52 protein-coding genes and 1 tRNA gene (1 of these 53 running past the window's edge) are annotated in these 57,671 nt (G+C 42.5%); 18 read left to right on the top strand and 35 right to left on the bottom strand.

All coding sequences use genetic code 11. From position 1 onward, the window contains the following. From EO130_RS07185 to EO130_RS07120, 14 genes are all read right to left on the bottom strand, one after another. Nucleotides 1–368 carry the 5' portion of a DUF1801 domain-containing protein gene (locus EO130_RS07185; RefSeq protein WP_127140848.1) on the bottom strand. It extends 91 nt beyond the left edge of the window, so the window shows 368 of its 459 coding nt (coding positions 1–368); it begins with the start codon at nucleotides 366–368; the stop codon falls past the left edge of the window. 7 nt (nucleotides 369–375) lie between these two features. Beyond that, nucleotides 376–882, bottom strand: a complete 507-nt coding sequence (locus EO130_RS07180; RefSeq protein WP_164732891.1) for a DUF4199 domain-containing protein — start codon at nucleotides 880–882, stop codon at nucleotides 376–378. Nucleotides 883–980: 98 nt separating this feature from the next. Next, entirely contained in the window at nucleotides 981–1,391 is a 411-nt protein-coding gene (locus EO130_RS15675; RefSeq protein WP_127140846.1) for a response regulator transcription factor, read from the bottom strand. Nucleotides 1,392–1,400: 9 nt separating this feature from the next. After that, nucleotides 1,401–2,333 carry a 2-hydroxyacid dehydrogenase gene (locus EO130_RS07170; protein ID WP_127140915.1) on the bottom strand — a complete coding sequence of 311 codons (933 nt, stop codon included), beginning with the start codon at nucleotides 2,331–2,333 and terminating at the stop codon, nucleotides 1,401–1,403. Nucleotides 2,334–2,352: 19 nt separating this feature from the next. Then, complete coding sequence (locus tag EO130_RS07165; protein ID WP_127140845.1) at nucleotides 2,353–2,718, bottom strand: cupin domain-containing protein; 366 nt, start codon at nucleotides 2,716–2,718, stop codon at nucleotides 2,353–2,355. Nucleotides 2,719–2,726: 8 nt separating this feature from the next. Beyond that, on the bottom strand, nucleotides 2,727–4,079 hold the full coding sequence (mgtE, locus tag EO130_RS07160; RefSeq protein WP_127140844.1) for a magnesium transporter: 1,353 nt from the start codon (nucleotides 4,077–4,079) through the stop codon (nucleotides 2,727–2,729). Further along, nucleotides 4,066–4,938, bottom strand: coding sequence for a 16S rRNA (adenine(1518)-N(6)/adenine(1519)-N(6))-dimethyltransferase RsmA (rsmA, locus tag EO130_RS07155; protein WP_127140843.1), 873 nt, complete (start codon nucleotides 4,936–4,938; stop codon nucleotides 4,066–4,068). Before rsmA ends, mgtE begins: the two co-directional genes overlap by 14 nt. A gap of 19 nt (nucleotides 4,939–4,957) precedes the next feature. Next, complete coding sequence (locus EO130_RS07150; protein WP_127140842.1) at nucleotides 4,958–5,266, bottom strand: gamma-glutamylcyclotransferase family protein; 309 nt, start codon at nucleotides 5,264–5,266, stop codon at nucleotides 4,958–4,960. A 3-nt stretch (nucleotides 5,267–5,269) separates the two neighbouring features. Next, nucleotides 5,270–5,587: a DUF4286 family protein gene (locus tag EO130_RS07145; protein ID WP_127140841.1), complete on the bottom strand. Its 318-nt coding sequence runs from the start codon at nucleotides 5,585–5,587 to the stop codon at nucleotides 5,270–5,272. Nucleotides 5,588–5,677: 90 nt separating this feature from the next. Continuing rightward, on the bottom strand, nucleotides 5,678–7,477 hold the full coding sequence (locus tag EO130_RS07140; protein WP_127140840.1) for a tetratricopeptide repeat protein: 1,800 nt from the start codon (nucleotides 7,475–7,477) through the stop codon (nucleotides 5,678–5,680). 233 nt (nucleotides 7,478–7,710) lie between these two features. Next, the gene (locus EO130_RS07135; protein WP_127140839.1) at nucleotides 7,711–8,421 is read right to left on the bottom strand and encodes an endonuclease/exonuclease/phosphatase family protein; all 711 of its coding nucleotides are present in this window, start codon (nucleotides 8,419–8,421) and stop codon (nucleotides 7,711–7,713) included. Between the two features lie 118 nt (nucleotides 8,422–8,539). Continuing rightward, nucleotides 8,540–9,811, bottom strand: a complete 1,272-nt coding sequence (serS, locus tag EO130_RS07130) for a serine--tRNA ligase (RefSeq protein WP_127140838.1) — start codon at nucleotides 9,809–9,811, stop codon at nucleotides 8,540–8,542. 50 nt (nucleotides 9,812–9,861) lie between these two features. Then, nucleotides 9,862–11,178, bottom strand: a complete 1,317-nt coding sequence (locus EO130_RS07125) for an HTTM domain-containing protein (protein ID WP_127140837.1) — start codon at nucleotides 11,176–11,178, stop codon at nucleotides 9,862–9,864. Continuing rightward, nucleotides 11,179–12,108 carry a bifunctional riboflavin kinase/FAD synthetase gene (locus EO130_RS07120; protein WP_127140836.1) on the bottom strand — a complete coding sequence of 310 codons (930 nt, stop codon included), beginning with the start codon at nucleotides 12,106–12,108 and terminating at the stop codon, nucleotides 11,179–11,181. A 241-nt stretch (nucleotides 12,109–12,349) separates the two neighbouring features. On the opposite strand from EO130_RS07120, the gene EO130_RS07115 reads away from it, so the two are divergent. Both EO130_RS07115 and EO130_RS07110 read left to right on the top strand, forming a co-directional pair. Next, complete coding sequence (locus EO130_RS07115) at nucleotides 12,350–15,961, top strand: reprolysin-like metallopeptidase (RefSeq protein WP_241244316.1); 3,612 nt, start codon at nucleotides 12,350–12,352, stop codon at nucleotides 15,959–15,961. Next, entirely contained in the window at nucleotides 15,958–16,644 is a 687-nt protein-coding gene (locus EO130_RS07110; protein WP_127140834.1) for a hypothetical protein, read from the top strand. The genes EO130_RS07115 and EO130_RS07110 overlap by 4 nt, the downstream gene beginning before the upstream one ends. Nucleotide 16,645: 1 nt before the next feature. Here the strand turns inward: EO130_RS07110 and pth are convergent, their stop codons facing one another. From pth to EO130_RS07095, 3 genes are all read right to left on the bottom strand, one after another. Continuing rightward, on the bottom strand, nucleotides 16,646–17,275 hold the full coding sequence (gene pth / locus EO130_RS07105) for an aminoacyl-tRNA hydrolase (protein ID WP_127140833.1): 630 nt from the start codon (nucleotides 17,273–17,275) through the stop codon (nucleotides 16,646–16,648). A gap of 90 nt (nucleotides 17,276–17,365) precedes the next feature. After that, complete coding sequence (locus EO130_RS07100) at nucleotides 17,366–18,016, bottom strand: 50S ribosomal protein L25/general stress protein Ctc (protein WP_127140832.1); 651 nt, start codon at nucleotides 18,014–18,016, stop codon at nucleotides 17,366–17,368. Nucleotides 18,017–18,095: 79 nt separating this feature from the next. Further along, nucleotides 18,096–19,037 (bottom strand): ribose-phosphate pyrophosphokinase, encoded by a 942-nt coding sequence (locus EO130_RS07095; RefSeq protein ID WP_127140831.1) that lies wholly within the window; start codon nucleotides 19,035–19,037, stop codon nucleotides 18,096–18,098. Between the two features lie 161 nt (nucleotides 19,038–19,198). Between EO130_RS07095 and EO130_RS07090 the strand changes: the two genes are divergently transcribed. Then, nucleotides 19,199–19,280 (top strand) — tRNA-Leu (locus EO130_RS07090). A gap of 56 nt (nucleotides 19,281–19,336) precedes the next feature. Here EO130_RS07090 and EO130_RS07085 read toward each other — a convergent pair. The 8 genes from EO130_RS07085 to EO130_RS07050 form a co-directional block, all read right to left on the bottom strand. Beyond that, nucleotides 19,337–20,311, bottom strand: coding sequence for a transporter family protein (locus EO130_RS07085; protein WP_127140830.1), 975 nt, complete (start codon nucleotides 20,309–20,311; stop codon nucleotides 19,337–19,339). Nucleotides 20,312–20,314: 3 nt separating this feature from the next. Beyond that, a complete protein-coding gene (locus EO130_RS07080; protein ID WP_127140829.1) occupies nucleotides 20,315–21,361 on the bottom strand; it encodes a cytochrome-c peroxidase in 1,047 nt (348 codons plus the stop codon). A gap of 55 nt (nucleotides 21,362–21,416) precedes the next feature. Then, a complete protein-coding gene (locus EO130_RS07075; RefSeq protein ID WP_127140828.1) occupies nucleotides 21,417–22,214 on the bottom strand; it encodes an MbnP family protein in 798 nt (265 codons plus the stop codon). Between the two features lie 171 nt (nucleotides 22,215–22,385). Beyond that, nucleotides 22,386–22,754, bottom strand: a complete 369-nt coding sequence (locus EO130_RS15600; protein WP_241244315.1) for a hypothetical protein — start codon at nucleotides 22,752–22,754, stop codon at nucleotides 22,386–22,388. Between the two features lie 57 nt (nucleotides 22,755–22,811). Beyond that, nucleotides 22,812–23,873 (bottom strand): site-specific integrase, encoded by a 1,062-nt coding sequence (locus EO130_RS07065; protein WP_127140827.1) that lies wholly within the window; start codon nucleotides 23,871–23,873, stop codon nucleotides 22,812–22,814. Between the two features lie 197 nt (nucleotides 23,874–24,070). Continuing rightward, the gene (locus EO130_RS07060) at nucleotides 24,071–26,638 is read right to left on the bottom strand and encodes a TonB-dependent receptor plug domain-containing protein (RefSeq protein ID WP_127140826.1); all 2,568 of its coding nucleotides are present in this window, start codon (nucleotides 26,636–26,638) and stop codon (nucleotides 24,071–24,073) included. Nucleotides 26,639–26,641: 3 nt separating this feature from the next. Beyond that, on the bottom strand, nucleotides 26,642–27,565 hold the full coding sequence (locus EO130_RS07055) for a FecR family protein (RefSeq protein WP_127140825.1): 924 nt from the start codon (nucleotides 27,563–27,565) through the stop codon (nucleotides 26,642–26,644). Between the two features lie 43 nt (nucleotides 27,566–27,608). Further along, nucleotides 27,609–28,130, bottom strand: a complete 522-nt coding sequence (locus tag EO130_RS07050; RefSeq protein ID WP_127140824.1) for an RNA polymerase sigma factor — start codon at nucleotides 28,128–28,130, stop codon at nucleotides 27,609–27,611. A gap of 110 nt (nucleotides 28,131–28,240) precedes the next feature. On the opposite strand from EO130_RS07050, the gene EO130_RS07045 reads away from it, so the two are divergent. Genes EO130_RS07045 through EO130_RS07020 form a run of 6 tightly spaced genes read left to right on the top strand, consistent with a single transcriptional unit; the run spans nucleotide 28,241 to nucleotide 34,358 of the window. Beyond that, on the top strand, nucleotides 28,241–28,687 hold the full coding sequence (locus tag EO130_RS07045) for a thioredoxin family protein (RefSeq protein ID WP_241244314.1): 447 nt from the start codon (nucleotides 28,241–28,243) through the stop codon (nucleotides 28,685–28,687). A gap of 6 nt (nucleotides 28,688–28,693) precedes the next feature. Further along, nucleotides 28,694–29,737, top strand: coding sequence for an FAD:protein FMN transferase (locus tag EO130_RS07040; protein WP_127140823.1), 1,044 nt, complete (start codon nucleotides 28,694–28,696; stop codon nucleotides 29,735–29,737). A gap of 8 nt (nucleotides 29,738–29,745) precedes the next feature. Beyond that, a complete protein-coding gene (locus tag EO130_RS07035; protein ID WP_127140822.1) occupies nucleotides 29,746–29,955 on the top strand; it encodes a DUF4266 domain-containing protein in 210 nt (69 codons plus the stop codon). Nucleotides 29,956–29,962: 7 nt separating this feature from the next. Beyond that, nucleotides 29,963–31,492, top strand: a complete 1,530-nt coding sequence (locus tag EO130_RS07030) for a DUF3570 domain-containing protein (RefSeq protein ID WP_127140821.1) — start codon at nucleotides 29,963–29,965, stop codon at nucleotides 31,490–31,492. Nucleotides 31,493–31,506: 14 nt separating this feature from the next. Then, nucleotides 31,507–33,474 (top strand): LTA synthase family protein, encoded by a 1,968-nt coding sequence (locus tag EO130_RS07025; protein WP_127140820.1) that lies wholly within the window; start codon nucleotides 31,507–31,509, stop codon nucleotides 33,472–33,474. Further along, the gene (locus tag EO130_RS07020; RefSeq protein ID WP_127140819.1) at nucleotides 33,471–34,358 is read left to right on the top strand and encodes a diacylglycerol/lipid kinase family protein; all 888 of its coding nucleotides are present in this window, start codon (nucleotides 33,471–33,473) and stop codon (nucleotides 34,356–34,358) included. The genes EO130_RS07025 and EO130_RS07020 overlap by 4 nt, the downstream gene beginning before the upstream one ends. 32 nt (nucleotides 34,359–34,390) lie before the next feature. On the opposite strand, the gene EO130_RS07015 is transcribed toward EO130_RS07020, so the two are convergent. Continuing rightward, entirely contained in the window at nucleotides 34,391–34,882 is a 492-nt protein-coding gene (locus EO130_RS07015) for a PAS domain-containing protein (protein ID WP_127140818.1), read from the bottom strand. Between the two features lie 406 nt (nucleotides 34,883–35,288). On the opposite strand from EO130_RS07015, the gene EO130_RS07010 reads away from it, so the two are divergent. From EO130_RS07010 to EO130_RS06990, 5 genes are all read left to right on the top strand, one after another. Then, nucleotides 35,289–36,563 carry a ribonucleotide-diphosphate reductase subunit beta gene (locus tag EO130_RS07010; RefSeq protein ID WP_127140817.1) on the top strand — a complete coding sequence of 425 codons (1,275 nt, stop codon included), beginning with the start codon at nucleotides 35,289–35,291 and terminating at the stop codon, nucleotides 36,561–36,563. Between the two features lie 2 nt (nucleotides 36,564–36,565). Continuing rightward, entirely contained in the window at nucleotides 36,566–38,356 is a 1,791-nt protein-coding gene (locus EO130_RS07005; RefSeq protein WP_127140816.1) for a ribonucleoside-diphosphate reductase subunit alpha, read from the top strand. 269 nt (nucleotides 38,357–38,625) lie between these two features. Beyond that, on the top strand, nucleotides 38,626–42,771 hold the full coding sequence (locus EO130_RS07000; protein ID WP_127140815.1) for a T9SS type B sorting domain-containing protein: 4,146 nt from the start codon (nucleotides 38,626–38,628) through the stop codon (nucleotides 42,769–42,771). A 2-nt stretch (nucleotides 42,772–42,773) separates the two neighbouring features. Further along, nucleotides 42,774–43,712, top strand: coding sequence for a PorP/SprF family type IX secretion system membrane protein (locus EO130_RS06995; RefSeq protein WP_127140814.1), 939 nt, complete (start codon nucleotides 42,774–42,776; stop codon nucleotides 43,710–43,712). Between the two features lie 80 nt (nucleotides 43,713–43,792). Beyond that, nucleotides 43,793–44,374: a precorrin-2 dehydrogenase/sirohydrochlorin ferrochelatase family protein gene (locus tag EO130_RS06990; protein WP_127140813.1), complete on the top strand. Its 582-nt coding sequence runs from the start codon at nucleotides 43,793–43,795 to the stop codon at nucleotides 44,372–44,374. A gap of 135 nt (nucleotides 44,375–44,509) precedes the next feature. Here EO130_RS06990 and EO130_RS06985 read toward each other — a convergent pair whose 3' ends face one another. From EO130_RS06985 to EO130_RS06950, 8 genes are all read right to left on the bottom strand, one after another. Further along, nucleotides 44,510–44,839: a YegP family protein gene (locus EO130_RS06985; RefSeq protein ID WP_127140812.1), complete on the bottom strand. Its 330-nt coding sequence runs from the start codon at nucleotides 44,837–44,839 to the stop codon at nucleotides 44,510–44,512. Nucleotides 44,840–45,010: 171 nt separating this feature from the next. Then, entirely contained in the window at nucleotides 45,011–46,210 is a 1,200-nt protein-coding gene (locus EO130_RS06980; RefSeq protein WP_127140811.1) for a glutamate-5-semialdehyde dehydrogenase, read from the bottom strand. Nucleotides 46,211–46,215: 5 nt separating this feature from the next. Further along, nucleotides 46,216–46,986, bottom strand: a complete 771-nt coding sequence (gene proB / locus EO130_RS06975; RefSeq protein WP_127140810.1) for a glutamate 5-kinase — start codon at nucleotides 46,984–46,986, stop codon at nucleotides 46,216–46,218. Nucleotides 46,987–46,989: 3 nt separating this feature from the next. After that, on the bottom strand, nucleotides 46,990–47,796 hold the full coding sequence (proC, locus tag EO130_RS06970; RefSeq protein ID WP_127140809.1) for a pyrroline-5-carboxylate reductase: 807 nt from the start codon (nucleotides 47,794–47,796) through the stop codon (nucleotides 46,990–46,992). Nucleotides 47,797–47,835: 39 nt separating this feature from the next. Continuing rightward, the gene (locus EO130_RS06965; RefSeq protein WP_127140808.1) at nucleotides 47,836–48,027 is read right to left on the bottom strand and encodes a hypothetical protein; all 192 of its coding nucleotides are present in this window, start codon (nucleotides 48,025–48,027) and stop codon (nucleotides 47,836–47,838) included. Nucleotides 48,028–48,059: 32 nt separating this feature from the next. Then, complete coding sequence (gene rpsU, locus EO130_RS06960) at nucleotides 48,060–48,257, bottom strand: 30S ribosomal protein S21 (RefSeq protein ID WP_127140807.1); 198 nt, start codon at nucleotides 48,255–48,257, stop codon at nucleotides 48,060–48,062. An 8-nt stretch (nucleotides 48,258–48,265) separates the two neighbouring features. After that, nucleotides 48,266–48,709 (bottom strand): GNAT family N-acetyltransferase, encoded by a 444-nt coding sequence (locus tag EO130_RS06955; RefSeq protein WP_127140806.1) that lies wholly within the window; start codon nucleotides 48,707–48,709, stop codon nucleotides 48,266–48,268. Between the two features lie 448 nt (nucleotides 48,710–49,157). Further along, complete coding sequence (locus EO130_RS06950; protein ID WP_127140805.1) at nucleotides 49,158–49,661, bottom strand: pyridoxamine 5'-phosphate oxidase family protein; 504 nt, start codon at nucleotides 49,659–49,661, stop codon at nucleotides 49,158–49,160. Nucleotides 49,662–50,033: 372 nt separating this feature from the next. Between EO130_RS06950 and EO130_RS06945 the strand changes: the two genes are divergently transcribed. The 4 genes from EO130_RS06945 (at nucleotide 50,034) to EO130_RS06930 (ending at nucleotide 56,533) form a co-directional block, all read left to right on the top strand. Then, complete coding sequence (locus EO130_RS06945; protein WP_127140804.1) at nucleotides 50,034–50,867, top strand: GLPGLI family protein; 834 nt, start codon at nucleotides 50,034–50,036, stop codon at nucleotides 50,865–50,867. Nucleotides 50,868–50,916: 49 nt separating this feature from the next. Then, the gene (locus EO130_RS06940; protein ID WP_127140803.1) at nucleotides 50,917–53,631 is read left to right on the top strand and encodes a carboxypeptidase-like regulatory domain-containing protein; all 2,715 of its coding nucleotides are present in this window, start codon (nucleotides 50,917–50,919) and stop codon (nucleotides 53,629–53,631) included. A 1,244-nt stretch (nucleotides 53,632–54,875) separates the two neighbouring features. Next, nucleotides 54,876–55,226 carry a helix-turn-helix domain-containing protein gene (locus EO130_RS06935; RefSeq protein WP_127140802.1) on the top strand — a complete coding sequence of 117 codons (351 nt, stop codon included), beginning with the start codon at nucleotides 54,876–54,878 and terminating at the stop codon, nucleotides 55,224–55,226. Continuing rightward, a complete protein-coding gene (locus EO130_RS06930; RefSeq protein ID WP_127140801.1) occupies nucleotides 55,220–56,533 on the top strand; it encodes a type II toxin-antitoxin system HipA family toxin in 1,314 nt (437 codons plus the stop codon). Before EO130_RS06935 ends, EO130_RS06930 begins: the two co-directional genes overlap by 7 nt. Before the next feature lie 28 nt (nucleotides 56,534–56,561). Here EO130_RS06930 and EO130_RS15405 read toward each other — a convergent pair. Then, a partial coding sequence (locus EO130_RS15405) for a hypothetical protein (RefSeq protein WP_164732890.1) occupies nucleotides 56,562–57,671 on the bottom strand: 1,110 nt, incomplete at its 5' end.

Genomic DNA, 57,671 nt, shown 5'->3' with positions numbered 1-57,671 from the left:
TGGTTAACGTTTTTGAATCGGATACAGCTTTTGCCCATATCCAATTTGGTTTTTACATGCTTGGGATATTCGCCCACAAACCAATCGTGGAGTTCTTGGTCTGTGTAGATGCCCGAATGGTACAGTGCCACGAAATTTTTCTGTGAGGCGATATTGATAAAGGGTAGGGGTAGTTTAGGGTCGCAGTGGTAGCCGTCTGGGTAAATGGAATGTGGAACTACATAGCCAATCATCTTATAGCTGATGCATTCCTCAAAACCCTTGGGCAAATTGGACTTCACGGTTTCCCGTAATTTCGAGACCGCTTCTTTGCGGTCATCAGGGAGTTTTTCGATGTACTCGTCCGGTGTTTGGGCATCAATGGTCATAATGCGTTTATTTCTGTTGAAGAATTAGTGAGGATAGCAAGGAAATAATGAATCCAATAACAAAAACAGTCATGGCCATAAAGATAAACGATAGCAAAGGATTGGAAAATTGTTCTCGTTGTGATTCCAATTCAGTTATTTTAACATGAAATTCGTCGGTCGGAAGGTTTGTCCTCATTTCTTGGACTACTTCTTCGTAATATGCGTCCATAAATTCAGGGTTCAGTACTTCGGTGTACAAAATATCCAAAAGACCAAACACTAAGGCGGTGATTAGACTAATCAAAATACCGATGACAAGTGCTTTTTTAAAACTTACCTTTCCTTCGTTTTCCTTATCCCGAAAGTGTTTGATGCCCAAAAAGACAAAACTAAGGGAAACAATAATGGAGACATATCCTAATATTTCCTGTAAGGACATGGAGAGGTTGCCCAAAGCATACCAGCTGATTATAAAAAGCACGCAGATGGTAATCGCACCATATGCTCCATATCTTAAAACTGTTTGTTTCATGATTTCTCGTTTTATGGTTGCTCCAAAAGTAGCGCAGTGCTGAGGTTTAGGACTCATACTAAAGTACCAAAATCCCTTCATATGAGTTTAATAAAGAGTTAAACCGGTAGAATATGCAAGTTTTTTGCCTTTTGAACCGCTTGGGTTCTTCGCTTGGCATCCAATTTTATTAAAAGGTTGGAAACGTGGGTTTTTATGGTGCTCTCAGACACAAAAAGAGTGGAAGCAATCTCTTTGTTGGAAAGTCCTTTTGAAATATGCACCAAGACCTCATATTCCCTATTGCTAATACCCAACTTTTTAATTTTCTTTTGATCAACAAAACTTGGCCTTTCTTTGTGTAGCGATTTTTTGTTGATAAAGATTCCAATGCCAAAAAAGGCTATGGCGATTAAGGCAATGACTATTTCAGCTGAAATATCCCCAGAGAGATAAAAATAGTTGCTCAATTTGAAGAGGACCAATAGGGAAATAATGAGTGCCGAAAAAATGAAAATGGTTTTTTTCACCCAATAAAATTAATAAAATCTCGCTTTGATTTTATTCACTATGGTCTGAGCCAGCTTTTCCTTGCTCTCCAAAGTCCATCCTGCCACGTGGGGTGTTAGGAGCACGTTATTTGCCTTGCGAAGGTATTTGAACGGCTTTGGTTTTTTGGTGAACATGTTCTCAAAGGACTTTTGTTCATATTCGAGCACATCCAGTCCAGCGCCAAGCACTTTTCCAGATTTTAGCCCTTCCACCAAGTCTTTGGTAACCACACATTTTCCGCGTGCGGTATTTAACAACCAAAACGGTTTATGGAATTTTTCTATGAATTCGGAATTGACCATTCCAATGGTTTCCTCGGTCTGGGGAACGTGCAAGCTCACCACATCGGATTTTTGTTGGAATTCCATAATCCCCACCTGCCGGGCATTATCATCACTTACACCGCCCACAATATCGTAACAGATGACCTCTACATCAAAACCTTGCAATTTTTTTGCAAAGGCCTTGCCCATGTTGCCATAGCCAATGATTCCAACTGTTTTGCCTTCCAGTTCTACGCCCCTGTTTTGTTCACGTTTCCATTTGCCTTTCCGCACTTGGCGGTCGGCCTTGCCCATCTGGTTCATCAAGGAGAGCAGCATGCCAAGAGTGTGCTCGCCCACTGCATTTCGATTGCCCTCAGGTGCTGAGGCCAAAAAAATGTCCTTGTATTTGGCATAGTCTACATCAATATTTTCCAAGCCGGCGCCGACCCTTCCAATAAATTTGAGGTTGGTGGCCTTTTCCAAAAATTGTTGGTCGATGGTAAACCTACTTCGGATGATGATGCCGTCGTATAGATGGATTTTTTTCTCTACTTGCTCCTTGGTGGAGTCGTAGTCTTCATGATTTTCGAACCCGAGCTCGGCAAATTGTTCCAAGAGCAGGGGGTGGTTGGTGTCGAGGTGGAGAACTTTCATGGGAGCAAATATACGACTCCTATATTTTTGGGTAATGGGTTTGAGTTTTTTCATGGAGTACATTGCCCGTATGGGCGGTGCTCAATTTTTCAAAAAGGAGTACGTGCACCTCTTCCCCGTTCTTGGTCATGGGATTATGTTCCACACCTTTGGGTACTACAATGATCTCACCTTGGTTCACCACTTCGGTCCTGTCACGGAACTGCATGTAGAGGGTGCCTTTGATGACCTGAAATAGCTCATCTTCGTTTTCGTGGGCATGCCATACGAATTCACCTTGGAGTTTGGCCAAGAGCACCTGCATATCGTCTACTACGGCAATCTGATGGGGATGCCATTGTTTGGTGAACTCGGCATGTTTTTGTTTCAGGTTGATGGATTTCATAACAAGACTTAAATTCCCAAAATGATTTTTGCAATCCAGAAATAAATGAGAATTCCAAAAATATCATTGCTGGTGGTGATAAACGGACCCGTGGCAATGGCAGGGTCAATATTTCTTTTATGAAGGAAAAGCGGGACAAAGGTGCCTATAAATCCGGCCACCACAATAACTACGATCAGCGAAAGGGATATCGCCAATGCCGTGTTAAAGGCTCCTTTCCAGACCCAAGTGAAGAGCATCAATAAAATAGCAAGGATAAATCCGTTTAAAAGTGCTAAGAGCATCTCCTTCAATAAGTGGTTCCTAACACTTCCCTTAAGGTCGTCGTTGGCGAGACCTTGCACCACAATGGCGCTGGATTGTACCCCAACGTTACCGGCCATGGCCGCAATAAGTGGTGTGAAAAAGAACAGTACGGCATGCTTGGCAATCATTTCCTCAAAAGTTCCCATGATGGCTGCAGCGCCGAGTCCACCAAAAAGCCCCAAGATCAACCAAGGGAGGCGTGCCCGTGTAAGGATCCAAATACTATCGCTCACTTCAACATCTTGTGATATACCTGCCGCCATTTGGTAATCCTTATCGGCTTCCTCACGGATTACATCTATGATGTCATCAATGGTAATCCGTCCTACTAAACGTCCGATTTCATCAATCACCGGGATGGCTTCTAAATCGTATTTGGACATGACCCTGGCTACTTCTTCTCCCTTTTCGTTTACGTTGACAGAATCCACTTTGGGAATGTATATTTCCCTGATATGGCTCTTGGCGGGAGCAGTAAGCAAATCCTTTAAGGATAGCCTGCCTTTTAGCTTGTCTTCATCATCCACCACATAAATGGAATGTACCCGGGTTACATTTTCAGCTTGGGCACGCATTTCCTTCACGCAAGTGGTAACGGTCCAATTCTCATTGACCTTTACCAACTCTTTTGCCATAAGACCACCAGCGGAATCCTCCTCATAGCGCAATAGGTCCACAATGTCCTTGGCGTGTTCTCTATCTTCGATTTCCGAGATAACCTCTTGTACCAGCTCCTTCGGAAGTTCGTTGATGATATCCGCCGCATCATCGGTATCGAGCTCCGCCAACTCCCCTGCAATTTCCTTGGCGGTAAGGTTTTTAAGTACCGCTTCACGGATGTCCTCATGCATTTCGGCAAGGATATCCGAGGTTTTCTCGCTATCGAGCAGTTTGATGAGATAGGTAGCCTCTTCCACCTCCAGTTCGTCCGCTATTTCCGCAATATCGGCATAGTGGAACTCCTTCATTATGGTTTGAAGCTCGGCATCCTTGCTTTCCGCAATCAGTTGCCTGATTTCTTCTAAAAGTTCGTCTGTGAGTTTAAACGGGGTCATTGGCTATCTTCTGTGTCAACGTTACAAAGTCAGCTACACTTAGCTGTTCCGGGCGTTGGTCAAAGATAGCATCTTCTTTGAGATTATCGGAAAGGTTGAATGTTTTAAGACTGTTACGAATGGTTTTTCTTCTTTGGTTGAAGGTGGTTTTCACCACTTTAAAAAAGAGGCGTTCGTCACACGGCAAGGTGAGTTCCTTTTTTCGGGTTAACCGTAACACTCCCGAATCCACCTTTGGTGGCGGGTCAAAAACACTGGGCGGTACGGTAAAAAGGTACTCGGCATCATAATACGCTTGGACCAACACGGAGAGGATACCGTACGTCTTGTTCCCAGGGCCTTCGCAAATACGTTTGGCCACTTCTTTCTGGAACATTCCCGAAAATTCAGGAATCTGATGGCGCATTTCCAACATTTTAAAAACAATCTGGCTAGAGATATTGTATGGGAAGTTCCCCGTAATGGCAAACTGTTCATCGCCAAAAAGCTCGGTCAGGTCAAATCTTAGAAAATCTGCCTCGACAATGTTCAAGCGGTTGTTTTGTTTTAGGATAGCGGCATGTTCTAACGGAAAGCTATGGTTAAGATAGACGATGGATTCACCGTCCAAGTCCATGGCTACAAGGTCTAGGTCTCGCTGCAATAAATGCTTGGTGAGCACTCCCATACCGGGCCCTATTTCGAGTACGTTTTGATAGTCTTCCAGCGAAAGGGTCTGAGCAATTTTTTGCGCTACGGACTCGTCTTTGAGAAAATGCTGCCCTAAATGCTTTTTGGCCTTTACCGCTCCCTCCTCCTGGACTGGTTTGTGACCATGCTGGGGATTATGGGAATACTTCTTTTTTTTCTTTTTGGACACGGGAGCATTTTTTGGCAAGTTAGTTGGAATTTTCGACATAGATCCATGCTTTGTCCCCGGATTCCAAGGTGAAGAGTTCCCTTTTATAGGCTTTGGTCTTATAAATATCCGCCTTTTTCAGGTCGTTTAGATCTACTTTATATGCCATGCCCAATACCTTGTCTTCGGGGTTTCCGGTATGCACCACAAGGGGATAGCGCCCATAAACGGCCTTGTCTTGTTTTTTAAAACCCAATACAGTATCGGTTTTGCCTTGGAGCAAACGTCCAAAGATGTATTCTTGGACCTGCGGGTCCTGCAAGGTTCCGTAGGAAAACAGATATTCCAATTGCTATGGGATTTGCTGGCTGATTACTTCCAGTTCCGTACGAAAGGCCACGAATTTGTTCGGAAACATCCGTTGTGCATCGGCGCGTAGACGGTCTGCATCCTCCTTGTAATAGGCCTCCAAGGTGGCCCTGTCTTGCGTGGTGTACTGAACGGAATAGGTGATACCGCCCATATCCTCTTCTACCAGTACCTTCACCATTTTGGCATGGGAGAATTTCCCAGTGCCCAGCATATCGGGCAAGTGTTTGTCCTTCATCCATTCCAACCATTGGTCGTGGACACTTTCATCGATGTTGATGGTTACGTTGTATATGAGCATTTACTTTATCTGTTTAAGGGTGGGGGAAGTTAGTGTAATTCTGAGAAACCTCTTATAGAGATTTCCGCCATCGCGGGAATGACAAGGGTATTAGTTGATCGCATCCCCACGAAGACGCCTGAAATTTTTTCGGGCCTGTGGAAAATAATAACTATCCTGATAGCTGTAGATGATTTTCTCATAATGGGCCTTGGCCTTTTCGGGCTCGTTCAGCGTTTTTTCATAAAGTTCTCCCAAGGCAAAATGGGCATCATCGGCTAAAATGCCATCACCATAAAATTCTACGATTTTTTGGTAGTTGAACTCGGCACCTTCATAGTTTTGCTGTTCCACCAAAAGTTCTGCTTGCTTCAACAAGGCCTCATCCTCGATTTTTTCCCCTTTGTGATTTTCTAAAATATCTTCGAGCACTTCAATGGCTTCATTGTCTTTATTTTGATAGGCCAATAAGTCGGCACGGGCATATTTTTTCAGTGCGGTCTGTGTGGAGTCTTCCAAGGAATTGTCCGAAATCAACAAACTTAATTGCATAGCATCGTTGGCGATGAGTTGGGAGGTAGAACCGCGCAATACCTTAAGTTGGGTGAGCGCCCAATCAAAATCGCCTTTGTAAAAACTGGTCTGCGCCACTTTAAATCGTGCATCTTGACCCAGTACATCGTTCTTCATGCTTTTTTGCACTTGGGTAAACAAAATCAAAGCTTCATTAAACCTTTGGTCGAACACCAAAATATCCCCAAGTGCCAATTTTAAATACGCCATGGTCATTTGGCCCATGGGCAGTTCCAAACTTTGTTTGAGCATGGCTATGGCCGGTTCGGGCTGTTCTTTTCTAAAGGTCAGGAAATTGGCATAGGCCACCTGTAGTTGGAGCGTCCTGCTCTGATTTCCATAGAGTTCAACCAAGTCTTCAAATTTTTTCTCTACGGATTGCAACACTTTTTCCGTGGGATTTTCCAGGGCGATGTCAATCAAGCTGAGTTCCGCATTGAGTCTAGTACTCGGATTTTCCGTGTTTTCCACGATGAATTCGTAAATCGCGGTCGCCGTTTCAAGGTCTTTTTCCTCCAAAGCGATGCTTCCCAGGTTTTCCAAACGGTCCACGGACTGGCCTTCACTTCGTTTATAAATGGCCTTTTCCTGACCGAAGGCACTATTGTATTGTTTTTGTTGGACAAACAACCAACTCAACAGTTCGTTCCAAAGGATATCGGGCGCTTTTTGGGCGTTTTGGAGCAACACTTTACGAAGTAAAATGTTGTTTTCATCGGAGGGGTCTTCGGAAATAAAATCCTCAATATTACGGAGTACATTGGAGCGAGATGTGCGGCCCTCCCAAATTAAATTGAGATAGGACTGGTACATTTTGGCAATATCGCCCTGTTCCCCGTAAATGCGAGCCAACTGAAAGTCGTAGTTGAGGTCCGGTTTTAGCTCCATGGCGCGGGTATAGGCCTGAATGGCATACTCCAGTAGCGCATAGGTTTGAAACCGATAGCCTACACTATATCCGTAATTGGGGTTGTCCTCTATTTTTTGGATGGCCTTGTCGTAATAGGCATTGGCCTTTTCGGGCTCGTTCTTTAGTGTGTAATTGTAACCCAACTCAATAAAAAAAGTGGGGAACGCATAGCTATCCTCAATTTTTTGTAGCAAAAAGGCTTCGGCCTCATCATAACGTTCCAATTGTTGGTAGCAGGACACCAATCCTTCGGCATAATCCGTACGTCTTGGGTTGGTCTCCACCAATTTTTCGTAGAAGACCAATGCTTTTTCGTAATCCCCATCTTGAAAGTACTGTTTGGCCAAGAAATCTTCCTGTGCCGACAACAGTGAGCAGTTTATGACGAATATGAGAAATAAAAGGCGTTGCAATAGCTTGTTTGTCATTTGATTAAAAAAGCTTCAATTCTATATAACAGTGTTAGGTCATTTCGAACACAGTGAGAAATCTCATTTCACAATAAAAATTATCAGATTCCTTCTTTTTTCCCCTATGTTGGAATGACACCTTTACCAAAAAGGATATTTAACAATCTCGGGTATGAAAATTAGGGTATATCTGAATACTTAACTATCTGACCTATGTTTTATACCAATTGTTAGTGTATCTTTTTTATTCATTATTCGTCAATCTCACATACTAAAGGCATATGGTCGCTTAATTCTAACCATTTGTCAGCATGTCCAATTTCTACTTTCTTTATTTGGTCAGAAAACCTTTTAGCACCGAAAACATAATCAATATGATAAGGTCTTTCAAGTTTTCGTTGGAAATATAAAGTCGGAACCGTTTCAGCACCTTGCTGTTCTCCTGTGAATTTATGGTAGAGACTTTCTATTCCAAGTTCTCTTAATTCTTTTACAACGTCAGAGTGATTCCACCACCTATCCCATTCGTCCCATTTCGTATTGCTGTTAAAATCTCCTGCGATAATTGTCGTATTCAGTTTGTCTTTATTGACTTGCAAGTATTTCCATAATTGTCCAATATAGCCGAAGTTTGGAGAGTTATTTCTATGCGTCCAAACAGCAAGGAGGTCAAAGTCCCGATTTACTTTACAAGGCAAGAAATGTTTTACGAAATGGTCTTTAAACTGGTTTGACCAATCGAGTTTGTTTAATTCAATTTCTGGTCGTGCAAAAATTGCAAGTCCTTTGCTTTTGTAATCACCAATCCAAATGTAGTTTTTAGCCCATTCTTGATATTTTGGGTGTCGACATTCGGCAGGATTTTCACATTCTTGGATAATATAAATGTGGGCATTAAAGTCCGAAATATATTCAAACTTTTTTCTAAATGCTCCATTACAGTTCCAAGTAATAATCTTCAATTTCGTGATTTTTTAAATGCACGACAACGTGTTTTTGAAATCCTTAAGGTTTAATTCAAATATAACGCAGAAATATGGGGGATTCTGTTAAGCGAATCCAAATAAATAGGTGAAAACTTTAATCGATGGTATCAAAACCGCAGTACGGAACCAAAACCTTGGGGATTTTTATCCCGTCTTCGGTCTGATAGTTTTCCAAAATACCCGCCAAGACCCGAGGTAATGCCAAGGCACTTCCATTCAGGGTATGGGCCAACTGACTTTTACCATTCTCATCCTTAAATCGAAGTTTTAGGCGATTGGCCTGGAAGGTCTCGAAATTGGACACGGAGCTGATTTCCAACCAACGGTCCTGTGCAGTGGAGAATACTTCAAAATCAAAGGTGAGGGCAGAGGTAAAACCAAGGTCGCCACCACAGAGTCGGAGGATGCGGTAGGGCAATTTGAGTTCACGCAGAATAGTTTTTACGTGTTCCACCATTTCATCCAGGGCTTGGTAGGAGTTGTTGGGGTGCTCCAGGCGCACGATTTCCACCTTGTCGAATTGGTGCAAACGATTCAAACCACGAACATGCGCTCCATAACTACCTGCTTCGCGTCGGAAGCAAGGGGTGTATCCTGTGTATTTGATGGGGAAATCACTTTCCGCCAACATATCGCCCCGGTGCAAGTTGGTCACGGGCACCTCGGCCGTTGGGATAAGGTATAGATCATCCACCTGCACATGGTACATTTGGCCTTCCTTGTCGGGCAATTGACCAGTTCCGTATCCCGAGTCTTCGTTGACCATGAGCGGAACTTGCATTTCAGTATAGCCTGCTTCGGCATTTTTGTCCAAGAAATAAGCAATCAAGGCGCGTTGTAAACGGGCACCCTTTCCTTTGTACACTGGAAAACCTGCCCCCGTAATTTTTACACCAAGCTCAAAATCGATAATGTCATATTTCTTGGCCAATTCCCAGTGCGGAAGTGCGCCTTCCGCCAAGGTTGGGATGTCGCCTTCCCGAAACACTTCCTCGTTGTCCTCGCCGGAATTGCCTGCTGGAACAGATTCGTGCGGAACATTCGGAATCAAATACAGTTGTTGCTGAAGTTCATCTACCGTGGTGTTGAGGTCGTCGCCCAACTTTTTTGAGGCTTCTTTAAGTCCAGCGGTTTTTTCTTTTAGAACATTGGCTTCCTGTGCTTTTCCTGTTTTGAAAAGGATGCCGATTTCTTTGGAGATTTTGTTGGATTCGGCCAGAGTAGTATCCAATTCTGTTTGGATGGAACGTCGTTTTTCATCGAGTTCCAAAACCTTTGTGATCATTGGTGCTGCATCAATATTTCGCTTTTTTAAAGCGGTGATGATACTTTCCTTGTTTTCCCTGATGTTCTGTAGTTGAAGCATGGCCTAGTTTTGAGCCGCAAATTTAATCGAATCTGAACAAGTGCCCAATTTTATTCTTTGGGTGAGGGGAGAATCCAATCGTTATGGGAAAAATGTTTCCACGGAACGCTGGCCAAATCCACTTTCGGGTCGATAAAGGTTCGGTACGGCCCTTGATTTATTTTGACTTTGTTGTCCACAAATACTTGGATATCCTCTCCTTTTTGGGCGTAGTCCTTTTTAAGATATTGGGCAAATTGCCAAATAAAATCAGGGTAACATTCCACTCTTCTTTGCTGTTTGCTGGTCAGATAATCATTGAGATTGATAGTGGTGGTATCCTTGCTTTGGGTGTTGACTACTTTATAGGTAATTCTGCCCGCTCGGCTACGGAGCATCATCCGCCAGCTCAATCTATGGCCCTCCTCTGTCCAAAGTACATCATCTGGAAAAAAATGGTGTCGAAGCGGCAACAGCAATTGAACCAGGAAGTAGATGCCTAGGATAGAGAGAATAACGTTCTTGCTTTTAGGTAATATGATTTTGGTGTCGGGGATGATTTTTTTGGTTTTCAAAAATAGATTTCGAATGGTCTGTGGTTCAAAAAAGAAGACCGTAAAAGCTAAGGACAGGTAGGGGAATATCCCAATTTGAAATACAATGCTGTTGAACAAATGGAAGAAGATGGAGAACACGAAGGCTATTTTTCGCGTAGGCTTCCAAAGTAGGGCTGGAACAATCAAAAGGTCGAACACAATCCCAAAGAGCCCTATTATTTGGTGTACCCACTTTTGTTGGAGAAGGTCTCCAATCAAATAGTAATGCTTTTTGGATTCCATTAGCAGCTCCACAATGCTGAAATCCAACCAATCCCCATATAGTTTGGCCACTGAGGCGTAGGTGTACACAATGAACAATTGCAGTATGATGGTCCATCGAATCCAGTTGTACATGGTTTGGGAACGCAGGCCAGGGTTCAATTTGGCATCCAAAGAAGCATCCCTGTTGGCGGGAAAAATGGCCATGATGTAGGCCAATAGCATCAAAAGGTAGTAGTGGTTGTTGTAGGATGTTTTTTGCATGAGGTACACGCCGGACCACATGATGGCGAAGGCCAAGGCGCTGAATCGGTATTTGTATCCGAGGGCGATCAAGAGGCCCAAAGTGCCCATAACGGCAAAGTAGATGTACATCCCATTGCCCGGCAGCGGCTGTAACCATTCAAAACCAATAAAGGAAAATGTGAACTGAGGCTCCACCATGGTTCTTCGAACCCAGCCTGTGGCAATGGCCCCATAGCATTCCGCAGCGACCAATAAGCCGTAAAAAATTCGGAAAACCACGAGTTGCGCGTTGTCAATTTTCCGAAATAGAAATGTGTTAAGCATTTATTTGGAAATTAGGTCCAAAGAATGGTTTTTGTCTTTCTTTAACTGCTCCTTCAATTCTTCAATAGAGTTGAATTTATGCTCATCCCTAATACGGTGCAATAGTTCTACCTGTATTTTTTTCTCATAGAGATTTCCGTCAAATTCAAAAAAGTTGACCTCGATACTTTTTTTGGAACCGTCCACCGTGGGGTTGAAGCCAATGTTCATCATACCAAAATAATCCTTGCCCTCTAGATGACTCTTCACCACATAGGCACCGTTTTTTGGTATGAGTTTGTACTCCTCGGGAATATGGAGATTGGCTGTTGGGAAGCCGAAATCCCTTCCGAGACCACGTCCTTTTTTTACGATTCCAGTGAGCATATAGGCATAACTCAAGTAGCTATTGGCAGTTTCCACATCGCCATCGAGCAAAGCCTTCCTGATTTTGGTGGAGCTGACCGAAACGTCTTCGATTTCTTGGGCAGGAATTTCCTCCACCTCAAAATCGAAGGTGTTTCCAAAGGAAATCAAGTCTTTGATATTGGCATTTCGATTGCGGCCGAACCTGTGGTCATATCCAATAATGATTCTTTTGGCCTTGATATTGTTCACCAGGATGTCCCTTACAAAGTCGATGGCCGAAAGCCTGGAAAACTGTTTGGTAAACGGATGGATGATCAAATAATCCAGTCCCAAGCTTTCCAAAATCTGTTTTTTCTCCTCGAGTGTGTTCAGTAATTTGATGTCGACATCCTTTTGCAACACCATTCGTGGATGAGGGAAAAAGGTGAGTACTGTGGATTTGAGCCCAGTGTTTTTGGCATTGTTTGTGATGCGTTCCAATATCTTGCGATGGCCCAAGTGCACGCCATCAAAAGTACCGATGGTCACCACAGTTTGGTGTGGAACTTCCTTAAAATGAGAAATGTTTTGGATTGTTTCCAACTGATTTAGAAATAAAAAAAAGGCTTACATTTGAATTTATACTATGCCCTAACCGCGTATGAAAGCTAAGTTACATCTTGTTTTTTCAATAACCATATTTTTTAGCTGCTTTTGCATATACGGGCAGCAAGGGTATTGGAAAAACGCCCCTAGTCGGTCTGGTCTTCGAGCCAGTTCCCTAAAGGATATTTCGGACGCCAAAAAGGTGTTTACGTTGGATAAAAGCGGGTTTTCCAAAACAATGAATTCTGTTTCGGCAGCCAAAAGTTCCATTAGAACCGTTTATTTGCCCAACGGGGAAGGGAATGTTGTTCCGTTTTATTTGAAGGAAACCGCTGTACTCCATCCGGATCTTTCCAAAAAATATCCTTCCATCAAATCATTTACTGGAATTAGCGTTGATGGTAAATACAAGATAAAACTGAGCAGTTCGCAAAAAGGTATTCAATCCATGTTGGTGAATTTGGAGGATAGCCAAACCGTATTCATGGAGCCGACTTCGAACCATTTGGACACCTACGTTCTTTACGACAAGGAAGCAGGTCTTGCCTCAAAAATGGATTTTATCTGTAAGACTAGCAAGGACCTATTCGGAAATTCTTCGAAATCATCCAGTGATGTTGGAAAAACGATTGTTCCGCTGGTGGATGACCAATTGCTCAGAACCTATCGGGTCGCTGTGTCCGCTTCAGGCGAATACACCCAATACATGGGGGGCACGGTAGAGGATGCTCTCGCAGGTATCAACGCGACCCTAACCAGGGTCAATGAGGTGTTTGAAACCGATTTGGGCGTCACTTTAGAACTCATTCCCGATAACGACCTGCTCATTTTTACCAATGCCAACACTGATCCTTTTGACGACAGTTTAAATGCAGAGGTTCAATCGACCATCACATCGATTATTGGTGAGGAGAATTACGATGTGGGGCATTTGTTCCATCAAGTGGGTGTAGGTTTGGACAATGGCAACGCTGGTTTTATTGCGTCTGTTTGTGTGGACAATCGAAAGGGCAGTGCCTTTTCTGCAGCCAATGTGCCCGAAGGAGATGTGTTTGATTTGGATTATGTAGCACACGAACTCGGTCACCAATTTGGAGCCAATCACACCTGGTCTTTCGAGTCTGAGGGCACCGGGGTTCAAGCGGAGCCTGCCAGTGGTAGTACCATTATGGGATATGCAGGTATTGTGGGGGGTAACAATGTTGCCCCCCAGGGCGATGATTATTTCCATTATAATAGTATACTTCAAATATCCACCTATCTGGAGACCACTTCCTGTGCCCAAACCGAGGCAATCACCAATGCACCACCTGTTTTGGTACCTGTTGATGATTACACCATACCTAGAGGAACCGCCTTTGTTTTGGAGGGTAATGCTACGGATCCCGATGCGGGGGATGTACTTACCTATACCTGGGAACAGATTGATGATGGTTTGGTTACAACAGCATCTTTTGGCTCCTTGAACCCGAGCGGGGCCAATTTTAGGTCCCTACCCCCATCAACAGACCCTAGAAGATATTTCCCTAGACTGTCCGAAGTTGCCCAAGGAAATCTAACGCAGGTAAGTCCGGCCATTGGAGATGCTTGGGAAACGGTTTCCGACATAGAGCGAAATTTAAGGTTCGCTTGTACCGTTCGCGACAACGCTGCTGGAGGTGGGCAAGTGGTTTCCGATGTATTGGATGTTCGGGTGATCAAGGCTGCAGGGCCTTTTATCGTTACTTCCCAAATATCCGAAGAGACCTATGCCGCTGGCTCTGTCCAAGAAATTACCTGGGATGTGTCAAACACGGATATAGCGCCCATAAATGCACAGCAGGTGGATATTTTCCTTTCTTTGGACGGTGGTTTGACCTATCCGATAACCCTTTTGGAAAACACCCTGAACGATGGTGCCGAAGAAGTGCTTTTGCCCGGCAACGTTACCAATGCAGGGCGCATCATGGTAAAGGCTAGTAACAACATTTTTTTTGCCGTAAACAATACCGATTTTATCATTGAAGAATCCGAAGTGGTCCTCAATTTTGAAAATTTGGACTATGAGGTTTGCCAGCCCGATGATTTGGTGATTCCTTTTGAATACGAAACCTATGCAGGATTCAACGAGAACACTACTTTTTCCGCCAACGTTCCTGCAGGCATGTCTGCCAGTTTTTCTCCCACAAATGCAACGGCCAATAATACGGTTGTGGACCTTACGCTGTCCAATACCAACGGCGTTGCTCCGGGGGTTTATGAAATTGTGGTGACTGCGACCTCGGCATCGATTACCAAGAACGTTACGTTTTCCCTTCTGGTACAAGATGGAAATTTCGCCGATGTGACATTACTCTCTCCAAGTGATGGGGAAGCGGGCGTTTCATTGGATGCTTTGCTCAATTGGCAGGATGACCCTTCCTATTCGAATTATGATGTAGAAGTGGCAACCGATTTGGCTTTTACCAACATCGTAGAGTCTGCATCTTTGCCCTTTACCACCTATAAAGCCACAAAACTGGAGGCTGAGACCGAATATTTTTGGAGGGTTAGGCCCAACAATGGTTGTGGTTCGGGAAGTTTTGGAACTCCTTTCAGCTTTACCACCTCACAGGTAAATTGTAGGAATAGGGATGCAACGGATTTGCCCATTACCATTTCATCATCTGGAACACCAACCATTACAACATCCATCCTCTTTGTGGAAGATTTGCCTATTTCGGATGTCAATGTAAACTTGCAGCTAGATCATACCTATTTGGAAGACCTGATCATTACCCTTATCTCTCCTTCGGGAACCGAGGTGACCCTGTTATCAAATAATTGTGGAGCGGATAACGATTTAAATGCTGTTTTCGATGATGATGGTGATCCCATTGTTTGTGGAGAAAACCCAGCAATTTCGGGAACTGTTGCACCGATAGGATTTTTATCATCCCTGAATGGCGAGTCCATATTGGGCGAGTGGATCTTGGAAATAGAAGATACCGCTGCCAGTGATGGTGGTACCTTGGTCGATTTTTCCTTGGATATCTGTATTGAGGGAAGTTATCGACCAGATGCTGATGAGGATGGCGTTTTTGATGATGGCGACGACCTCTGTTTGGGAACACCAAAGGGAGTAGAGGTGAACACCAATGGCTGCGCTGTGTATCGATTTGCTTCCGATAATTTTGAAATCGAAGTGGAGAGCGAAAGCTGTCGTAGCAATAACGATGGCTCTATAACCATAACTCCTTTTGATACCGCTATCAACTACACAGCCGTTCTGAATGGTGCAAGTGGTTCGGAATCTTTTGACTTTACCAATTCGCAAACGTTTAGTAATCTGCCTGCTGGGGAATACTCCTTATGCATTAGTGGAACGGATGGGTTGATTACATATGAGGAGGTGTGCTTCGATGCTATGCTGACCCAACCCGATGTGCTCGATGTGTCGGCTTTACTTGATGCCGGTGTGTTGAATCTTGACCTGAAAGGAGCTTCGTTTTACAACGTGGAGCTCAATGGTCTGGTTACCCAAACGGAGGCTTCCAAAATCCAGCTTCCTTTGGAAAATGGTATCAACACCCTAAGGGTTTTTACCAACTTACCATGCCAGGGAAGCTTCGAAAAGAATTTCTTTTATTCGGAAAGGCCTGTTTTGTCCCCAAACCCGGTTTATACCACTACCCAAGTGTACATGGGCGGCTATGAAGGTGCTGTGGAAATCCAACTTTTTACCGCTAATGGCAAGCTGGTGCGCACGCAGCGAAGAAATGTGTTTGGCGAGGATTTGGAGCTGGATGTGTCCACCTTGCCCAAAGGAATGTACTATTTAGGTCTAGAAAAAGCAGGTAAAAAAGAAATGTTTAAACTGATCAAGGAATGATTCGGAAGATAATGTATTTGTGCCTGTTGGCATTTATGGTTTCCTGTGGAGGCGACGACGGACCGCCACCTGCTCCAGAAGGTGCAACTCTGGTATTTCCTGAAGAGAATTCGGAATGTACCACGGGAACGGATATCAATGAGACCTCATCCCAGGTCACTTTCAGATGGAATGCGTCCAAAAATACAACTAGGTATACGCTTTCGGTCATCAATTTAAACACCAACTTGCCCCAAACCATTTCCACGGCCTCGACATCAGCAAGTCTCACCATAACAAAGGGAGCTCCTTATGCTTGGTCGGTCACGAGCCAAAACACCGAATCCGATCAAGTAGCATCAAGCGATACATGGCTGTTTTACAATGCAGGGTCGCAGACCACCTATGTCCCGTTTCCAGCTCAATTGGTGCGTCCAGTATCAGGAGCAACGGTTCAGAAGGATATTGCCAACGAAGTTACCCTCGAATGGGCAGGTGCCGATGTGGATAATGACATCGACTTCTTTGAAGTATTTTTCTCGGAGTCCAACCCTCCCGAAACATCGGTTGGGATTACCAATGCATCCACCAAAGAATTGCCAGTGGGGGTCGAGTCCGGCACGGTGTATTACTGGCGGGTAGTCACTACCGATTTGGAAGGAAATGTTTCCAGCTCCAGCGTGTTCGACTTTAAAGTCCTGTAATTTATGTACCGTTGTATTGGTTCATGGTGTTTTTGGCACCAGCGAAGATGAATGACCGTACAAGGTCTGTCGATTTCTCTAGACGTTCGGGCATCGCTTTCTTTTGGTCATCATCCCATTTGCCCAACACATACTCTACTTGTTGGCCTTTTCTGAAATTGGAGCCTACGCCAAATCTAAAACGATTGTATGTTGTAGTCTGTAGCATATTTTGAATATCTTTCAAACCATTGTGTCCGCCATCACTGCCTTTCCCCTTCAATCGAAGCGTTCCAAATGGGAGATTGATATCGTCGGTAATGACCAAAAGATTCTCCAAAGGGATATTTTCCTTATCCATCCAGTACTTGACCGCTTTGCCACTTAAATTCATGTAGGTGGACGGCTTTAGACAGACGATACTCTTGCCTTTGTGCTTAAAGGTGCCTACAGCACCGAGCTTGGCACTTTCAAAGGTGAAATTTTCCTGTTCGGCCAAAAAATCGAGGACCTTGAACCCGATATTGTGACGGGTGTCCTCGTATTCGCTGCCAATGTTTCCCAGTCCAGCGATCAGAAATTTTTTCATGGGGTCTGTTTCTTGAAGCAGTTGTTTTGAAGAGCCAAAAAGCTGTTTGATAAAATATAGCATCGGCTGATGTGGATTTGCCCAAAAATACAAAAGCATCCCAAATTTTTACCTAGGTAAAAGAGGGATGCTCTTGCAAAAGTTGAATAAGTTCTATTCTGCAGCTTCCGCTTCTGGAGCTTCGCCACCTTCGGTAGCTTCTCCTTCGGCTCCTTCTACTGCTTCCTCATCTTCGTCTTCAAGCTCTTCATCAACTGAAGTTCTAGAAGCTTTTACCTGTACGATAGCGGTACTATCTGGGTGCAGGAAGGTGTAGTCGTCGTTCAAAATACTTTCTACTGCAATGGTCTGTCCGATTCTCAACTTGGAAATATCCACAGTGATGAAATCGGGAAGCAAAGCAGGCAATGCACGGATGGATAGTTTACGCTTTCTGAAAAGCAAACGTCCACCGTTTCTCACACCAGGAGAGTTTCCTTCCAAACGAACAGGAATTCTCATGGTAATTGGTTTGTCCTCGAACAACTGGTAGAAATCCACATGTAGGATGTTGTCGGTTACAGGGTGGAATTGAATATCCTGCAATACGGCGTCAAATTTTTGACCATCTTCCAATTCAATTACCGCGGTGTAGGCATTTGGGGTGTACACCAAGTCTTTGAATGCGATTTCATCTGCTGAAAAATGCACTGGTTTATCCCCTCCGTACAGCACGCAAGGGACCTTTCCAGCATTACGTAAGGCTTTGGTAGCAACCTTGCCCACGCTTTCTCTTTGGGATCCTTTGATTGTAATTGACTTCATAATCTGTTATTAATATTTAATTTATGATAAAATTTATCTTCGAAGTGCCAGGCTTTGTCAGCCTGAGCGTAGTCGAAGGCTACATTAAAAATTTTGAAGATATCGATGTATTGTGGTGAACCCTGTGCATCACATCGGCAAAAAGGTCGGCACATGACAATATCTTTATTTTCTGTTGGCTTTGGTCTACAGGAATTGAATCGGTAACGATGAGTTCCGTCAATTTGGATTCCTGAATGCGCTCATAGGCTTTTCCAGAGAGTAGGCCGTGTGTAGTAACAGCCCGTACACTTTCGGCTCCTCTTTCCATCATCAGATCAGCGGCCTTTGTTAGTGTTCCGGCGGTATCGACCATATCGTCCACCAAGACCACATTTTTTCCTTGGACATCGCCAATAAGTTCCATATGGGAGATGACGTTGGCCTTTGCCCTTTGTTTGTAACAAATCACCACGTCACATTCCAAAGCTTTGGAGTAGGCGTATGCCCTTTTGGAACCGCCCATATCGGGAGACGCAATGCAAAGGTTATCTAGATTTAGCCCTTTTAAATAGGGCAAGAAAAGGGTGGAAGCAAATAAATGATCCACTGGCTTTTCAAAGAAACCTTGAATTTGGTCGGCATGGAGGTCCATGGTGATGATTCTGGTAGCACCGGCAGTCTCCAACATCTTTGCAATTAACTTGGCAGCAATGGGAACGCGTGGCTTATCCTTACGGTCTTGACGTGCCCATCCAAAATAAGGCATAACGGCGGTTATGTGTCGTGCCGAGGCCCTTTTGGCAGCATCGAGCATCAATAGCATTTCCATCAAGTTTTCGGAACTGGGATTGGTGGAGCCAATGATAAAGATGCGCGCTCCCCTTATGGATTCCTCAAAGGAGGGCTGAAACTCGCCGTCGCTGTAACGGGAGAATTGGACTTTTCCCAATTCAGCTCCGTAAGAAGCAGCGATTTTGTTTCCCAGCTCCACACTTTGTGTGCAAGCAAAAATTTTAGGTTCCGGGACTTGATATGCCATTACAATTTCTTGTTAGCTAGCGTTTTAACGTACATATAAATAAGGAGGTGCAAATTTAAAAATTAAATTGGGTTGCTAAAGGATAAATCCAAGTATTTTTTGGCGATATATAAAATTATTTTTTTAGCTTTGCACTCGCATTTGAAAATGTGGTGCCAAATGCCTTGGTGGCGGAATTGGTAGACGCGCTGGATTCAAAATCCAGTGTCTTCGGACGTGTGGGTTCGATTCCCACCCAAGGTACTACGAAAAAAGCCCTTAAAATCATTGATTTTAAGGGCTTTTGCTTTTTTAAATAATCACAGGTTGATGTTTGCATATATCGAAAATCTACTTTTCACCTCGACCTTTCCGTTATTGAGGTCTTGGGCAAGGGGCAGCATACTGGATAGGCCCAAAGCGTATTGCCTATAATTTACCTCGATGCCCAATCTGCTGAAAAGTGCATTTCCTCCAGTATCGGTCACCTCTAGATCAAACTCCTCGTTCTTGTCAAAATACTCTCCTCCGATTCCAGCTTGTGGCGTAATCGCAAAATTGGTCCCCAAATAGTAAGTTTTGAACGTGTTTAAGGCATAGTTCAACTGGTTTCCAAACCGATATTCTTTATCATTCTTTGCTTTCACTGTATAATTGGCCATGAGCGACAGGCCCCAATTGCGATGGGTTACCCCATAATTGGCTGCCAGTACATAGTCCCAGCTCCCTGTTCCCAATTGAAAACTCGGATTTACACTGCCTTCTAGATTTGCTTCATCAAATGTTCCGGTCGGCATTTTCACCCCGCCTCCCAATTGGAGGGTGTGTTCCGGCTTTATGGATACGATACTATCCGGTGTTTGTTTCAAAACTTGATAAAACCCAAGTAAGGTAGCATCTCCGAGTCCATCAATATGCTGTTCGGTAGTATTGGCGAATTCTCTGGAATGGAATTGATAGGGCAATACCGCATTTATAATGATTCGCTTGCCCAAGGGGATTTGGGTCCATAATTGTAATGTATTGAAGTTTTCATCTATCCATGGGGAATTGGCAAAAATACCATCACGCGACCTATAGTATTGGCCGATGTACCTTATTCCGATAAAATTATTGTTCAGCCCAGTTCCAAAGCCCATGCTTCCGCCATTCCCGCTACATCCGCAGGTATCACAAAAGTCATAGTAAAAGAGGCTCACATGGCTTGTGCAGTTCAGAGGATCATCAGGGACAACATTTCCCTTTAGAGATATCGTGACCGCCAGTAGGGCAAATGCTACTATAAATTTTTTCATAAATCAATATTCAGCGAATCGCTCGTCGTTAATAAATTCTTCATCGGTGAGCGTTTTCAAAAACGCTATCAATGCTTGTTTTTCGTTATTGGTCAGTGGAATTCCCAAAGTATCCCCATTCTTCAACAGTGGATCTAAGGTGGGAGAATCCTGCACTCCGTTTTGATAAAAATTCAACACCGACTCCAAGCTTCCAAATCTTCCATCGTGCATATACGGGGCAGTAAGTGCCACGTTTCTTAGACTGGGCACCTTGAACTTATAATTGTCGTTTGTGCTGCCGCTTACCTCGGCCCTGCCCAAATCATTGATCTTTGGGTTTGGGGGCAAACCGTTGTTCCGAAAGCTCCCGTCCGAAAAGAGGTCTGTGGTGTGGCAACTGGCACACTTGTTTTGAAAAATGTTCAATCCGATCAGTTCTTGTTCGGTAAGGGTTACATCGTCTTCATTACGGACATATTTGTCATATTTGGAATTATAGGATACCATCATCACCATAAATTGGGCTATGGCCTTTAAAAAATTCTCATGGTTCACGCCACCTTCTTCAAATGCAGCGTCAAAAGCTTGTCGGTATTGGCTGTCAGCCTTAAGCTTTTCGAGTACACTTGTCATGGTTTCTCCCATCTCTACTTCATTGGTAATGGGAATAATGGGAAATAGGTCCAAATGATTGGTCGCCCCATCCCAGGCAAACTCCGAGAAAAAAGCCATGTTGGCAAGGGAAGGAGTGTTCCGGGTTCCCTCTTTGTCATCGATACCGTGACTGAACTGATGCCCGTGATGGGTGAAAGAAAACCGCTGCTCATGGCAGAATCCGCAGGAAATGAAGCCGTTGGCAGATAACTTTCCGTCGTAGAACAGTTTTTTTCCAAGCTCAAACCCATGTTTGGTGGGAGGATTGCCCTCAACATTGTAAACCATGGGCGGAAAATTGGAAGGTACCGTAACGGAAAGTTCTTTATTGTCCTCTAGGGCCACATAGTCGCTATCATTGGAATTGCATGCCCCCAATATGGTTAGGAGAATGGCATATATCGTAGTCTTCATAGGATATTTGATTTGTATAATGGGGCCGGCCAAGGCATGACCGGCCCTAAAAAACTTAATGGGCATCCCCGCTGCCGTTGTGGATGTGGTCCACGGTGAACATTCCGGAAGTGTTTATGGCTATTTTGGGTGATTTTTCCTCACTTACCATAATGACTGCCTGTTCCGATAGCGAAATTTTGTTTTGGCCATCGAGGATATTGCCTGCGTTGGCCACCAAATGGATGATTGGGGACATTTCTTCGCTCACTATGGCTTCCGAGCCCAAACTCAAGGTGGTTTCCTTGTAGTTGTCCAGGCTTGAGCCATGGCTGCCCATGTGAATCTTGAAGTTAGTTGCTTCTGTCACCGTACTGGAGGTAAAAGTTCCCTCAAAGTTCAAAAACTTGTAGCCGGCTTGCCAAGACCACATCATATTGGTGCTTTCGGCCTTTGTGAGCAAGTCACCTTGTCCTTCAGCGCCCAACAGATATTTTTCCTGGTCGACACCTATTCCAAAGGTCAAGGATGTATATCTTCCCGCAGGAACATCCATTAGAACCACCTCGGTTTCTCCATTTTCTTCGCTTGTAATAAAATAGCCAGCTTCTTTAGGGTAGGTAAATACGTTCCCATCCTTATCAGTGAGCCTAAAGTTGCTAACAATATAATTGAGGCGTTCTATGGTCAAACTTTCGTTTTGGGAATTGGTGTAGGAGGAACCGAGGATAAGGTCGTCGCCAGATACGCTGTTGTCAAACTCGATTTTGACGATACCCGTTCCAGAAAGCTCCATGGTTCCATCGTCATCACTACATGAAGCTAGCATGGTGGTCAAAAAAATAAGTACTGATATTTTATAAATTGATTTCATTGTGATTCAAAAATTAATTGTTTTAAAACCCGTGTTTACACTTGGGCTATATGATGTAAAATGAATTAATGGGGTGCTTGGGCCATGTGCGTGGGCACATCACCTAAGACCACTAGGGATGGATGGGAGTTCTTTTTTGAGAACAGCCCAGCAATCGATTTGATTTTTGAATCAACAGTTGGGTGGGTGGAAAATGGTAGGAGTGAAGGTCCTTGTTTTGCTTTGAGCAAATTCTGGAATCTCTGTTTTTTTGATGGAAACCCCGATACATTCGAGAAATAGAATATCCACGAAACCAATGGGATATTCTTTCAAGTTGATAGGGGGGAGGTTCTGTTTTTTCTCTTCCTGCTCTTCTTGTAACATTTTAGCCAAATAACACTTACCGTTACATTCAAGCATAGGTTTGTCCTTGTTTACACACAAATATTCTGCAATATAATCTTGATTGATGACGTAATCGAAAACAGGGAGCACTGGGCGTACCATGGCCATAATGTATAGCAACGTGAATAATGTGGACAGCCAGCGAATTTTCAAGAAACCTAAATTTTTGGTGTCACAAAGATAGAATGATATTCTTAAAAATTACTAGGATTAATTGAAATTCAGGATAGGAAGTTTGTCAATTGCTTCCTCTTGTAAACGTTGAACATGGTTAAGATATTTCAAGGTACTTCTGGTAGAACTATGGCCCATGGCGTCAGCAACAGTTTTTAGGTTTGCCCCGTTTATCAACAATTGGCAAGCAAATGTATGTCTTGCGCAATAAAAGGTTATATGCTTATCGAGTTTTGCCCGTTTCACCCAGTGTCGAATGGCCTTATTGGCACCATTGTCACTTAACAATTGCAGATCAAATATATATTCCTCCATGTGGCCTGGTTCCCCAATAATATTCTGAGCCGTCTGGTTTAGCCTATTGTTTATTAATTCTCCAGTTTTATTTCTATATGTTATTAGGCGACCTTTATTAATGTTTTTCCATTTAAGCTCTCGGATTTCAGCGAGACCTAGAGAAGTGAAGCATGCAAATAAGAAGGCCTTTTTGACGTCTAAATTGCCACATTCAGTGCTTACAAGTTTTTGCAGTTCATCTTTATCCAAAACTTTTTTTTTTAAGGTGTCATCTTTATTGGGATTGGAAAACCGGATGTCTGCGGTGGCCATTTCTTTAAGATAACCTTGAACCTTTGCTGCTTTCAAGACTTTTTTGAATCTCGTAAAATAGTTATGAGCAGTTTCACCGGCCAAACCAGCATCATAGATCAAGTAATCCTTGTATAAGTTCATTATTTTGGGGGTAATTTCTGAAATGGTTAACCTCTTGTTGTTGACCGCTTCTTTAAATTTTTCCACAGCACTGGCAATGATACGTACATCTTTATTTTTATACTCTTGTATGTAGTTTTCTGCAAAGACAAAAAAACTCATCTTTTTTAGGTGCTGGGGAATATGCCCTGTTTCATCCGACAAAACCTCCAATTCCCTGTTGGCACGGATTCTTTCCGCAACCCTTTTCTTTTCAACTTTAGATGGATCTTTTGGGAGTATTTTTATTTTTAGAAATTCTCTCCATCTTTGACCATTGTGATGGATATCCAAATAGAGGCTTTTTGCTCCTGATTTTAATGTTCTGCTTCGTAGTTGTACTGACATGAAAAAGTGACGTAAAAGTGACGGTTTTTGTCTAAAAATACGAAATGAAGGGAAAACGCACAAATTCAAATAACGATTCAAATATTTGATATACAGTCAATTGTAGGCATTTTGTATCAAATAATATAACGTGGAGATTCACACCCAAGGTACTTAAAAACCCTGACAATTTGTTGGGGTTTTTTATTTTCCGATAGTCAAAAAAATAGGCGAAGGGTTATATTAGGGGTAAAACCCAAGGACCTTCTTTGGATGACCTGTTCCAAAAGTAAATCTTCATTTGGTTGATTGGTACGATATATAATGGCCATGGGTACTATACGGTCGTAGATATTCAAAGCTGAAATGCTTAACTGGATTTTGGTGGATTTCGGGTCAATTGCAAAATCATAGGTCAGTGAAGCGTCCAGTCTATGGAAACTGGGTAATCGGTCACTGTTTAAGGATTCAAATGTGACCGCTTTCGTTTCCTCATCATAGTTTTTAATGGGCGTATAAGGTGTTCCATTCCGATATTGCCATCCCAGAGAAAATTTTAGGTTGTTTATATTCAAACTATTGGAAATCCTAAAGCTATGAGGTATATCGTTGTTTCCAGAAAAGGGGCCTTGTTGGATTCCATTAAAGGTAAAATCTACATTGTTAAAAGCATAGCCAATCCAAAACCTATAGTTTTTGATACGCTTTTTTAATAAGATGTCTAGGCCAACGATGCGGCTTTTACCTTGGGCAAGGTTAGGTTGGGGAAGATAAAATCCTTGAGTATAGGAAGTGAGTCCAGTTAAGTTTTTATAGTAGACTTCTGCATCAAAGGTCCAGCTATTTTTATCAAAGAGGATGCCTGCAGAAAACTGATCGCTCCGCAACAGAGGGTAGTTCGCATTGTCCGATAACCGCCATAAATTGTTTTCAAGTCTGAGTTCGGTTTGGTCAAATTCGATAAGCTGTGATATGGGTTGGTTTCTCCTTTCGTAACCTGTCCGTATTCGAATTGATTGGCTTAAAGGTGCCTCCAGATACAATCTTGGTTCGAGCAGAAACTGGCCCAAACTACCATAATGAACCGCCCTTAGTCCTATTTTAAATAAACTCCCCTTGTCTTTTCTAATACTGTATTCCCCAAAAAGCACATTTTTTAGATTGCTATCCTGCACAGGAAGACTGACATTGTTTGCGGAATCGATATTGGAAAAATAGTTCAGGTCGATTTCTAAATTGGTGTTGGAAAGCTGGTACCCGAAACTTAATATGTTGTTGTTTTTTAAAACCCTATCCGACTTGAGCTCCAATCCAAAGTCACTGATTCGATTGCCTCTTATATTGGTTTCCTCAATCTCGCTTCCATACAGTTCAAGATTTCGGTAGTAGGAATCGTAGGATGAAAAGTAGGTGGTTATCTGATCGGTCTGACTTGGGGATGAAAAGTGTTTCCAACTTAAACTTATTCCTCCATTTCCAGTGGCCAATGAATCCCTTTTGGTTTCCCCTTGATTTTTGAACGAGAAAAGGGTACGGTTTCTTGTCATCAGTGCGCTGATGGAAAGCAGGTCCTTTTCCGAAGGTTGGTGCACGTATTTGGCGTTGATGTCATAAAACCTAAACTCACTGTCACTTGAGTAGTAGGTATAGTCGTCATCGGAACTAATGTTTAATGGGTTTCCACTGCTATCTAGGATTTGGCCCGAATTATTGAATATTTTTTTGGCATAGGCTTCATAAGTTTGTGTTTTGAGAATGTCCTGATAAGCATTTCTGGCATACAGCGATATAGATGATTTTTTGGATAAAGGAATTTTGATAAATCCATCAACACTCAAACCATCTATTCCAATTCCTCCAGATAATTCTTGTGAAACCTTATCATTGGTACTTATGTCTATAATTCCAGAAACCCTATCACCATACATGGCGCTGGTAGCGGTCTTGAAAATGGTTACTTTTTCTGTTGCATATGGATTAAACCTGGATAGCATACCGTACAAGTAGCCTGTGTTAAACACTCGGATATGATCGAACAACACCAAATTTTGGTCCGAAGTACCGCCATGTATCTGTATTCCCGAAACAGATTCGTCCAAAGAGGTAACTCCCGGGATCAATTGAATACTTTGTAAAATATCCGGTGAAGTTTGTCCTGGGATGGGACCCAATGGCTCTTGGGAAAGGGTAATGGACCCATCTTGATTTCTGTCGATTCCTGTGGTGATGTAAGAAGTGACCACCACTTCTTTGAGCTCTTGGTAAGCAGGGATGAGGTAGATGGAAGCTGGGCTTTCCTTGGCAGAAATCAATGTTGGTCGATATCCGTTGGCCTCCAATCTATACACGGGGTTGTCCGTTTTCTTAAATTGGAGAAAACCTGTTTTGTCAGTTTCCTTTATCGAACTGGAGTCTATCATTACTGGATTTTCGGATATGGGCATTCTTGTGTCTTGATCCAAAAGATAAACTTGGAATGTATCTTTCGCCAAGTTCAAGGGAGCAATAATGATTTGGGGCTGCCCTGCGATTTTTTCAAAACGCAAACCCGTTTGTGCTTCCAGAGTGTTCAAAAGTCGATTGAGGCTCAAGCCATCAGCAAACAAGTCTATTTTCTTATTGCTGATCAGGTCCTCTGCGTATGAAAATCGCAGGTCCAGATCTTTTTCCAATTGCTCAATGGCCGATTTTAAAGGAACATCCTTAAATTCAACGAATAGATTTTCTTGGGCATTTGACGAAAAAATGCCAAGTAGAAACCATACCACAACTATGAAAATCCTCATCACTTACTCGGACAAGGTAATAATTCTTTTGTCTTCGGAGATATCATAATTGATGCCCATAGGTTCCAAAGTGGTCTTTAAGGCGTCATTGAGACTGTTGTGAGAGAAATTACCGGTAAACTTCCGGTTCAGATCAATGCCGGTTGTTTGAAATTTAACGGGATATTGTAGGGCAAGTTCCTCCAGCACCACAGATAAGGGTTGTCTTGAAAATGAAGAGAAGCCATTTTTCCAATCCGGTAGGTTTTGGGAAAACTGTTGTTTTTGGATTTCCCCATTCAATAAACGTATTTCAACTCCCTGAGCCATTTCAACACTGGTGAGCTTTTCGTTGAATGGAAGGAATATTATGGAGCCCTCGTAGCATTGCAGCGCAAATCCTTTGCGGTCCCTTATATTGAATTGGGTACCCAATACGGAAATTATTCCTTTACTGGTGTTCACCGTAAAATTCTTTCCGGGAACAACATCAAAAAAAGCCTCTCCGTCAAAGTTTACGGATCGGTCTTCCTCCCAGCCGAATCTTTTAAACGATACTGAAGAGTTGGCGTTCAATTCCACTAATGAGCCATCGGCAAGAAGAACGGTTTCTTTTTCGCCAATGCCTGTGGAATAGGTCTTGTACCCGAAGAAATAGGTGTATCCTGCGAAAAGTATGGCAATGCAAGCTGCCGCTGCAGTAAATGACCATAACCGTTTTACCTTAGGTGTTGTGTTCCTAATGTTTTGATTCCGTTCCGTGACCAATGAGAGCGCTCGTTCCACATCAACTTTAGGCCCACTTAGGGATTTGGCCGCAGTATCAATGGCCAAAATGTCCCTGTAGACATCAGATGCCTCGAAACCTTCAAGCTCTTCGTTGCTCAATTCCCCTGCAAGCCATCGGGCCAAAAAATCTTCACTGGCGTATTTTTCTTCCATGGGCATTTGTTCTCTTATTTAAATGACAGTTAAACAACGGTTTACCCTATTACAATTTTAAATCATTTCCAAGAAGCTCCCTTAACAATAACAGAGCCTTGCTCATCCTACGTTCAATCGCCTTGACTCCCAACCCGAGGATTTCCGCGATTTCGGGATAGGTTTTTTTTTCTATCCTACTTAATAGATATACTTCCCTTTCCTTGGGTGGCAACGCTGCAATCGCTTCTTTGAGTTTTTCGTGGAACTCCTCCATTTGCATCAGGTATTCGGGACTTTCATGGTCAATGGGCCTAACGGTGGTTTGCAAATGTTTTAGCACTACCTTTTCGTGTGCTTTTTCATTTAGGAAAGCATTGTTGGCAGCTCGGTATAAATAAGCTTTTACCTTCCCAAAGGAAACCGTGGAGCATAATTTCCAAAGTTTTACGAATACATCTTGAACAATATCTTCAGCCTGTTGCAGATCGCCGCACTTAAAGTATACAAAACGGGTAACAGCCTCATAGTGTGCACGAAATAACTGGTTGTAGGTTTGTTGCTCGCAAATGGATGGTTCTTCCTTTGTCATATTGGATATTGGCGAAACTATTTGAAATAGGGCATAAAAATAATTAGAAAAAAATAGGGTATCCCTCCTTTTGCCTGTCTAACTAGTGAAAAAAGGAAATAAATCTAGTTATGCAAATCAGGAAGTGGTATTCTTTTTTAATGGTATTCGGTTTTTTTTTCATTCAGCAAATCTCGGCACAAGATTGGCAAACCAGCTTTGATACGGCCAAAGAACTGGCCCAGAAAAACGGCAAAAGTATAATACTGGTCTTTCAGGGGTCCGACTGGTGTGCGCCATGCATCAAATTGGATAGAGAGGTTTGGAGCACAAAGGAGTTTCAAGAATTGGCAAAGGACCGTTTTGTAATGCTCAAGGCGGATTTTCCCCGAAAGAAGGGCAATAAGTTGCCAGAAGAACAGGAAGCCAGAAACAAGGCACTGGCGGCCAAGTACAATCCCAAAGGTTACTTTCCTTATGTGGTGGTGTTGGATCCAGCAGGAAAAGTGCTCGGACAGGCTGGTTATGAAAAAACAGGTCCAATAGCCTATTTCCACAAATTGAGCTCATTTAAATAAGATAATATGTTGAGAACAGGGTTAATGCTTTATATTTTGTTTCTCTTACTTTCAGTATCTGGTCATTCGGGACAGACCAAGCATCAATTCAATGATGTGGCCTTGCAAAAAAATGTCTACCAACGCACTGTAAAGTTAATGGGGAGTAGGTTCGATCTTACCGTGGTGGCCGAAACCCCCGATATGGGAAATGCCTATTTGGATATGGCCATTTCTGAAATCTCACGGATAGAAAAGCTTATTTCTTCCTGGGACCCACAATCCCAGACATCTGAAATTAACCAAAATGCAGGGCTAAAGCCTGTGAAAGTGGATCAGGAGCTGTTTCAACTTATCGAAAGAGCGCTTAAAATATCCAAGTTGACCCAAGGCGCTTTCGATATAAGTTATGCTTCCATGGACCGTATCTGGAAATTTGATGGATCGGTTAACGAAATGCCGTCACCAGATATTGTTCGTGAATCGGTCTCAAAAGTGGGATACCAAAATATTATCCTAGATCATGCCGCCCAGACCGTTTTTTTAAAGAACAAGGGCATGAAGATAGGTTTTGGTGCCATTGGTAAGGGGTACGCCGCCGATAAAGCCAAGGCACTGTTAATGGACCTAGGTGTAGACGCGGGGATAATCAATGCGTCGGGGGATCTAAATGCATGGGGCGTACAGCCAGATGGCAAGGATTGGATGGTCGCCATAGTGAATCCGTTGAACAAAGAAAAAGTATTTTCCTGGTTGCCCGTGAAAGATCAGGCCGTGGTCACATCAGGTAATTATGAAAAGTACATTATCCTCAACGGCGAACGCTATACCCATATCATCGACCCAAGGACAGGATATCCCAGCAAAGGAATACTGAGCGCCACCATTTTTACCAAGAATGCAGAGCTTGCCGATGCACTTGCCACATCAATCTTTGTGATGGGAGTTGATACCGGGCTTGATTTTATAAATCAATTAAAAGGAGTGGAATGCATTATTGTGGATGTGAACAACAAGGTGATTACCTCCAATAATATCGCCCTGAAGGAAATAGAAAAACAAAGTAGATGATACCAACTATGAAAAAGATTTTAATTGTGCTATGTGGTTTGTGCAGTTTTTCGTCTTGTGCCGTATTGCACGAGTATGACAAAGTGAATATTAATGACCCGGATATGGTGCTTGCCGACAAAAAGTTCACAAAGTTCGAAACCAACTACCAAGTCTATAGGGAGGGTGCCTCCGGCGGAAATGGCGGCAAGACAGGTGGAGGATGTGGATGTAACTGATCAAGGCATGGGAAAAATTGTTTTGCTACTGTTATTGTTCCCACTGTGGGGGGTGGCGCAACAACAAAACGTTGAAGGATATAAAAAACGGGTATTGGAGGCCACGGAGGTCGATATACTGTCCAGTTACTACGAACAAGATGGAAACAATGCCTCTGTGACCGGGGGAATCGGCACTGAGCAGCTAACAGATGTGGCTCCTTCTTTTGTAGTGAGCATTCCATTGAACGATGACGATGTTTTGACGGTAGACGTGGGTATTTCCACCTACACTTCTGCATCATCAAGTAACTTGAACCCGTTTGATTTGACCAACTCCAATGCTGGCTCTGGTGTTAGTGGTGCTTCACGTGCTGCTGTGGCCACTACCGCAAAAACAGGGGGTAACCGCTACGCGGATGATGATGGTTTTGAGGATGATGACAATTTTAGCGCCAGTAACGGGTATTCAGGTGTAATCGGGAGCCCTTGGGTAGCGTCTTCAGGGGCCTCCCGGCAAGATACTTGGGGAAGTGTTTCTGCAGCCTACGCCCATAGTTCCGATGATAGGAACCAAATATGGAGCGCCAATGCCTCATTCGCAACGGAATATGATTACTTGTCCTTTGGTTTTGGGGCGGGAATAACCAAATTGTTCAATGAAAAGAATACGGAATTCAATCTAAAAGGAAGTGTGTTTCTTGATACCTGGTTGCCCAGATATCCAACAGAATTGGATAGTTATCTGGAATCAGGAACCAACCTGAACAGTGGTTTCTTCAATGGGGTCGATATTCTGAACAGTAATGGAGTGGTAACCAATAAGAATGGTTCGGATACTTGGCGTCCCGTGGATGGTTTTAGCCTGATTTCTGACAAAAAGCGAAACAGCTTTGCGTTATCGGTTTCCTTTTCCCAAATATTGGGGAAGAATACCCAATTGTCCATATTTGCAGATGTTGTACGGCAACAAGGCTGGTTGGCCAATCCTATGCAACGGGTCTATTTTGCCGATATCCCCAATTATTTTATCGGAAATCCTGCAAGTATAGCTAATTACACATCGTCCCAGAATACAGACGTGTTTATGTTGGCTGACGACATGGAACGATTGCCGGACAATCGAATGAAGTTTCCAATTGGATTTCGCCTGAACCATTATTTCAATGAACTCATTACTGTTCGAACCTATTATCGGTATTATTTTGATGATTGGGGCCTGCAGGCGCACACGGCAAGTGTTGAAGTGCCCATTAAGCTTTTGCAGAACTTTACCTTTTATCCTTCTTATCGGTATTATACACAGAACCAGATCGATTATTTCGCTCCTTTTGACACCCATCTTTCAACAAGTGCTTATTATACCTCGGATTTCGACCTTTCCGCCTATGATGCGCATCAATATGGATTTGGAATTACCTACACGGACATTTTTACCAGGTTCAGGACATTGTGGTTTGGGTTAAAAAGCATTGATTTTAAATACAATAACTATCATCGAACCACTGGGCTCAAGGCCCATTATTTTGGTATTGGTTTCAAGTTTGTGATGGATTAAACAGCAAGATATTTATGGTTAAAAAAATATTTCCGTCCCGTTTTTCGATCATCAACGCTTTTGCATTGTTGTTTTTGATTGTTTCATTCGTGGTTAGGTCCATTTTCCTTGCCATGGATTTCTCTCAAGTGGAACATTCCTTTTTTGGATTGGTCAAGGTCTTTATTATAGGATTGTTCTTCGATATAGGCGCGCTGTCATTTTTTTATACGGTAGCGGCCTTGTATTTCATGTTGTTACCCGAGAAATTCCATGGCTCGGTCGTGGACCGAATAATATGTTATCTTGGATGGTCTCTGGGTTTGCTCATTGTTTATTTCTCTTTTTTCGCAGAGATTACGTTTTGGGATGAGTTCCAAAGACGATTCAATTTTATTGCCGTTGACTACTTGATATATACCTACGAGGTTGTAAAAAATATCAATGAATCCTACCCATTGCCCCTTCTTATTGGTGGTATGTTGTTTTTAGTCGTGCTCACAACGTGGTACGCTAATAGGAAAGGGGTTTTTAAATGGGCATTTCAGTCAACTAGCACTTTCCGGCAAAAAATGGTGCCAACCATGTTGGCTCTCGGAATAATGCTTTTGTATAGTGGAAAAGTCGAGAACGAAGATGCAGAACAGTCGGACAATAGGTACAACAATGAGTTGTCCAAAGCAGGAATCTATTCCTTTTTTGCGGCCTTTAGGAACAACCAGCTCAGTTATACAGAATTCTATCGAACCATTCCCGAAAATGCCGCCCTTTCGGTTGTAGAGAATCATATAAAGTCTCCTTCGGATAGTTTGCTCTTTCCGGATAGGAGCATTCTTCGGTTGGTAAAAGGTTCTGATGAAGAACGGCCAAACGTTGTCCTTATCTGTGTGGAGAGCTTAAGTGCTGATTATTTAGGGGTTTTCGGTAACAAAAAGGGACTGACCCCCAACTTGGATTCCATTGCTAGAGCAGAGACGTATTTTACCAATTTGTACGCCACTGGAACAAGAACGGTGAGGGGTATGGAGGCCATTACTTTGGCCGTACCGCCCACACCTGGAAGAAGCATTGTCAAGCGGGAGCGTAACCAAGGTCTTTATACCATAGGAGAAGTTTTTAAAAGCAAAGGCTATTCAAGAACTTTCTTCTATGGTGGAGATGGTTACTTTGATAACATGGATAAGTTTTTTAGTGGGAACGGATTTGATATTGTAGATAGGGGCAGAGGTTTTTTACCGTCCGGAGATATAGTGACAGATCGGAAGAACATAGAGGATGGGGAAGTGACCTTTGAGAATGCATGGGGAGTTTGTGATGAGGATATTTTTAAAAGAGTGCTTAAAGAGGCAGATATATCCTCCGCAGAAGGAAAGCCATTCTTTAGTTTCGTTATGACTACTTCCAACCATAAGCCTTATACCTATCCAGAAGGAAAAATAGATATTCCCTCCGGTACCGGAAGGAACGGGGCTGTAAAGTATACCGACTATGCCATTGGAAAGTTTTTGAGAAATGCAAGGAATAAACCATGGTATAAGAACACTGTTTTTATAATTATGGCGGACCATTGTGCCAGTAGTGCTGGAAAATGGGAGTTGGATGTGGCCAATTATCGCATTCCGGCCATCTTGGTCAATTTTGATGGTCTAGAACAACAAAAGATTGACATCCAATGCTCTCAGATAGATGTAATGCCTACAGTCTTTTCATTGATGGGATGGGAATACAAGAACAACTTTTTTGGCAGGAATGTATTTGCCTTGGATTCTTCGGAACAGCGGGCTTTTATTGGTAATTACAGGAAATTGGGACTTTTGAAGTCGAAAGCGCTAATGGTTTTGGGCGATGGCAAGACGGCAAATCAGTATCAATGGGATCCAGAGGAGAACAGTTTGAAAAAGAGTCCTATGGACACACTTTTTTTGAACGAAGCCATCTCTTATTATCAATTGGCCGATTTTCTATATAACCATGGCGGGCTGAACTCAAATCTGGGACTATGACGGATATCCATTTTATAGTGAACCCCATTGCTGGTAAAGGAGGTCAGGTTTTGGACAAGGTTACCCTGTCCAAATATTTTGACCCCCAGTTCTATCATATAACTGTAAAGACCTCCAATTATGCTGGGCACGCATCAAAACTGGCTCAAGAGTCCCTTGGTGAAGGGGCCAAAGTTCTGGTGGCCTGTGGAGGGGATGGTACCATCAATGAGGTGGCCTCTTGTTTGGTCCGGACCAAGGTGTTGTTGGGGATTATACCTATGGGGTCCGGAAATGGCCTGGCCGAAAGCCTGGGGATTCCTCGAAGACTTCAAGAGGCAGTTGATATTATTAAGAAAGGAAGGACCAGTGTAATTGATGTGGCCTTAGTAAACGGAAAACCTTTTTTTTCCAACATGGGCATCGGATTCGACGCAAAAGTGATTTCCAATTACAACAAAGCTAGTGGCCGAAGGTTTTGGGCCTATCTAAAGGCGGTTTTTAAATCCATTAGAGAATTTAAACCAGTCGAAAACATCAACGTGGAACTCAATGGGAAAACCTTTAGTGTAAATCCATTTATGTTCTTTGTTTCTAATTCCAAGGTTATGGGCTATGATATTTCCCTTACAAGGATGGCGTCCATGGAAGATGGTCTGTTGGATGTGGTGGTCATAGAAAGCCTCGGCCGTGGGGAGATGCTGTTGGTGGGGCTTATGGTTCTTCTCAAATTGAATCAGTACCTCAATAAAATCCAATATTTTAAGGTAAAGGAAATTAAGCTGGCGTTTGAAGGAGGGCACCGTGACCGCTTAATGCAGGCCGATGGAGAATTACATCATTTGGAAAATAACGAGTTAACGGTATCAATTGTCGGAAAGGCATTAAAGGTGCTTGTTCCGTAGTTTTTTACAAAGGTATGTTGGTTCGCCCAAACTTAAGCAGCCATTAACTCCTTCTCCAGCGCAATAAAATGCGTAAGCTCCTTTTGGGAATCGTAAAGGGGCAATATTTGAATTTTACAGAGATAAGGCTCCCCATTCTTTCGGTGGTTGATTACCGAGCCGCTATAGGTATTGGTAGTCTTTAATTGTTCTCTAATTTCGTCAGTAGTGCTTTTTGGGGTTTGCTTGCCCTGAAGGAAACTTGGCCTTTTGCCTATAGCGAAATGTTTGGTGTAACCGGTCATTTGTGTGAACCCATCGTTTACCCAAACAATGTGTTGCTTGGGGCAGGTCACTACCAACGTATCGTAGTTTTCTTTCAATATGAGGTTTTGGATATGAGTTCCAAGATTCCCGTTAAGTACCTCCCGAAGATGCTTTAGGTCCTCTTCTTTCCTCAAGGTCTTCACCAGCCGATGGTAGGCCTCCAGATAAAAATCAAAACTCAATAACGGGGAGATGGCTTTGTTTGCCGTAATCAACATACTCAAAATGATTTACTTGGGTCAAAAATAAAAACATTATTGAATGGTAGGGGTCTTTGATGACACATTTTTTGTTCATAGACGTTGGCTACACAAAAAAGGGTTGGATACATTGAGAGGATTTTTCAAGGTCTGAAACGGTTCCATATTCGGTGTTTACTGGGGTGATGCATGGGCGAACTGAAAAATTGTTAAAGAACTGTGAAAAAGTATTTCTAAAATTTCGAATTCGGACCCAATTTTTCGGAGCCCTTGATTTACGTTTGCTCCCATGGATTTTTATTGGCCGAAAAAACAAATGTTGATAAAAGTGTTAAGAACCTGATCGGGTCAACTTAAAATCTAAGTAAAGAAAATAGGAATTTTACAGTCAAGCTATTTTTTTCAACTCCAAACCGTTTTCTTCATGCAGATTACTCATATAACTAAGAGGGATTTTAGTACGCAAGAATTTGACTTGCACAAGATTACAAACGCAATCTTGAAAGCCATGACGGCCGTGGAACATGGCCAGATCAACGATGCGCAGACCATTGCCGACAACGTTAACCAAGTGTTGTTGGAACGAAAAAGACAAGATGAACAGTACGTGCCCACGGTGGAGGAAGTGCAGGATGTAGTGGAGAACGAACTTATGGACAGTGAGTTCCACGATGCGGCAAAAGCCTACATTATTTACAGGAACAAGAGGGCCCAAATGCGTGAGTCGAATATCTTCGAAAAGCGTATCAACCTAAAGCCCTATGAGTACCCACAATTGTATGAATACGTTCCGGCAATCAGACACTCTTATTGGATCCATACCGAGTTCAATTTTACCAGCGATATCCAGGATTTTAAATCTGGGTTGACGGATGTGGAACGCAGTGCCATCAAGAATACCATGTTGGCCATTTCCCAGATTGAAGTGGCCGTTAAGAGCTTCTGGGGCGACATTTATCACAGAATGCCCAAACCTGAAATTGGTTCGGTAGGCGCCACCTTTGCCGAAAGCGAAGTGCGCCATCACGATGCCTATTCCCATCTTTTGGAGATTTTGGGATTGAACAAGGAGTTCGAAAACTTGAAGAAAAAGCCGGTAATCATGAAACGGGTGCAGTATTTGGAGACTGCGCTTAAGAATGCCAAAAGTGAGAACGATAGGGAATATGCTGAATCGATCTTGTTGTTCTCCCTATTTATTGAGCACGTTTCCCTGTTTTCCCAGTTCTTGATCATTATGGCATTCAATAAACACAAAAATGTGTTGAAGGGAATTTCCAATGTGGTTGAGGCTACATCCAAGGAAGAACAGATCCATGGCGATTTTGGTATCGATGTGATCAATATCATCAAAAAGGAACATCCAGAGTGGTTCGATGATGAGTACAAAGAGATGATTCAGGATATCTGTGAGAAGGCATTTGATGCGGAAAGCAAAATTGTGGATTGGATTTTTGAAGCGGGTGAATTGGATTTCTTGCCCAAAAACTTGGTCAACGAGTTTATCAAGAACAGATTCAACAATTCATTGGAGAGCATAGGCATCCCCAAAATATTCGATGTCGACCAAAAACTATTGGAACAGACCGAATGGTTCGATGACGAGATCATAGGAACAAAACACGGAGACTTTTTTGTAAAAAGATCCATCAACTATAGCAAAAGAACACAAAGTATAACTAGCGACGACCTTTTTTAATTATGGAGAAGAGAACACAAATAACCCCGACCACCGACCAAAAGCAGGACAATAAAACACAGGAGCTTGTAAACGCAAGAAAAGATACCTTGTCCAAATTGAAGAACGAAGAAAGTAAAGGCTTCGAATGGTTGAACGAATACAGCCGAAAATTTTTAGCATCCGGATATTTGACCGAGGGAGTTTCCCCAGAGGAACGTATCCGCGAAATCGGCGATAGAGCCGAGGAGATTTTGGGGATACCCGGATATTCCGATAAGTTTTATGGCTATATGTCCGAGGGTTTTTTCTCTTTGGCCTCTCCAGTGTGGTCCAATTTTGGAAAAAAGCGTGGGCTGCCCATCAGTTGCTTTGGTTCCCATATCGATGATGACATGGGGAACATCCTTTATACCCAATCGGAAGTAGGGATGATGTCCAAGCTTGGTGGGGGAACATCGGGTTATTTTGGAAAAATCAGGCATAGGGGAGCGCCCGTTAAAAATAACGGACAAGCCTCAGGTGCCGTCCATATTATGCAGTTGTTCGAATCTATGGTAGATGTGGTCAGCCAAGGGTCGGTTCGTCGCGGTCGTTTTTCTCCATACCTTCCCATTGATCACAAGGATATCATGGAATTTTTGGAAATCGGTACCGAAGGAAACCCAATCCAGCAATTGACCCATGGTGTTACCGTAACCAACCAATGGATGCAAGAAATGGTAGATGGTGACGCGGAAAAAAGAACCGTTTGGGCCAAAGTACTGCAACGAAGGGGAGAGATGGGATACCCATATGTATTCTTCACCGACAACGCCAATGATGGTGCAGCAGATGTGTATAAGGACAAAAAACACCGCATTCACGCCAGTAACCTTTGTACCGAAATCATGTTGCCTTCCAGCGATGATTGGTCGTTCGTGTGCGTACTTTCAAGCGTAAACTTACTGCACTACGATAAGTGGAAAAAGACGGATGCCGTAGAGACCATGGTGCATTTCTTGGATGCCGTGATTACCGAGTTTACCGAAAAATTGGAGGAATACAGGGATTCTTCGGATAGGGAGGACCAACAAACGTTCTTGTTTATGGAGCGTGCCTATAATTTCGCCAAGCAAAACCGTGCCTTGGGCCTAGGTGTATTGGGCTGGCACTCATTGCTACAATCCAAAAGATTGGCCTTCGATAGCCAAGAGGCCTACAACTTGAACAGTGAAATTTTCAGGGAAATCAAGGAGCGTTCCAACAAGGCATCCGAGCAATTGGCAGAACGTTTTGGTGAGCCAGATGTGTTGAAAGGGTATGGAAGACGTAATGCCACATTGAACGCCATTGCGCCAACCACTTCTTCGGCCTTCATTTTGGGACAGGTTTCACAAGGAATCGAGCCTATTTGGAGTAACTGTTACGTTAAGGATATTGCCAAGATCAAGGTGACCATCAAGAATCCATACCTCATGGATCTCTTGGAAGAAAAGGGACAAAATACCCCAGAAGTATGGAAGAGCATTCGTGATATGGATGGTTCTGTACAGCACTTGGATTTCTTGACCGAAGAGGAAAAGGCGGTGTTTAAAACCTATTCTGAATTGGATCAATTGGATATCATTTATCAAGCGGCCAACAGACAGAATCATATCGATCAAGGACAATCCGTGAACATTATTGTACACCCTGATATGCCGACCAAGGAAATCAACAAAATCCACGTTACTGCATGGAAACTGGGATTGAAGTCCTTGTACTATCAGCACAGTATGAATGCCGCACAAAAATTCAAACAAAAGAAAGATTGTGTGAGCTGCGAGGCCTAAAAACCAAAGAAAATTAATTGAATACGTTAGAAAGGGACCCAAAGTTGGGTCCCTTTCTTTTTTAATGCGTAAATCGAACAGTAAACAATGTGGTGGTACTTTGGAGGAATGGCTCCCAAGAGCAGCTTGGAAAGGGTTTTTCTTTCTTCATTTATCGGTGTTTTCACAACAAAAGCCACTTGCCCTACAACATAACTTCCCATTTTAGGCCAGTTCTTGATAAGTTTGGGTAAGCCTTGCCAGATAAGGAAAACCTCATCAACCCAACTATGACCAAACCTCAGTCGCTCCCTATTTTCAGGAACTTTCTGTTGACAGTTTTTCTGCTGTTGGCTACGTTGCAAGTAGGTTTCTCCCAGGATTGTGCAGTGAATGCAGGTCCCGATCTGACTTTTGACCAGACAACCTCTGTTTTTTTAAGTGCCGATACACCAGTGGTTGGTACTGGGACATGGACACAATTGTCCGGTCCTACCTTGGTCACCTTTGCGGATGCCAATAATCCCAACACCCAAGTTTTCAATACAGCTTTGGGAATCTACATTTTTGAATGGACCGTCTCCGATATAAGTTGTAATACCGCATCAGATACAGCTGGAATTACCGTACAGGGGGTTGACCTAGAAATGGAAATGGTGGCGAGCAATACGCTGCCCAGCATTGGCGAGGTCGTTACTTTCACTATAAATTTGAGCAATTTTGGCGATGTGGATGCCACCAATGTAACCATAGCCAACTTGGTGCCTACCGGTTTTGATAATGTAACCGCCATAAATAATGGTGGAACTTTTAGCTTTTTAACGGATGAGGTCACATGGACCGGGCTAACCGTTCCGGTGGGAAACAATACAGTTACCTTAAGTTTTAATGCGACTGTACAGACGCCTACAGGGACGTTAGGGGAGTTCACACACGTGGCGGAAGTGGTTTTTGCCAATCAGTTGGATAGTGACAGCAGTCCCAACAACGATGATGGAGATCAAAGCGAAGATGATGAAGCGACAGTGACCGCGGCACCGTTACAAGCCGATCTTTCCTTGACGAAATCGGTAGTGGGTGGAGATTTGTCCCCTTTTGTGGGGGAACAGATCTCTTTTGAGATATCTATTTCCAACGCTGGACCACATGATGCAACCAATGTCAGGGTGGTCGATCAGTTGCTCTCCGGCTTCAATTTTGTTTCCTATTCGGCAACTACGGGAGCGTATAATCCGGTAAGCGGATTTTGGGAAGTAGGTACTCTATCCAATGGAGCTACGGAAACATTGACCATCGATGTGCTGGTCAATGCTACCGGAAATTACACCAATACGTCCCAAGTAATTGCTTCCGATGCGTACGATATTGATTCAACACCTTCCAATGGGGTATCTTCGGAAGACGACCAAGGCGATATCGTGGTCGCTCCAGCGCCATTGATAGATCTTTCGCTGACGAAAACAATTGATAAATCACCTCCATTGGTTAGCGACAATGTCAGGTTTACCTTAACAGTGAGCAATGATGGTCCAAGTGATGCCACTTCGGTGGAGGTGACCGATTTGTTACCTTCAGGGTATACCTACACCTCGGACAATGGTGGAGGTGCATACAACGAAATTTCGGGCATTTGGGATGTCGGTACTGTGGCCAACGGAAGTTCGGTCAGTCTTAGCATACTGGCCACGGTCAATGCATCGGGAGATTACAATAACGTAGCTGAAATTACCGCCCATGATCAAAATGATGTGGATTCCAGTCCAAACAATGATATTCCTGGCGAGGACGACCAAGACAGTGTTTCGATAATACCAGAACCTCTGGTAGATATTTTCGTGACCAAAACTGTGGATGAATTGATTCCCGAAGTAGGGCAGGAGATTGTATTTACGGTCACCGTTGGCAACGACGGGCCCAGTGATGCCACTAATGTGGTGGTAACCGACCTTTTGACCTCTGGATATCAATTGGTGAATGCCGTTCCATCCACGGGAACCTACAATGCGACCAATGGTTCGTGGGTAGTGGGGAGTTTGGCCAATGGCAGCTCAGAAACCTTGGATATTACCGTAGAGGTACTGCAAACTGGAAACTACTCCAATACCGCCGAATTGACCAATGTGGGGGAGAGCGATGTGGATTCCAGTCCAAACAACAACAATGAAGCTGAAGACGATCAGCAGACGGTGGAACCGATTGTGGTTCCAGTGGCAGATCTATTGTTGCGCAAATCGGTCAACCAATTGAGTCCTTATGTGGGACAAGAGGTGATTTTTACCATAAATATCACCAATTTGGGTCCAAGCGATGCCACGGGGGTGGAGGTCATGGACCTATTGCCCGATGGATATACCTATGTTTCCCATGGGACCACGGCAGGTCTGTACAGTGCAACCTCCGGAATGTGGACGTTGAATGGGGATTTGGCCAATGGAAGAACAAAAACATTGACCATAGTTGCATCCGTAAACAATACCGGAGATTATTTTAATGTGACAGAAATATTCGCTTCCGATCAATTCGACCCCAATTCAATACCGAACAATAACAACATTTTTGAAAACGATCAAGATAGCGCTGGGACCACGCCAGTTCCGTCGGCCGATTTGAATGTGGTGGTAAGTGTCGACGATGCCTTCCCCGATGTGGGCACTCAAATCACCTTTACCACAACCTTGACCAATGAAGGCCCAAGTGATGCACTTGGAGTGCAAGTGACTCAGATAGTCCCAGATGGGTTCACCTACGTTTCCGATGATTCAGGAGGAGCATTTAACCCTTCTACGGGAGTATGGAATCTGGGGTCCGTTCCGTTGGAGTCCCAAACAGAGTTGAATGTAGTGGTTGAAGTAAATCCATCAGGCGACTATACGTTTGGTGTGGAATTGACCAATGCGACCCTATTTGATGCTGATTCCACACCGGGCAATGGAGTGTTGTCCGAAGATGACCAAGCCGAACAGGCTATCACACCAAGGCATGTTACCGATATATCCGTATCCAAAACGGTGAACGATATGAACCCCGAGGTTGGCGATGAGTTGATTTTTACAATCCAAGTACAAAACGAAGGCCCAAATGATGCTTCAGGATTGATTATAGAGGACGAATTGGAGGACGGCTACCAATTTGTTTCGGCCCAAACCACGGCAGGGGTCTACGATGAAATTTCAGGATCTTGGGATTTGCCCTTTCTTGCCAATGGAACATCCCAAACCTTGGAAATTCGGGCTATTGTAAAATCAACAGGAGATTACAAGAACACGGCAGAACTCATTGCATTGGATACGTATGATCCCGATTCCACACCCAATAATAACCTAGGTTCCGAGGATGATCAGGAAACTGTGATTCCCGTACCGGGTGGATTAGCGGACCTATCGCTGACCAATATAGTGGATAACACAACACCCAATGTAGGGGAAGTGGTTCGCTTTGTGATCAGTTTGACCAATAGTGGTCCTTCCGATGCCAGAGATGTAGTGGTCACAGATTTGTTGCCTTCAGGGTTCAGCTACCAATCCCATACTACCACGGCGGGTATTTATGATGCCACCACAGGAATTTGGAACCTTAACCGAAGGATTCTGAACCGGGACACCGAAAGTTTGGAGATTTTGGCGATGGTGAATCCGCCAACAGGGGAGGAAAATGAGTATCAGAATGTAGCTTTTGTGTCGTCAAGTTTGTATCCCGACCCCGATAGCGACCCATCAACAGGTATGGATGAGGATGATTTTATGGATGGACTTTTGGATGACGACGAAGCGACCACTTCTGTTGTACCGCAGACCACCGATTTGGCCATTACAAAATCTGTAGATAACTCGGAACCTAATATTGGTGACGAGGTAACGTTTGAGATTACCGTGACCAATCTGGGTATTGACGATGCCACGCAGATTGGGATTCAGGAGGAATTGCCCTTGGGATATCAGTTTATCAGTGCGGAGACCACAACTGGAACCTATGATGCCGATGCTTCCTTTTGGGAAATGGAGTCCCTGCCCGTATCCGGAACCGCTATTCTGTTGCTAACCGTAGAGGTGATGGATGTTGAGGACTATCAAAACATAGTGAGCATCGCCTATGTGGATCAGTGGGACACCAATGAAAGCAACAATAGGGCCGAAGCATCAGTTGTCCCCAGTTGTTTGGTAGTCTACAACGAGTTTTCGCCCAACGGCGATGGAGTGAACGACTTTTTTAAGATTGATTGTATTTCCCGTTATCCTAATAATTCACTACAGATTTACAACCGGTGGGGGAATATTGTATATCAAACAAGATCCTATAAAAATGATTGGGACGGTACGCCAAATGGTCGTGCCATGGTTCAGCCCGAAGATCAACTTCCAGTAGGTACGTATTATTACATTTTGGATTTGGGTGATGGCTCAGAACCACGAACGGATTGGTTGTATTTAAACAGATAAGGATGGGGATTTCAAGGATACATATTACCAAGGAACTAAGGAAAATCTGTTTTATTTTCCTGTGCGCAATCCCTTTGTTTACTTATGCACAGCAGGACCCTCAGTTTACCCAGTACATGTACAATACCATGAGCGTTAACCCTGCCTTTGCCGGTTCCAATGGGCATTTGACCGCCCTATTGTTGCACCGCTCCCAATGGGTTGGCCTTAATGGCGCACCAAACACACAGGTACTTGCCGTGGATTCGCCCATGGAACACAAATTGGGTCTTGGAGGAATCATATCTAGGGATGCCCTTGGGCCTTCCTCCGAAATTTCTGTGGATGGAAATGTTTCTTACACCATTCAGCTGGACAGCGCCAACAGAAAGCTATCCTTCGGGATGAAATTGGGTGGTCGTATTTTTGATGTGGATTTCTCCCGTGGACTTACAGAAGATGCCGATGTGGCCTTTCAAAATAACATCAAGAGCAAATTTTTCCCCACCATAGGTGCCGGACTTTATTACGATACCAAAAAGGGTTATCTGGGCTTTGCCATACCCAATTTTTTCTCACAAAAACATTACGATGGCGAGGAGCAGGAAATTGCTGCGGAGCGTTTGCACTATTATTTTATTGGTGGAAAGGTAGTGGACTTAACGCCCGATGTAAAACTCAAGCCCGCTTTCTTTGTAAAATGGGTGCCTGGCGCACCTATTATTGCGGATGTCTCGGTGAACGCTATGCTCAAGGAGACCTTTTTGTTTGGATTGGCCTATCGCTGGGACGATTCATTTTCTACCCTACTGGGGATGCAAATCGATGCCAATTTTAGCGCTGGCTACGCCTATGACCTTACCACCTCCAACTTGGCAAATTATAGCGGAGGCTCGCACGAGCTATTTGTTCGCTATGAGTTCAAATCTTCCAAAAAGCAGAAAGAGGAACCGACTTTTTAGACCTTAAGGGGACGAATGAGTTATATCGGCCGTAAATAGTGAGTATCTTTGATCTATCGGAGGTTGAAAACCAATTTGCAATGGAAAGGAACGAACTATATCCAATTTTTCTAAAAGTGGCCAACTTGAACGTCCTTATTGTGGGCGGTGGTAATGTGGGACTTGAAAAATTGACTTTTTTATTGAAGTCCAGCCCAAATGCCCAAGTGCAGATGGTAGCCCCGGAATTTTTGCCGGCTACTTTGGAATTGGCGCAAAAGCATCATGTGGAAATTGTCAAAGACGTATACCAAACTACATATTTGGACGGGAAGCACATGGTAGTTGCCTGTACCGATAAACCCGAAGTAAACGAGCAGGTATACCACGAGTGCCGTGAGCGAAGTACTCTAGTAAATGTGGCGGACAATCCGCCGTTCTGTGATTTTTATATGGGGGGAATTGTTACTAAGGGCAATGTAAAGGTTGCCATTTCCACTAATGGAAAATCCCCGACAACGGCCAAGCGCTTACGCCAATTTTTTGAGGATGTAATTCCGGAGAATATTGACGACCTGGTTAAAAACCTTAACGAATACCGCAAAACCCTTAAGGGCGATTTTGAGGAAAAAGTTGAAGCATTGAACGAGTTTACCAAAGGATTGGTAAACAAGAAGGATTAAAAACTCTTACAATCGAATAATTGAAAAAATTGGGTCCAATTGACGGATGCCTGTATTGATCTGACGGATGAAAAATAAGCACAAAAAAACAGCCACATTGAGCTGTTTTTTATAATGTAAAATATGACTTCGTTTTTAGGAAACTTCCTCTACGGATGCATCGGGAGCATTTTTTTTGACGGAGGCAATGCCATTTTCCATAGCAGATTCACTGGAATACATTTCGCTATTTCCGATAACTTGACCGTTTGATGCCTTTAAATTGAAGTAAGGGCTTCCGTCCTTTGCTTTGTTTCTTTCAAAATTATCATCGTCTTGTGAATGTTTCTTCACAGAATCGATTCCGTTTTCACAAGCCGCTTTTGTGGAATATCCTTGGCTGCTCAAAATTACCTGTCCGTTCCCGGCCTTTAAGTTGAACCTGAACTTTCCGGATTTATCGGTTTTAATCTCAAATTTTCCCATACGTATTTGTTTTTATGTATTAAATCTAGAGATTTTCTTAAAAATTGACCAATAAATACAATGAAAAATGATGATTGAATAAGCTTTTTCCCTTTTTGAGAATATGGATTGATAATAATCCATAAAAAAAGGAGGCAATTTGCCTCCTTTTACATCATTTTTGATTTCGGATTACACCCTAATTTGTCCATCCCCAAACACATAGTATTTGTTGGTGACCAATTGCTTGAGCCCCAAAGGACCTCTGTGGTGCAATTTATCGGTACTGATAGCCAGCTCGGCCCCAACGCCCATTTGTCCCCCATCGGTGAATCGGGTGGAGGCGTTTTGGTATACCGCAGCACAGTCTATATTTTCCATAAAGTTTCTGGCAACTTCATTGTTCTCGGTCATAATGGATGCGGAATGTCCACCGGAATTGGCATTGATTTTCGCGATGGCTTCATCTATATTGTCAACCGCGCCAATAACACATTTCATGGCCAAAAATTCTTCTTGCCAGATGGAATCGTCGGTGATTGCGTCCTCATCTGTCAATACTTTTTTGACTTCATCATCAACGATAATAGAAACATTATTGGCTGAAAGGACTCGCTGCAGTTCCTTCAGTTTGTCCTCATAACCATCTATTTGGGTGTCCATCAAAATTTTATCCAGTGCATTACAGGCAGAAATCTTGTGGGTCTTGGCGTTCAAAATCACTTTTAAACTCTTTTCCCAATCCGCCTCTTTGTGCACATACAGGAAGTTATTACCCCTTCCGCTGATGAGCACCGCGCACTTGGCATGCTCTTTTACAAAAGCAATCAAGCGTTCACCGCCACGGGGTACAATAAGGTCCAAGTCTTGGTCTGGATTCCGTAAAAAATCTTGTGTTTGGGTCCTGTCCATTTCCAAAAACTGGATAAAATCCTTGGACAATCCATTTTCTGTGAGGGCTTGGTGCCAAAATTTGACCAACGCTTTGTTGCTATGGTAGGCTTCCTTACCTCCTTTGAGCAATATTTTATTGTTTGCCTTAAATGCCAACACAGCTGCCTCTATGGTTACATCAGGACGGGATTCATAAATGATCATTATGGTTCCGAAGGGTGCCGTTCTGTTGATGATTTTAAGTCCGTTGTCCAATTCCCTCTTGGAAATTTCCTTGTTGACGGGGTCATCTTGCAGGCGCACCTCTTTTACGGCCTGAATCATTTGATCTACCTTCTTTTGGTCCACTACGAGGCGATCGTACAATGCTTGGTCGTCGCGGTTAAATGCGTCAAGATCTTTTTTATTGGCTTGGAGCAGTTCATCCCGATTTTCATCGAGAATGCGCTCCATGTCCTGTAATACTTTATTTTTTAAATCTGTTTTTAATAATTTCATTATTGTTATTTTGAAACTTTTGTTCCTACGTTCTTTCCTTCTATCACATCCAAGATTACGTTTTCGCGTTTACCGTTTACGATGTAGGAAGGAATGTCGTCTGCTGCAGCTTTTTGGGCATAACTCAATTTGGAGCCCATACCACCGCGGCCTTCGCCTTCTTGCTTGTTTCCTTCTTCTATGTATTTGTCCAAGTCCTCTTTAGGCTCAACTTTTCCTATGACTTTGGAATCTTCCTTTTCGGGATGTCCATCATAGAGACCGTCGATATCGGTCATAAGAATCAACTTGTCGGCCTTCATCAACTGGGCCAGCAATGTGGCCAGCTCATCATTGTCCGAGAACATGGACATGGAAACGGATACGGCATCGTCTTCATTGGCTATCGGGATCACACCTTCAGAGAGCAATCCTTCCAAGCAATTGATCATGTTGTCGCGGTGTACGCCAGGGTTAAAATCCCTTTTGGTAGGGAGTACCTGGGCACACTTCATACCATAATCGTTGAAAATGTTGTAATAGTGCCGCATCATTCTGGGTTGGCCAATGGCAGAATACACCTGCCTACGTTGAGTCTTATCCTTGATTTTAGCTTTTCCCAGAACCTCCTTACCAGCTATTACCGATCCAGAGGAAACCAATATGGTCATGATGTCTCGCTCATAGAGTTCGGCAATTTGTTGTACCAAACTGTTGAGCACTGGTCTTACGATTCTATTGTCTTTATTGGTCATCACATTGGTACCTACTTTGATGACCACTAGTTCTTTGTACATGGTTTAGTATTCTTCGCCAAGTTCCACAGCTCTACCGAATGCTGCGAAGGCGGCTTCTTTGATTAATTCGTTTACATTGTTGTCTTCCATGGAATCCAAGGCGGCCCTGGTGGTACCTCCTTTGGATGCTACCATTTCCATCCAAGTGTCAGGGTTAAGGTTGTTCTGGTTGAACAATTCCACCGCACCGGTAAAGGTTTGGCTGACCAAAACCTTGGAAACGTTTTCGGAGAACCCCATTTGAAGGGCGGCCTCCATCATGCTCTGCATAAAATAGAACACATATGCCGGACCACTTCCGGAGATTCCAGTGGAGGCATCAATAAACTTTTCGTTTTTTACCCTTAGGGATTTCCCCGTGGTGTCCAAAAGCCCTTCAACCATAAAAAGTTCCAATCGGGAAACTTCTTCGGCCGAAACGTAGCTGGTGAGACCCTTGCCGACCTGAGCTGGCAAATTGGGCATCGCGCGGACCACTTTTTTGATTCCCAAGGCTTCTTGGATATAATTAATGGTGACTCCTGCCATGATCGAAATGAACAATTGTTCAGGATTCACTAATTTTTTCATGCGATGAAATAGTTCTTCGGCATGATAGGGTTTTACTGCCAAAAAGATGATATCTGCTTGTGGTACGCAGTCTTCTATCTTATCAATGGCATCGAAATAGGCGATTTTGTCTACCTCTTCGAGTCTTTCCTTTGACTTGTCCAATACCATAATGTTGCGTTTTTTCAACAATTTGGATTTAGACATACCTGTGGCATAGGTAAGCCCCATGTTACCTGCGCCAATAACCAATACTTTCATTGTTTTTATTAAAGGGTTATATACTAAATTAAAATGGTGTTATGCGAGTACATTGCAGTCTTTGCAATCCTTTACCTTACCGTAATAGGTGGAACGGTATCGGTGCAAAGTGCGGACGGGAAGCCCCATGATATACCTTCTTATGTACGTGACACGGGTGGTAAGCTCCCCCATTTTAACGCTATAGCGCTTTTCATACTTGGTTTCCCTTTTAATTCTTGAAAGTCTCATTTTGTTGTTGTTGATACTTTTTGTTTTTGATATTATTGGTCCTCCTGTTCGTTCAGGAATTGTTCCTTGTATTGCGCCTTTTTGAGTGTTTTTCGGCGTTCTACTGATTTTTTTGTGTATTCTTGGCGGTCACGAATCTGGTCCAAACGCTTGGTGTTACGGTATTTCCGTTTGTAGCGTTTGAGTGCTCGTTCGATACTTTCGCCTGGTTTTACTTCAATTTTTAACATATACTAGTTTATCTGTTCAATCTCATTTCTAAATGGGTTGCATTGAACCCTTTTTCTTCGAAAAATTTTTTGTTGGGATACTGGTTTTCATCGGTGATGTGAACGGCAACGTCTCCTTTGCAATATTGGAGCGTGTAGTCCAACAGTTTACTTTCAATATCGTTGTTCCGATGGTCTTTGTGTATGACAAAGAATACCAGGAAATTTTCTGGGATATAATCTCCCATTCCTGTCTTGTTCACAACAGCCAACCCCAGAATATCATCTTTTTCTTCCATGGCAAAAACATATCCTCCCAATCCGGGTATGTCCTTGGTAGAATACTGGATTGCCTTTCTGATTGCTTTTTTGGCAGCTTTTTTTCCTTCTTGATGATCAAAGAGGAAATTGGCAAACCGGTCAGCTTCCATGGTAGAAAGTCTTGTATAGGCATCGTAGGTTTTGATTACCATGCTTTTGTTTTGAACGATAATGGATTACATTTTAGTTAATGGTTTCGAATAGGGCCAAACAGGAATTTCGGAAATCTTTACTTTGCGAACTTCCTTGGTTACAGAGCTACTTCCCAATTAGGGGAAGGTAATTATAGGGTAGGCGGAATGAATTTATCTGATTGGTTTCGAAATACCAGATAATGAAAACTTAGAATCCTGCAATTTTTTCTCTCGTGGAGCTTGACGTTCATCAGGGCAAAGGTAAGCAATGCTGCCCTTAAATCCCAATAATACTGGGCTTTATGTTTTTCCTAACGTTTTACGCCAACTATTTTCCACCTTTGAAAACGTTATAGTTGATACTGGTTTTTGTTTCACTTCCCTATTGAGAAAATGAACAAAACGGGTTGTTCCCAATGCTATTTGACCTTTTGGCTTCCAGTTCACTTTGGGTTTCTCTTTACTCTTACAAATTGACAAAGCCTTTTGTTTCAGAATCCGATGTTTCCTTTACGGAGCCACCTTTACCAATCTTAAAGAACGAAACCAATTTGGCGTTTTCATGGTCCCAATAATAGGCATTTTCCATATTTACACTGATAAGGGCTAAATTGTCATCATCCTTTCCCTTGAACCAATTAAGTAGATCAGGGTTCCATAATTCTGCTCTCTTCTGCTTTGCGATAATGTGGGTGGCATTTCCAAACATTGATACATAATGATGATTTTGTTCGTCACTGTAGATAATTTGAACTCTATTATCTTTCTCAATATCCTCAAAAAGGCCACTGTCTTTTGCAACGAAAAACCACAAGTCTCCTTTTTCATCCATTTGTTGTAGGGTCATCGGGCAAACCGAAAATGGTGTTTTATCCAGGTCACTGGCCATCATTACTGTTTTTTGTTCATCGATTAAGGTTCTTATCCGTTGAAGTCCCTCGGGGCTCTTCATATAGTTTCTTTTGTTCATGGTGTTGCTATGTTTTTTAGGGGTTTTCGAAATTCTTATCATAAATATAAAGCAGGGGAGCAAGCAAGCTTTGCTCAAATGATATGATGTTTAACGGAATCGAAAAAACTATTCAAATTGCGGTTGGTTATTGATTTTTCTTAGAAATACCGGGATAATGGAATTACATTCAAAGCATATAGTTTACCTCTTAAACACCAATAATACCAAGACTTTTGTCTTTGACAATACTTTTGGATTGGTTTAAATGGGTAAAAAAAATCGATTTAGTAAACCAAGGAATTTACATATAGTATGTATTTGTTAATGTTTTAATAAATAAAATGATTATGTTTAATGTTTGTATAAATTGGTTCAACAAAATATGCGATCATGAAAGCATTACTCATCAAAAATTCCCTTTTAGTTTTAGTCCTACTTCTTTCTTTCAGTTCTGATACCCAGGAATTCCAGGGAAAAGCAATTTATTTTTCAAAATCTACAATGGAACTTGGTAGTTGGGGTGCGCGAATGAGCGAAGCTCAGAAAAAACAGATAATGGCACGTTTAAAGAATAGGTTGGAAAAAACCTATGTTTTACACTTTAATAAAGAGGCTTCGGTTTTTTACGAAGAAGAGAAATTGGACGCCATGTCGGGTGCCACTGATTCTTGGGGGAAGAATTTTGCAAGGGGAAGACAATTTAAAAATGTCAAAGAAAATGCTTTGGTACAAAGCCAAGAATTTTATGGAAAAAAATTTCTGGTGAAAGACAAATTGCAGAAAATTGATTGGAAAATGGGCAAAGAATCTAAGCAAATAGGGCAATATACCTGTTTCAAGGCTATGGCTACCGTCCCGTCTGAAGAATTATCCTGGTATGATTTTTCTTGGGGCGATCTTCAAAACGCTGATTCCAAGGAAAACGATTCCACCGATGCTGGCGGGCCTAAGATTAAAATGACCTTGGTAGAGGCTTGGTACACCCCTCAGATATCCGTGGCACATGGTCCTGCTGAATACTGGGGTCTTCCAGGCCTGATATTGGAGGTTAGCGCCGGGAATACTACCATGTTGTGCTCTGAAATTGTGATGAACCCAAACGAGAAAATCAAAATTGAGGCTCCAGATAAGGGGAAGATAATCGGTAAGATGGATTATCGGGAAACAATTATTGAAAAAATGCGTGAAATGAGGGATAACCGAGGCAGAAGCAGAGGCCGTTAATCAATACATTTCTCGAAACCTTTGTTCATGATATTCTTTTACTAAACCTATGAAAAACTGTTTTTGTCTCGCGCTGTTTCTGATAGCTGCAATTTCCCAAGCACAGATTAAATTGGAAGGCGTAGTCCGGGACAGTTTGAACGAACCCTTGGAATTGGCCAATGTGATTGCCATAGAGCAAGAGACCAGTGGACTTGAGTCCTTTGGTATCACCGACGCGTCTGGAAAATTCACCTTGGAACTTGGTAAAAATAAGACTTATGAAATCCAGATTAGCTATGTGGGAATGCAGACCCTAAAAGATACGCTAACAGTACTGGAAAGTGATATTTCCAAAGAGTACAGGCTAAACTCCAACAATGCCCTCAAAGAAGTGGAGCTCGTATATAAAATGCCCGTGGCAGTAAAAGGCGATACCCTCGTCTATGATGCCGACTCCTTTAATACGGGTACAGAGCGAAAACTGGAGGATGTCCTTGAAAATTTACCAGGGGTTGAAATCAATGAAGATGGACAGGTTGAGGTGGAAGGAAAAGTAGTGAATAAGTTAATGGTGAATGGGAAAGACTTTTTTGACGGGGATACCAAATTGGCCACCAAAAATATACCTTCAAAAGCGGTGGATAAAATACAGGTCTTACGTAATTACTCTGAAGTTGGCCAACTAAGCAGTGTTACCAACAATCAGGATAATGTAGCGCTAAACATTAAATTAAGGGAGGGCAAGGAAAATTTTTGGTTTGGCAATGTAACCGGAGGCGCGGGAAAAAGTCCTGACAAAGAACTCTATGTTTTACAACCCAAATTGTTCTATTATAGTCCAAAATACAGTTTGAATTTTATAGGAGACCTAAATAACACCGGTGAAGCCGCGCTCACAAGAAGGGATATCCGGAACTTTGGAGGAGGGTTTAGGGCACCAAGCAGGAGCAGTGGAACAAATATAAATTTAGGAGACAACAGCTTAAATTTCCTCACAAATCAAGGTAATGCCGTTGAAATTGAAAACAAGCTGGCAACAGGAAACTTCAGTTATTCTCCAACTTCTGCGTTGGATTTGAGCGGTTTTATCATCTACAATAGTAGTCGCATAGTATCTCGGGAAACCAGTTTTGTGCAATACACAGATCCGGAATTGGGCATTCCCGATGAGGCCACGGAGCAGTCTAGCCGTGAGCGCTCAAACCAAGGCTTGCTAAAATTGAGCGCATCGTTTCAGCCCAATTTCAACAATCAATTGGATTACGATATACTTGCAAGAGTGTCCGATGATGCCCAGAACCAAAGTCTTTTTTCATCAGTAATTGGAAATACAAGTCAGTTGGATGAAGTTACCCCGTATAGCATCAATCAAAATATAAACTACTACTACACCCTCAACGATAAAAATATCTTTGCCTTTGAGGCACAGCATCTGATAAAAAATGAAAATCCTTTTTACAATGCCGTGTTGGTGAATAATCCACAGGGGACCGATGCTTTTGACACTACTGCCGATGCTCTGGGGTTGGATACCTCGCTGAACACTTATGACCTGGGCCAGAATCGTCGTATTAAGTCCAATCAACTGGATGCCAAATTGGATTATTACAATATTTTGAACACTAAAAGTAACCTGAATCTGACCCTTGGAGCTATTCTGAGCTACCAAGAATTCAATTCCAATATATTCCAGTTTTTGGAAGATGGCTTTCGCTTTGAGCCTACGCCAACTTTTAACGAGGGGCTGGCCATAAACGATACCGAATATAACTTTAGCGACGTTTACCTAGGTGTTCACTACAGGGTTAAACTTGGTAAATTTACGGTTACCCCCGGTTTTTCGGTACATGCTTATGGCAATAGGAATATTCAGTTTGGAGAAACTTTTAAAGAGAACTTTTTCCGTTTCTTGCCCGACTTTGAAACCCGATGGCAGATCAAAAAGAGTGAAGCACTCACACTGAAGTACGATATGCGAAACCAGTTTACGGATGTAACGCGTTTGGCCCAGGGTTTGGTTTTGAATAATTTCAACAATATCCAATTTGGGGCACCCGATCTTCAGAACGCCCTATCGCATAATGTGAGCCTTTTCTATAGTAGTTTTAACTTGTTTAACTACACCAATGTTTTTGTAAGGGCCGCCTACGCCAATAATATTGATCAAATAAGGAGTTTGACCAATTTTGAGAATGTAATTCGAACCAGCACATTTTTTAATTCAAATTTTGCGGATGAAAATGTAAATGTATTCGGCAGGGTTCAAAAGACATTTGGCAAAGTTAGGACTTCGTTGGACACTAGCTTTAACTACAGCAAAATCAATCAATTTATTCAAGGGCAGCGCTCTTTAAACGAAGGTTATACGCAAACCTATACTCCAGGAGTCAGGACAAACTTTAAAGTGGCGCCCAATATAAATTTAAGATACCGATATAGCGTAACAAACAACGACCAAGGAGGACGAAAAACAAAATTTGTGACCATGGCTCCTTCTGCAGAAATTGATGCGTATATCTGGAAAAAGGTAACCTTCCGAACAAATTATACCTATACTAACCAAGATTTGGGCAATGGTTCGTCCCAATCCTTTCAAAATTGGGATGCCACATTAGCATATAGGAAAGACCGTGATGCTAAATGGGAGTATGAAATCAGAGCTACCAATATTCTTGATATAGATTCACAGGTACGGAACAGTGCGAATAATTTATCCGTATTCACTTCGGAAACCTTTATTCAGCCGCGGTTCATAACATTTAGGCTTGTATACACACTTTAAAATCTGTTTCGTTTCGGGTAAGAATATTGCCTGGCCATATAGGTATATTTCGATACTAGACTTATATTCAAAACAAAACAAGTGATATATGAAAGGGAGTTCCCATGAAGATAAAAAAATGGGCCTTCTACGGAAAACATCTTCTCCAGAAGTAAAAAACATGAAAAAGAGTGGCTTTTCGAAAGAATAGGCAGAAAAAAAGCTCCGAGAAATCGGAGCTTTTTGCGGTCTGGACAAGGCTAAAAATTTTGATAAAACAGATTCCTTTTAAGGATTTCCGACTTGGTCAAAATCAAGGGGCTTCGAATACTTCATTTTTAATGAAGAGTATTTTTAAAAGATGTGGGGTTAATCAAGCTTAAGGGATTTTTCTGAGTATTTAGGGTTTTATTGAAGGGTATTACAGGTGCACCCTAAGTTTTATCCAATCATCTTGTTGATTTGTGAAAGTGATTGATTTTCTAATTGTTTTCATATATTCAAAATAGTGCTTTTTTTGCACCACTATCAGATTCTCTTAACTATCAAAAAGATTTGCGAGAGCTTTTTATATAGAGAGACCGCATGTTCTTTACCAACGAACATGAACATGTACAGGAATACGATAAAAAGAAAGCTGAGAACCCTGAGTTTATTCAGTTGGCTATTTTGGTTTCATAGGAACAAGATGGTGTGCTGTGGTTAAAGAATGTATTAACTGAAAAGTCATTGGCTTAACAATACATTCAACCTTTATGGATGCAAGCATTGGCAGGTATGGGTAAAGGAGGCCTTACTCCTGAATTGGCAGACATTCTTGAAGAAAACTTTTTGAAAGATGACTAAGGCAAAATGGTAAGTGCCAAACCCTGAAAACGAAGCTAATTTAGAAAAACTGCGGAATAAATAATTGCTAAGCAATGTGAGGTTTATAAAACTAAAGCGGCTAAATCTAAAGGCAAAATAAAGGGAGGTTCGTGTAGAAGCTTTACGTGCCGGTTTTAAGCAATCATATCATGATAACGACCTTAAAACAATCGTTCAAATTGCAGGCCATATTCCAAACAACTTGTTGATGGAAGATGAAGTCGTATTAGAGTTTTTTCACATATCAATTTCAAGAATGTAATATGTATGATATATCATGCATTAAATAATTAAAAAGCATTTAATGAATGAAAATACATTCATTAAATATTTTATTTTTCTTTAAGTTCACTATATTTGAATGATAAATCATGTATTATAGTTAAAAAATAGGCTTTATGAATGATAATTCACACAAAAAATGGTACGCAAGTAGTGATAAAATGCTGGGCAAAACCATTGGTAATTTCATAAAACATCATCGAACAGAACAACGGTTAACCCAAAGCGAATTAGCAAATAAAGCTAATATCAGTCGTTCCACTTTAAGTTTATTGGAACGTGGAGAAGCCGTTACCCTATCTACGCTGATTCGGGTGTTAAGAGTGCTTAACTTACTCCACATCATGGATGTGTTTAGCATAAACAAAACAATTAGTCCGATAGCATTGGCAAAGGCTGAACGTGCCCGGAGACAAAGGGTTCGCACTAAAACAAATGACCAGGACAAAACGGATTCGGAATGGTAAAAACAGCCTTTGTGAAAATTTGGGGAAAAATGGTAGGTGCAGTTGCCTGGGATGAGCAACAAGAGGTGGGCGTTTTTGAATATGACCCAAAATTTCAGAGTCTAAACTGGAATCTTTCTCCTCTTAAAATGCCAATAAATTCTGGCAATAGAATTTTCCAATTTCCAGAAAACCGACCTTCCAGAAACAGTGAATTCAACACCTTCAAAGGATTACCTGGGCTCTTGGCAGATATTCTACCAGATAAATATGGTAATCAATTGATTAATATTTATTTAGCACAACAAGGGCGTCCTGAAAATAGCATGAACCCTGTAGAGCAATTATGCTTTATTGGTTCCCGAGGAATGGGTGCTCTAGAATTTGAACCAAACACAATAAAACCCAAATCAAATACTATAAAAATTGAAATTGATAGTTTGGTTGAAGTTGCTCAAAAAATCCTTCAACGCCGGGAGTCCTTTAAAGCTAATCTCAAGAAAGAAGAAGAACAGGTCGTAAAGCAATTAATTACCATTGGTACCTCGGCGGGTGGGGCAAGACCCAAAGCGGTAATAGCTTATAATGAAAAAACAAAAGAGGTGCGTTCTGGCCAAACCAAAGTGCCCAAAGATTTTAAACATTGGCTCATTAAATTAGATGGAGTTAGCGATGTGCAATTAGGAGACTCACATGGTTATGGTCGTGTGGAAATGGCCTATTACCTCATGGCAAAAGATGCAGGCATTAACATGATGCCTTGCCAATTATTAGAAGAAAATGGTCGTGCTCATTTCATGACCAAACGTTTCGATAGAGATAATAATACAAAACACCACATACAAACTTTTTGTGCAATCAAACATTTCGATTTCAATGAAGTCAACAGCTACAGTTACGAACAGTTATTTCAAACCATGAGAGAACTCAGGTTGCCTTATACTGCTGCTGAAGAGCTTTTTAGAAGAATGGTGTTTAATGTCTTGGCCAGAAACTGTGACGACCACACCAAAAATTTTGCCTTTTTGTTGAAGCAAGGTGGAAATTGGGAATTAGCACCTGCCTATGATATTTGCCACGCTTATCGTCCAGATAGTATTTGGGTAAGTCAGCACGCACTTAGTATTAATGGAAAGCGGAAGGGTATTTTAGCAAAGGATTTTCTTGTTGTGGCTAAATCAATGAACATTAAGAATCCAAAAAAAATAATTGACCAAGTGGCTATTGCTGTTTCTAATTGGGAAACCTTTTCCGATATAGCGCAAGTAGATGCTGACAAAAAAGAAAATATTAAAAGTACTCTGATCAAGTTAAAAGACATTTCTTAATTTTAGAGTGCTTAATTTTTCACATGGGTTATTCCGTTATCAAAAAACGTTTTAAGTATGCATCGTCCAACAGGCTAAATTTTGAAAGCTCAGTGAGATTTCGGTAGTTGTTCAAGTGTCTGGTCTTTTCTTTTTGCGTTTCCGCCAAATGGTATCCTATGATGGCATAAAAAATAAGATAGTAGTCACAGTAGGACCCGTATTTGATCCTTTCCAGATTCAAATCCTTGAAAATGATTTGTGCCCTTTTGATTTCCCCGGAACAATAACTGACCATAATATCCATGAGGTTGAACAGAAAAATATCCAGATAACTGTGCAAATGGTGCTTGTCAAAAATGGGTTCGTAAAAGGTTTGCAGTATAAATGCCAAGCGTTCCAAGTCCCTGGCCAACATCAAGTGGTGTATGAATTCGTGTAGATATTGTCGAAGATCGGTCTTGTTATCCATTCGGTCCAGAAAACATTGCCAATGGAAGTTTTCATCGTTAGGGTTTCCTTCGATTTTAGCGTAAAGCAATCGATAACCGTAATACCTGCCGACCAGAACATCCGGCAGATGGTCCAGTTCCTTTTCCTCTCGGTGTACGGGAGGTGCCGTCCCTGTGTTCAGATATTGTTTCAGTCCATGGATCAGATCAAGGAAAAGCTGTTCCTCAAAATCGATATCTAATGATTGGGCGGTCTTTATTATTTTTCCATACCGGTGGTTGAGGTTGATGATATCGACATAGATATAAATGCAATAGTACCTAAACTCTTTACAGGAAACCAAGTTTTTGCGAATCCCTTCAAAAAAGGTCTCGGGGACTTGGTTAATGAACTGGAAGACCAAATAGGCCATTTTGGCCGTATATTCGGTCACGTCCACATTCGCTTTTAAGAAGGGGATATTAAGAGGCTCAAAAAGGTCCTTTGCATTGTCCCAGTTTTCGAGGTACACCGCATGTTCAAAAAGACTTGAAACATAATAGACCGAATTATATTGTTTGTATTGTTGGACCAAAAACGCAAAATCTCCCGGTTCCAACCGGGACTTATGTTTGAGGCGCTGCATCTCGGCATCGTTGAACCATTGGTGGTTTTTGTTTTTTGATCTGACATAATCGGAAAACGAGAGATATCCCAAAAAACGGGC

Origin of the sequence: Flagellimonas marinaquae (assembly GCF_003992675.1) — a bacterium.
Lineage (GTDB): Bacteria > Bacteroidota > Bacteroidia > Flavobacteriales > Flavobacteriaceae > Flagellimonas > Flagellimonas marinaquae.
Note: the sequence above shows the minus strand (reverse complement) of the source record. Positions and strands in the feature narration are given on the sequence as shown.

Bases quoted from the DNA above. Each gene is read 5' to 3' on its own strand.
- EO130_RS07180 (WP_164732891.1), bottom strand. From the start codon at position 882: ATGAAACAAACAGTTTTAAGATATGGAGCATATGGTGCGATTACCATC.
- EO130_RS07170 (WP_127140915.1), bottom strand. From the start codon at position 2,333: ATGAAAGTTCTCCACCTCGACACCAACCACCCCCTGCTCTTGGAACAA.
- EO130_RS07165 (WP_127140845.1), bottom strand. From the start codon at position 2,718: ATGAAATCCATCAACCTGAAACAAAAACATGCCGAGTTCACCAAACAA.
- mgtE (WP_127140844.1), bottom strand. From the start codon at position 4,079: ATGACCCCGTTTAAACTCACAGACGAACTTTTAGAAGAAATCAGGCAA.
- EO130_RS07145 (WP_127140841.1), bottom strand. From the start codon at position 5,587: ATGCTCATATACAACGTAACCATCAACATCGATGAAAGTGTCCACGAC.
- EO130_RS07140 (WP_127140840.1), bottom strand. From the start codon at position 7,477: ATGACAAACAAGCTATTGCAACGCCTTTTATTTCTCATATTCGTCATA.
- serS (WP_127140838.1), bottom strand. From the start codon at position 9,811: ATGCTTCAACTACAGAACATCAGGGAAAACAAGGAAAGTATCATCACC.
- EO130_RS07125 (WP_127140837.1), bottom strand. From the start codon at position 11,178: ATGCTTAACACATTTCTATTTCGGAAAATTGACAACGCGCAACTCGTG.
- EO130_RS07115 (WP_241244316.1), top strand. From the start codon at position 12,350: ATGAATTCTGTTTCGGCAGCCAAAAGTTCCATTAGAACCGTTTATTTG.
- EO130_RS07110 (WP_127140834.1), top strand. From the start codon at position 15,958: ATGATTCGGAAGATAATGTATTTGTGCCTGTTGGCATTTATGGTTTCC.
- pth (WP_127140833.1), bottom strand. From the start codon at position 17,275: ATGCTATATTTTATCAAACAGCTTTTTGGCTCTTCAAAACAACTGCTT.
- EO130_RS07100 (WP_127140832.1), bottom strand. From the start codon at position 18,016: ATGAAGTCAATTACAATCAAAGGATCCCAAAGAGAAAGCGTGGGCAAG.
- EO130_RS07095 (WP_127140831.1), bottom strand. From the start codon at position 19,037: ATGGCATATCAAGTCCCGGAACCTAAAATTTTTGCTTGCACACAAAGT.
- EO130_RS07085 (WP_127140830.1), bottom strand. From the start codon at position 20,311: ATGAAAAAATTTATAGTAGCATTTGCCCTACTGGCGGTCACGATATCT.
- EO130_RS07080 (WP_127140829.1), bottom strand. From the start codon at position 21,361: ATGAAGACTACGATATATGCCATTCTCCTAACCATATTGGGGGCATGC.
- EO130_RS07075 (WP_127140828.1), bottom strand. From the start codon at position 22,214: ATGAAATCAATTTATAAAATATCAGTACTTATTTTTTTGACCACCATG.
- EO130_RS07065 (WP_127140827.1), bottom strand. From the start codon at position 23,873: ATGTCAGTACAACTACGAAGCAGAACATTAAAATCAGGAGCAAAAAGC.
- EO130_RS07060 (WP_127140826.1), bottom strand. From the start codon at position 26,638: ATGAGGATTTTCATAGTTGTGGTATGGTTTCTACTTGGCATTTTTTCG.
- EO130_RS07055 (WP_127140825.1), bottom strand. From the start codon at position 27,565: ATGCCCATGGAAGAAAAATACGCCAGTGAAGATTTTTTGGCCCGATGG.
- EO130_RS07050 (WP_127140824.1), bottom strand. From the start codon at position 28,130: ATGACAAAGGAAGAACCATCCATTTGCGAGCAACAAACCTACAACCAG.
- EO130_RS07045 (WP_241244314.1), top strand. From the start codon at position 28,241: ATGCAAATCAGGAAGTGGTATTCTTTTTTAATGGTATTCGGTTTTTTT.
- EO130_RS07040 (WP_127140823.1), top strand. From the start codon at position 28,694: ATGTTGAGAACAGGGTTAATGCTTTATATTTTGTTTCTCTTACTTTCA.
- EO130_RS07035 (WP_127140822.1), top strand. From the start codon at position 29,746: ATGAAAAAGATTTTAATTGTGCTATGTGGTTTGTGCAGTTTTTCGTCT.
- EO130_RS07030 (WP_127140821.1), top strand. From the start codon at position 29,963: ATGGGAAAAATTGTTTTGCTACTGTTATTGTTCCCACTGTGGGGGGTG.
- EO130_RS07025 (WP_127140820.1), top strand. From the start codon at position 31,507: ATGGTTAAAAAAATATTTCCGTCCCGTTTTTCGATCATCAACGCTTTT.
- EO130_RS07020 (WP_127140819.1), top strand. From the start codon at position 33,471: ATGACGGATATCCATTTTATAGTGAACCCCATTGCTGGTAAAGGAGGT.
- EO130_RS07015 (WP_127140818.1), bottom strand. From the start codon at position 34,882: ATGTTGATTACGGCAAACAAAGCCATCTCCCCGTTATTGAGTTTTGAT.
- EO130_RS07010 (WP_127140817.1), top strand. From the start codon at position 35,289: ATGCAGATTACTCATATAACTAAGAGGGATTTTAGTACGCAAGAATTT.
- EO130_RS07005 (WP_127140816.1), top strand. From the start codon at position 36,566: ATGGAGAAGAGAACACAAATAACCCCGACCACCGACCAAAAGCAGGAC.
- EO130_RS07000 (WP_127140815.1), top strand. From the start codon at position 38,626: ATGACCAAACCTCAGTCGCTCCCTATTTTCAGGAACTTTCTGTTGACA.
- EO130_RS06995 (WP_127140814.1), top strand. From the start codon at position 42,774: ATGGGGATTTCAAGGATACATATTACCAAGGAACTAAGGAAAATCTGT.
- EO130_RS06990 (WP_127140813.1), top strand. From the start codon at position 43,793: ATGGAAAGGAACGAACTATATCCAATTTTTCTAAAAGTGGCCAACTTG.
- EO130_RS06985 (WP_127140812.1), bottom strand. From the start codon at position 44,839: ATGGGAAAATTTGAGATTAAAACCGATAAATCCGGAAAGTTCAGGTTC.
- EO130_RS06980 (WP_127140811.1), bottom strand. From the start codon at position 46,210: ATGAAATTATTAAAAACAGATTTAAAAAATAAAGTATTACAGGACATG.
- proB (WP_127140810.1), bottom strand. From the start codon at position 46,986: ATGTACAAAGAACTAGTGGTCATCAAAGTAGGTACCAATGTGATGACC.
- proC (WP_127140809.1), bottom strand. From the start codon at position 47,796: ATGAAAGTATTGGTTATTGGCGCAGGTAACATGGGGCTTACCTATGCC.
- EO130_RS06965 (WP_127140808.1), bottom strand. From the start codon at position 48,027: ATGAGACTTTCAAGAATTAAAAGGGAAACCAAGTATGAAAAGCGCTAT.
- rpsU (WP_127140807.1), bottom strand. From the start codon at position 48,257: ATGTTAAAAATTGAAGTAAAACCAGGCGAAAGTATCGAACGAGCACTC.
- EO130_RS06955 (WP_127140806.1), bottom strand. From the start codon at position 48,709: ATGGTAATCAAAACCTACGATGCCTATACAAGACTTTCTACCATGGAA.
- EO130_RS06950 (WP_127140805.1), bottom strand. From the start codon at position 49,661: ATGAACAAAAGAAACTATATGAAGAGCCCCGAGGGACTTCAACGGATA.
- EO130_RS06945 (WP_127140804.1), top strand. From the start codon at position 50,034: ATGAAAGCATTACTCATCAAAAATTCCCTTTTAGTTTTAGTCCTACTT.
- EO130_RS06940 (WP_127140803.1), top strand. From the start codon at position 50,917: ATGAAAAACTGTTTTTGTCTCGCGCTGTTTCTGATAGCTGCAATTTCC.
- EO130_RS06935 (WP_127140802.1), top strand. From the start codon at position 54,876: ATGAATGATAATTCACACAAAAAATGGTACGCAAGTAGTGATAAAATG.
- EO130_RS06930 (WP_127140801.1), top strand. From the start codon at position 55,220: ATGGTAAAAACAGCCTTTGTGAAAATTTGGGGAAAAATGGTAGGTGCA.